The organism is Peptoniphilus indolicus, assembly GCF_900454665.1.
GTDB lineage: Bacteria > Bacillota > Clostridia > Tissierellales > Peptoniphilaceae > Peptoniphilus > Peptoniphilus indolicus.
In genome coordinates, this window is record NZ_UGTH01000001.1 from 1,208,454 (window position 1) to 1,266,124 (window position 57,671).

A 57,671-nucleotide genomic window follows, 5' to 3' on the forward strand; every position below is an offset into this window, starting at 1 on the left:
CATTTATTTTAGACATATAATCACCTCTCAATCATTAAATTGATTACTTTGCATTATAGCATTTTTAGAGCATTTTTTCCACGCTGAAATTAGTGCTGTCTTACTTGCGATATGTCAAAACCGCTTCTTTTATCTCATTTTCAATCGCATCTAAAAATTCTTTCTTAGAAGATTTACCTTGAGCTATATCGGATAATTCCATTTCCCACTTTGCTGTCGTTTCTGCCGACTTAAAGTTATAGGATACAATCGTTACAAGACTAATTCCTTTATGTGTAGCTATAAGATTTTTCTTATCTCTTTCTACAAATCCTTTAAAGATTAGATTTTCGATAATTCCTGCCCTTGTTGCCGGAGTGCCAAGACCTTTTCTTTCCACTTCTACACCTTTTTCTAATACATCATTTCCTGCAATTTCCATAGACTTAAGAAGAGTATCTTCAGTAAAGTGTTTCGGAGGTTGGGTAAATTTTTCTTTAATCTCTTTATCTTCGATACTTATAACATCTCCAATGCTTACATTAGGAAGTTCTGCATCCTCATTCTTCTTGGACTTATACTCTTTAAGATATTTTGTAAAGCCTTCATCCTTAATTACTTTTCCTGAACTGATAAATTCAAAACCGTCAAATGAAACTACAATCTTCGTTGTGCTTTCCACTAATGGATAACCTACGCTTGCATGGAGCTTATTAGAAATAAGCCTATATACCTTTGCTTCACTCTCAGGGATACTCGATAAATCTTCACTTAACGAGCTTACTGTCGGAATAATAGCGTGATGATCTGTAACCTTTTTAGGGTCAAATACTACCTTGATACGCTCTGTATCAAAGTCATTTTCACCCAAAATATTATTGACCGTACTTACAATCATATCCTCTGTTAAACACCTACTATCTGTTCTTGGATAGGTAATCAGTTTCTTTTCATACAGGCTTTGTGCATAGGCAAGCGTCTGCTTGGCACTATATCCAAAATATTTATTGCACTCCCTTTGAAGTGTTGTCAGGTCAAATGGCAAGTCTGGTTTTGTTATTTTCTCTTTCTGAATGACATCGGTAATTTCAATCTTGTCACCTACTAAATTGATTAGCTGTTCAGCAGCAACCTCATCATCAATTCTATCGGTCGATAGTGTAAATCCATTTGTAAATAGTTCTACTGTATAGTATTTCTCTTTCCTGAAATTAGCTATCTCATCATCTCTTTTTACAATCATGGCAAGAGTCGGTGTCTGCACTCTGCCAACCGAATAATTTTGCTTATATAGGCAAGAATAGAGCCTACTGATGTTCATACCGACTAACCAGTCTGCAATGGCTCTTGCCTGTGCCGATTCAAAGAGATTGTCATAGTCTTTTCCGTCTTTTAGATTACCAAAGCCATCTCTAATGGCACTATCTTCCATAGAAGAAATCCAAAGGCGTTTCATCTTCTTTTTGCATTTAGCTTCGTTATATACAAGTCTGAAAATGCTTTCTCCTTCACGACCTGCATCGCAAGCATTGATAATTGTATCAATCTCTTTATCGTTCATCAGCTTTTTAAGGATAGCAAATTGCTTCTTAGTTGACTTTGCTACCTCATACTTATAGTCCTTTGGAATAATCGGTAAATCAGCCATATTCCACTTGGCATACTTCTCATGGTAAGCGTCCGGATTTGCCATTTGAATTAAGTGTCCAACACACCAAGATACTTTGTATCCATTCCCTTCATAATATCCGTCTTTCTTTTTATTTGCTCCAATAACCTTTGCAATGGAGATTGCAACACTTGGCTTTTCTGCAATAACTAACTTCATTTCTGTACTTCCTCCTGTTTTTCAATATAAAAGGGCGAAAGATTTTATTCTCCCGCCCTTGATTTTGCACCAAATACTGTATTTTTTTGGTGCAGCATTACTGCTCATCTTCTGCTTCTACTTCATCTGTATCATTTGTTTCTTCTTCGCTTTCAGCTTCAGAAAAGAAATCATCATCTTCTTCCTCTAAGGCTTCAAGCTCCTTATCTTCTTTCTTTTTTACAACCTTAAAGTAGTATCCTGCTCCCAATGCTCCGCCTACAACAAGTAAAAGAATAATATATGCTCCTAAATTACTCTTTTCTTCTTTTTTCTCAGACTTTACTTCTTCCTTTACAGGTTCTTCTTTTACTACTTCCTGTTTTGAAGTTTCTTTTTTCTCTACCATGTTAAGTAAATCATCTTCGGATACTTCTGTAAGAAGCATCACATTTTCACTATCTTCATCATGATTGATAATTAAATGAAATGTCTTACCGTTTTTCGTTTGAAAGGTAATAAACTGCCTTGCATCGGCTGAATACATATCCGTTTCTTTGTTATCGCTGCTATCTCCATGATGAATTGGATAATCATTATTCGCATTATCCTTATTTTCCGTAACAGTTCCTCTTGCCTTTGACGGAGCGGAAGCTACACCCTTATTGGTATTTACGCTTTTACTTGTACCGTCCATAGATGAATCCTGACTGTTGTTATTAGCAGGTGCTTTTGCTGTCAGCTTATTGGGATAACGAACATCCTTTTCTTTCTCCTTTACTTCTGTTTTGCTTGTATCCTTTGTAGTATTCCCTGAGCTTACTGCATTAGATGAGCCTTTGCCGGTACTACTTACAGAAGTCTGTGGTGTTTGAGGAGAAATGCCTGAGCTTGTCTTAATGCCGGAAATAGGACTAATCGGTGTAATTGACTGCGATGTTACAGGAGCTTTGTTTGTTTCAGTCGCCTTTTTCTCAAGCTCTTTCACCTTTTCCGTCAGCTTATCTATTTCCTTTTTCATGTCTTCTGATAAGTCCTTATTTCCCTTATCTTTCTTCATTTTTTCTTTCAGACTTTCAATCTCATCTTCAAGGTCTTTGATTTTTTCTTTCTGCTTATCACTCAACTTATCCTTGTCTTTAATCTCACCATTTAACTTATCAAATTTTTCCTGAAGCTCTTTAGCCTCTTTTTCCATCTTAGAAATATCGTCTTTAGAAAGCTCTGTCTGTGTGCCTTTATCTTCAGTCTTTGAATTTTCTGTCTGTGTGCTTTCGTCCTGCTTTGGTTTTTCTTCTTCCGTTTGCGTTTGTTTATCCTTAAGCTCAGTCTTTGCTACCTTACGGATAATTTCATCATTTCCATCTCCCTTTACTTCATAAAACAGAAACTCATCAATAAATTTCATATTATCAGGGAGCATTGGAAGATCGCCACTATCAAGAAGCTGTCCTTTCTCTGCCTTAATCTTTTCTTCCTTAAATACCTTTTCATCTTCAAAGATATATTTTACATTTACTTCAACTTCCGTTTGGACAGCCTTATCACTTGTAGGCGTATCCGATACCTTTTGTTCCTGAGCATACACCACTGTCCAAAGTCCTAAAATACAGCTAATACTTACAATCACCGCAAGTGCTGCTGTCCAAAATTTATTATTCTTTTTCAAACTGGTTTTCATTTGTTCTCTCCTTTTTCAGTTCTGCTTTTTCTTTGTTTACCTTTGCCATCAAATCACTGATTGTGATATTGTTCTTTCTACAAATCGTGATAATTTCCTCATTTTCAAGTTCTTCTTCACGAATAAATAAAGGCTCCAATTCTTCATCAATCAGAGCCTTTTTATCCTTTAACTTCTTTATTCTGTTTTTTACTGCTGTCAGTTCTTTTTTCACATTGTTCCCTCCTTATCTGTTTACATTTGGCGGAAAACCGAAGCCTACCGGATGATGTTTACAAAAAGTCGCAATCCAATCATCTAAGGTAGTTACTCTTATATAACCGATGTTATCAATAACCTTTCCGTCCCCGATATAAATGCCGACATGACCATAGGTAAGTCCTGCTGTGCTTCCGCTACTGCTGCTTTCTACCGCTACAAGCATTCCCACCTTTAACTTTGACCTGTCTGATGTAAAGGTGTAGTTTCTATACATATCATTGGCGTTTCCTCCAATATATCCAAGTCCCGCATTTTGATAGACTTGTGATACCCACATGGCACACCAGCCTGCACCCGGAGATGGCGTAATATATGCAGCATTTACAATCTTCTTTTGTACTTCCGTTGATGCCTCATACTCTTTTCCACCACCTACACCACCATTAGAGCTAATAAGGTCAGAATTACCAAATACTTCTCCCATATTTCCTTGTGCAAGGAATAAGGCTTCATAGTGCTTTAGATTATCGGGATAGTTTGCAAATACCTTTCGGATAATGCTGTCCATCTCTTTTTTATGAAGCGTTACGATGAGTTTTTTATACTCATACGGTTCTTCGTGGCTTTCGGTATATTCATTGCCATCTTCATCGGTATAGGTTTCTGTAACTGTCCTGTATCTGATTTCAATTTCTTCCCTATATTCAAGGTCATACATGGACTCAAACAATTCTTTTAATATGGATTCTACTTCCGATACATTCTTTACCTCTCCGCACCTTGATGTAATGTAGGATAAAAGCTCATGGACATTATGACCGATGTACTCTGTATTATTTAAGATGTATTCATCATATCCGGGATAATTTTCTTCTACATGGTCAACTTCTCTTTGAAGCTCACCCTCCATAGCAGAAAACTTCTGATTGATTTCACTTAGTACATTTGGCTTTGATAAATAGCTTGTTGTAAGAACCGAGCTTGTGGAGTTCATAAAGCCTGTCATTCCCGTTCCTGCAAAGTTAATCACAAAAGTTCCCAAGATAATGATACCTATGAAGATAAGCATAAGTCCTTTGGCTTTTCGGATAATCATATCCTTTGAGCTTTTCAGCGTTCCAATAAGTCCCTCTTTAATCCGATCTCTAAGTCTTGACTTATTCTCACGAGAAATTGCTGCCTTTACCTGATTTTTCTTTTGAAATCTTTTATAGGCACTTGCTCTTTTATACTCATCTGTCTTTTTCAGTTCCTCTTTGGCATCACGAAACTCTAACTTTGATTTACGCTTTCTGATTTTATAGTCCTTATTTGTAAGGTCATATCCTTTTTTAGCTCTTTTCTTATCTGAGTATCTCTTAATACCATGAATGAGCTTGGAACTTGCATCCGCCGTCTTTTCTCCTGCTTCTACGCCTTTATTTTCATCGCTTCCATGAGATAAATAATCTCTTACGGTTTCACTTCCTTTAGCAAGTCCTGACAGGGCAGATACCTTTACCATATCTTTCTTCAGCTTTTTCTTTTGATCTTTCGATAGGCTGATATTTTCTTTTTCACTTACAGCATCCTTCCCTGCCTTGTTGCCCTCAGATTTATTTTCCTTTGGCACATCATCTTTTTTCCTTGTATAGAGGCTTTCGGAATAGTTTTTCCTCTTATACATACTCTTTTGAGCCTTATGATTTTTAGAGGAACTTCCAATAAACTCATCTTTTTTATGAAGATTGTCATCTACATAATAGGTCGACTCAAAGTAGTCGCTGTCCCTAAAGTCATTGTCATACCTGTCTATGATTCCATCATTATCAAGGTCTTGTCCTAAAGGATCATAGATTTTGCCATTTTTAACCTCAGTATCATAGTCAGACGCTCCTGTTTCATTTAAAGAATTTACACTGCCTTTATTAGTAGCTCTATACCTTGCATTTCTTTTGGAAGTCCCCTGTACTTGCTCATTATAAGAGCTTACCTTACTTATCTTTTCATGTACCTTATCCTGAAATCTTTCTTTATCATGGACTATTTTCCCTCTGTAATCATCGCTGTGCTTTAGCTTACTTTCTTCAGGTATAGAGCTTGTTTCATCTTTTAACATTTCTCTTTCAAGACTTGCCTTATGCCTTTCCCTAAAATCTTTTTTCAGCTTCCTATCCATAAGCTACCTCACTTCTTCAGGCTTGGTAGTCATCTTCTGATAAAGAATTGTATCTTTCGGAAACTTATCAAGGAAAGGCACAATGGTATTTCCAAAGAAAAGTAGTCCCTCGCCCTCATTAGAGTTCGTAACATATCTAAGCTGCGGAAGTGAGATTTTAAGTTTCCTTGCAAGTATTTCCCTATCTCCCGAAGCCTGATTTAGCATTAAGACAAAGTCCGTATTATCAAAGATGTTTTCTATCTCCTTACTCATAAGTAGGTCTTTGACATTTTGCGTAATACCTGTTGGGATACCTCCCCATTTTCTGAAACGCTTCCATATCTCAACCGAGTATGAAGCTGTCTGCTCATCTTTTAATAGCAAGTGAAACTCATCTATATAGTACCTTGTAGCCTTGTTTCCTCTGTTTTGCGATACCTTATTCCACACCTGATCCTGAATGACAAGCATACCGATTTTTTTAAGCTGGCTTCCAAGCTCTTTAATATCAAAGCACAGCAGCTTCTTATTTAAGTCCACATTTGACCTGTGATTAAAGACATTAAGAGAACCTGATACATATATTTCCATCTCCGTTGCCAGCTTCTTACCAACCTTTTCTTCCTGCCCTTTTAACATATCGTATAGGTCTTGAAGAATCGGCATATTATCAGGAGTCGGATTTTCAAAATACTTTTCATAAATTTTAGGAAGGCATCTATCTATAACCGACTTTTCTTCTGCTGTAAGTCCACTTCCTCCAACTACAAGTTCAAGCATGGACATAATGAAATTTGCCTTGTCTTTAAGAGGTGCATCTCCATCGCCATAGTTCATGTTTATATCAAGGGGATTTAAGTAGTCTTTTGACTTACTGCTGACCTTTATCACTTCTCCCTTAAACTGTCTTACAAGGTTTCCATACTCTCCCTCCGGATCGCAAATAATCACATCATCGTCCGTTACTAAAATCGCATTTGCCATCTCCCTTTTAGCACTAAAGGATTTACCACTTCCGGGAGTCCCTAAAATTAAGCCGTTTGGGTTCTTTAATTTCTTCCTGTCCGCCATAATCAGGTTATGACTTAAAGCATTTAGTCCATAGTACAGACTGTTACTTGAGTTGATAAAAAGTTCCTCTGTGGTAAATGGCATAAAGACTGCTGTTGATGATGAGGTTAGCCCTCTATCTATTTCAATCTTGTTTACCCCAAGAGGCAGCACGCTCACTAAGCCTTGTTCCTGCGTATGGTCAAGTCTTTTCAATTTACAGTTATGCTTGTTTGCAATGGAGCTTATCTGAGCTATGGTGTTATCGAGCTTTTGCACTGTCCTTGCAAAATTCATAAAGACAATACTTACAACAAACATACGCTCATCTCTTGTCTGTAAATCTTTTAAAAGACTTTTTACATCTTCTCCGTAAGTAATTAAATCACTTGGAAGAATGTCCATGTCATAGCCTGACCTTACAGCTTTCTTGTTTTCCTCAATTCGCATCTTATCAATATCGGTGTTTTTTCGTTTTACCATCTTGATGGCTTCTGACTGGTCAATCGCCTTAATATGAAAAGATATATTGATGTTATCATCAATATCCAAAAACTCTGATAGCATACGGTCTGAAAGCTCACTTGCAAGGATTTGAAAATGACTTGTTGCTCCGATAAACTTCCCAAACTTAAAATACCTTGAAGGTATAAAGTTAAATTCATCAGGCACGATATATGTCTTGGTACTCTCCTTTTTCTTCAGGTCTTTGTAGGAAAACTCAAAGGTCTTATTCGGATTTAATATATCGTGAAGAATCTTTAGTCTTTCCTCTCCTGTAAGACTTTCAGCTCTTACCCCCATGCTTTTGAGATTAGATAATATATCTATCTCCAGTCTTTCAAGTTTTGATGTTGCCTGCTCTAAATTATCAGCTTCCACTGTAAAGGTTACATACTTTGATTTTTTCAGTCCGTTATTTCCCTTTACAATCTGACTTTTTAGCATCTCTCTAAACTCAAGTCGTATATCATCAAAACCGTCCCCTTTATCCGGTATCTGAATTGCCGATTTCATTTCTTCGTTTCGTCCAAGCTGATTGATGTAGGAAAACTCAATGCTGACACTTGGATCAAATGAATTTAGAAAGTTTGCAAACTGATTAAAAATCAAATCTCTATCTTCATCTAAGGCGAGCTGATAGTTAATATCCTGAAAGGCTATGCTTTTACTGAAGTGCTTTTCATCAAGCTGGCATATCCCGCTTTTTAAGAGTCTAAGATAGGGAATGGTATCTTCAACAGTGTATCTTTTCGGCTCTTTCTTAAAAATAAGGTCAAGTATACTACTGTCTTTTTTAATCTTTCCCTTATTTTTCTTTAAGTCCCGCTTTTGACTTCTCAATGCCTTTTCGTTTTGCGTGAGTTTTATTTGCTGAATTTTTCTTTTCTTGTTCAAGGTAAACCTCCTTTCTCACTCTCTTTTGTGGTTGATAGAATTTATGCAAATAGATATGCTTAAAATATTTCTCAAAGGTCAGTCCGTCCTTTTCAAAAAGTGTGATAAAAAAGATTGGAAGTGTGGACACGATAAGGAATATGACAGCTATATCGTTTGGTACTACCTTTCTCATAAATAAATAGACAGGTATTCCAACAAGTCCTGCAATGGTAAATCCTATGAGCTGCCTTTTCGTTAAGTTAAATGCTACCTTTGTCTTAACCTTCTTTAAGTCCTTGGGTATTGGTACATACGCCATAGCTTACCTCCCATCTTCTTTGTCCTTTGAAAACTCCTCAAAGTGTTCATATACAGAGCCGATTTCATCCTGAATAATTGCAAGCTGTTCATCTGTATTCTTGTTATATCTTTGCTGCATCAAGCAAAAATCATTGTGGCAGCGACCAATGTCCTCTGTTCTTTCTTCTAATTCTTCTACCTTGTTATGAAGTCTGATTCTATCAATTACCGCCATAACGCCTGCTCCAATTACTACTGCTGTAAATACTGTTTTTCTTTTATTCATACTATCTTTCCTTTCTTTTTTAGTGTGCATTTAATACGCTTTTGGCCAGTGTTCCGCTCTTTAGCATCATTAACCCCAGCAAAACCGCATAACCAAGTATCGTCATGGTACTTGTGTGTATATCTGTTATTTCAATCGTCTTAACTAATACTGCGTAAATTCCAAGACAAACCATTAAAAAGAGTCCTTGTAGTCCAAGTGCAAATAGTCCCTTGATGTAATTCGTGCCGATTTGCCCCCATTCTTTGTTTCCCATTGTGGCAAAAGGAATGGCTGAAACCGATGAATAAACATAAATCTCAAACATTCTTCCGTAAACCACAAGCATAATTACTATGGAAATTGCCTGTATGGCAACTTTTATGATGGAGGTTTCAAAGAGAATCATGACAAGCTCTCCAAGTCCCTTTTCTTTTAGGGTATCCATCATTGCCACTATCTGATCTCCGGAAACGGTAGCAGAGGTGTTTATAACCCCCGCCGCCTTATTTACCATGTGCTGTGCCACATCAAAGACCGCCATTGAAAACTCAAAGGCATGGGATACTAACCATACAGCAATCCACATCTTGATGATGTACTTGAAAAATTCAAAGGTATCCGTATTATCATGTAGGTTATTTTTCTGTATAACCATATTGATAAGCTCGATACAAAGGACTGCTGTGATAATTAGTCCCGCTATGGGAATAATGACCGAATCGTTAATGCTTTTAATAAAGGCAAATACATCTCCATTCCACCCCATAGGAGTTTTTCCTACATCTGTTGCAACTGCACCAACCTTGTCGTTTATGTCAAGAAACATGGACTCTAAGTTTGCTTGGATACCGCCCAGTAGAAGCTCCTTAAAGAATTCTTCTATTTTGTCGAATATCCCAAACATCTAATCTCTCCTTTTCTTCTTACTTGAGTACATTAGCAAGTAGTGGAATGAGCTTAAGTCCGATAAGGACAATACCTCCACCTGCCATCAGCTGCTTTATTCCCTGCGATTTTGCTCCGGGATTGTCGTTACCGTAACCTTCCATAAGATTGATAACGCCCCATGCTCCAAGTCCTGCACCTACTGCCATAACCAAGATTTTTAATACATTTACTGCCTGTGCGAAAAATTCCATAATTTATTCCTCCTCATTTTCTTCTTTCTTTTCAATTTTGTTGTAGGACTTCACTACAAAGTTTTTGTAAGTCTTTCCCTCTTTTTCACGCTTCTTAAAGTAGCCAAAGATGTGGATTAAATCACCTTTTTCAAAGTCCTTTGCTTTCTCTGCTTTTTCTCCGTAGGCTGCACAATTGATATATTCCTTGCCCTTTCCATACTTTTTTACAAGCGTGAAGTTTGCAACTACCACTTCCTCACCATCATTTTCAAAACTTGAGAAAGTAGGTTCTGCCACTAAATTGGCGTTGATGTTAATCATTTCTTGCTTCATTAAAAATTTCTCCTTTTCTTTTCAATAAAAAAAGCGACTGGAGTTTTTCTTTTCCAATCGCTATGCTCTTACTATTTAGTTTTTCTTTAAGTGGGACTTCTGATCCTTATCATCTTACCTCCTAATTTTCTGAATAAAAAAGCAGCAAATCTATTTTTAGACTTACTGCATTCTTGTAATAACTGTTTCCCTATTCAGTTTTGCTTTTCCTTTTCGCCTCATGTAGCTTTCTATATCAAACAAATTCTTCTTATCATAGTCCTCAAGCAGCTTATAGTTCTTATGCTTTGTAATATCATACTTATCTGAAAGAAACGGTCTGACACCTCTAAGCTGAAATATACATTTTCCACCGTCCATAACCGTAATCTCATCTTGGCTCATCAATTCTTTGCCTGTTTTTTGATAATTAAGTCCAAAGCTCTTTTGATTTGACCTTGTTTCCGATGTGTTGTAAAGGTCGATAGTTTCTTTACCAAGCGTTTCGGACAGCTCTTTTAGTGTTGTTTTTTCCTTTCCACCTAAGAATAAGGTACTATCACAGTTACCTACAATGGTATCTGCATTATCCTTATAGATCGCCTTTAGCTGAGATTGTGCTTGAAGTATGATGCTTGCTGATATTTCTCTTGAACGAATCGTTGCAATTAACTTCTCAAATTTTGGAATTAAACCGATGTTTGCAAACTCATCAAGTAGACATCTTACATGAACAGGAAGCCTGCCACCATACACATCATCCGCCTTATCGCAAAGTAGGTTAAATAGCTGAGAGTACATAATGGATACCACAAAATTAAAGGTATCATCGGTATCGGAGATAATAACAAATAGTGCTGTTTTTCTATCTCCCAGTGTATCAAGCTCAAGTTCATCTTCTTTCATCAAGTCCCTAAGTTCATGAATATCAAATGGAGCAAGCCTTGCACCACAAGATATAAGAATAGATTTTGCTGTTTTTCCCGCAGCCAATTTATATTTTTTGTATTGCTTTACTGCAAAGTGTGTAGGTTCTTTCTTTTCAAGTGCTTCAAAGAGCCTATCTATCGGATTCATATAGGTTTCGTCATCTTCTCTGACTTCGGAAGCATCTATCATATCAAGTAGAGTTGCAAAGTTCTTTTCTTCTCTTGGAGCTTCATAGAAGATATATCCGATAAGTGCTGTATAGTAGAGCTTCTCCGCTTTAACCCAAAAATCTTCACCCGCTTTTTCTCCCTCTCCTTTCGTATTTGCAATAATTGTCTGTACCAATTTCAGAATATCTTTCTCAGAACGAATATAGGCAAAAGGATTATATTTCATAGATTTTTTGAAGTTTATGGTGTTTAAGATTTTTATCTCATAGCCATTGTCTTCAAGCATCTTGCCACATTCAATGACTATCGTTCCTTTCGGATCGGTTACGCAATAGCTACTGTGCATCTGCATAAGGTTCGGTTTTACATAAAATCTTGTCTTACCACTTCCTGATCCACCGATTACAAGTACATTCTTGTTACGAGCATACTTTGGATTAGCCGGTCTACCATTCATAGTTAGGCGTTCTGTCTGAGTAAGCAAGATATTGTTTTGAAACTTTTCATCCATGTATGGCTCAATATCTTTCTTATTTCCCCAGAGAGCGTTTTGTCAAGTACCTTTTTATATTTATGGACGCTTGTCCTGTATGGAAATTTAACTTTTAGGGAAAGAAAAACAGTAAACCTTTTTTGATTTACTGTTCCTGTATCGGTTTTATTAAGTTATCAATCATGATACAAACCATTATCTATAATTATCTTCTTTTAGCAAATACTTCTCCATTTGTTATCCAAGTTTTTCCATTATCAAAAGATGTTTTATTTTCCCAATGGAATTTTGAAGGAGAAATATCATCAAAGACCCATAAATTTATGCCTTTATCATTGCTTATATTTATAAGTACAATTTTATCTTCTACTTTTTCAGCTTCTAAATATACCATTTTACCTAAACAAGTATAGCAAATATCCCATTTTTGTTTGTTAGGATTGTACATTCTTATTGTTGTACCATACTCTGCGTCAGGCTGAGGATTGGATACTCGTTCTTCCCTTGATGGACAAATAAAAATATCTTGTATTCCATCACCATTTAGTATCTCTGAAAATATCCATTCTCCAATTACATGTCTTTCCTTTTCAGTACCTTTTCCATCAACCCATTCAATATCCCACTCCCCAATCAAATCGCTGAATATATTTTTCTTTTGCTTTTTTTCTCCAACTAACGCTTTATAAAATTCCAAACTTCCACCTCCTAAAACCGAAATTTATCGAACTATCCCTCCATGATAATAGCACTCATAGACTAATTTCCCTTGAAAAGTTATTGATTCATATCCTTGAAACCATTCAAAATCCCCTATCGTTTCACACATATATTTATAATCACCATTAGAATATTCATCAGGTCCTCTAAACGGATTTTCACTATTAACCAAAAGCAATGCTTCTTTTAAAAATCCGTACTCAAATTCTTTGTCAAGTTTTCGACCTGCATAGTTCATCGACCAAATTATTTCTCCGTTTGACCAAAGAGCCTCCTCTCCAATGAACGGATCTGTTCCAAAATAAGAATCATAGTATTCAAAATTATCTTCAAAATACTTTAAATCATGTGAACACGGTCTTGATGAATTGGTTGTATTTCCATCGCCAGCATAAGTTGCTTTTTTTGCCTTAATTAAAAATTCAATGATACCTTTTATTTTCAAATCATGCACAATGTTCATCTCCTTAAATCAAAATTGTATTTGTTTATTATTATACCATATTTCCAATTAGTTTTATAGGTCTAACTCGTTCCTCTTTACCTGTGTTAGTTCTCTATTTCCTTGTAGTAATTTCTCTATACAGTTTCTAACACTTTCAGCTTGTTCAACCTCTTTTCTCATATCTAAGATTTGAGAATATAGGGTGTCTTTTTCTTTCTTCAATGCTGTTGCTTCTAACTTCCACTTGGATATAGCTAATGTCTTACTTTCTCCTAAATGCTCTTTTAGATATTTTCTTGCACTCTCAAATAAAATAATTTCTGCTGTATGTTCGTTATAAAAATCTTCTTGCTTGCTTTTCTTCAACTTGACATAGGTTTTGTATGTGTCTCTATGTTTCAAATACTTTTCTGATTGGTCTATAAGCTCTACTTTGTCATTGGTTTTCTTTTCGGTATCTTTGATAGCTCTTGTAGTCTTGTAGTTCTTATCTCTTAATGCTGATATACATTCTTTCAATTCGGGTATTGATGTAATATTTTTCTCTTTAAGAAATTGATAGCTTTCAATATATTTTTCTAAGTTTATATTACTATTATCTGCATTTTCTTTTATGAGATTAGAGAGTATATCTGTTAAATCATTTTGTTTTAGTGGGGTGGTGGATTGTAAAGATATATCCTCTTGGTTCTCTATTAGATTATCTTTGTTCTTGTTTGTTGTTAAACTTCTTATCCATCTCATTAAGGCTTTTATTCGTCTTGCAATTTCTCTTAATATCTTGTTTTGATGTCTGATTTCTCTGTTGATATTTCCTCTGTTGGTAACAATACCTTTTTTCTCCATTTGACTTGCCGATATTCCTAAATGAATGGTCGGTATTTGTTCTATGCCTTGTCTTTCATAGGAGCGGTGGTCAACTTTTTCTTGTATGCTGTTTTCTTCAAGATAGTTGTTTGTAATATCTGCCCACGACTTTCGCCACTGCTCTGCTTTATCTTGCTCGTTCCAATCTACTGTATCTATTTTTCTTGTTTTGTAATTACCATTTTTGAGTTTTACTTTCTCGCCATTTTTATCAAGGATATATTCCTTTTTTGATTTTGCTCCCCATGTTTTATCTTCGTTTAACGGTCGCATAGTAAGTAAGATATGAGCGTGTGGGTTTCCATAATTTTTATCGTGTAGGGCAATATCGGCACACATACCAACTTTCACAAAATTTTCTTTTACATATTCCCTTACAAGTTCTATCTGTTTTTCCCTGTCTAATTCTTTAGGTAATGCAATTTCTATTTCTCTTGCAAGCTGTGAATTTTTACTTTTTTCTATTTTCTCCACGCTATTCCATAAGGCAGAACGGTTTGAAAATTCTTCAGGTGCATTTTGCGGTAATAGAATTTCGGTATGGGCTATTCCACCTTTTCTTGTAAAGTCATGGACTACTCCGTCATATTCGTTTTTTATTTTTTCGCCACTACGATAAGCGGAAGCTGCTACTGCACTTTTATTTTTTCCTCTTGAGATAATCTTTATACTGAGATGATATATCGCCATAAGAAAAAACCTCCTTTCCATTTTTGATATTGGTGTGGTGGCGATGATAAAGACTTCCTAAAAAAATCGGATTGCTTTTTATCCGATTTCTTTTGGGAAGTACACAAGGGGTAGGAAATTTATTTCCGTAGGGGAGTGTAGCTCCCCTGTATCAGCGTTAGCTGATATGCCCTCTGCAAGAGCCTTCGGAGAACGCACGCACCCTTTAGGGTGTATAAGTGCGCCCTTGTAAACAAGGGACTATTCCTCTATGTCCATTACTTCCTCTTGATTTTCCATATTTTGATTTTCTCTTTCTTCTCGCCTTTCTATGATTTTTAAGATTTTTTGATTGACTGCTTCTTTTATATTCGGGAATGTAATTAGTTGATAAAATTCATCTTTGGTTAATTCTTTGCTCTCGGTAAAGATACTTTCAAATACACCGCCTTTTTCATAAAGCCGTCTATCTCTCTTTTTTCTCTCTTCCTGTTTCTGTTGGCTGATGAGCTTTTTTCTTTTGTTTTGTAATTGCTTGATTTCTTCTTCTGCCATTAAGATTTTTTCATCTATATTTTTCATTTTCTGTTTCCTCTCTTTCTGTTTTTGGGCAAAGAAAAAACAGTAAACCGATTTGATTTACTGTTTCATAAGTTACTATATTATTATTTTTTTTTATTTAATTATTTCATTTTGACAAACTAAGATTTATATATCTTTATTAAAGGAATTCATAAGTTCCCCAAAATACTCAACTTTTCCAGAAGAAAAATAGTTATACCATGCTTCAACAGTTTGATGAGAATATAGTTTTAAGTTTTCAAAGATATATCTTGCCCAAAGTAAAGAACCTGCTGAGCTTGCGGTAATTAGATTTTTATCCATAACCGCAAGTGTATCTTTATAGTATTTCTCTCCTTGGTATTTATCACTTCCTTGTAAGAAAAACAATGCATTACTTGTATGATAGTACGAATTTAAAATTCCTTTATTTGCTAAACCTAAAGTAGCACCACAAATAGCAGCTACTAATATATTCTTTTCAAGAAACGAATTAGCCACTTCAAGTATCGGTTGATTTGACTTTTCCTGCCAAGTATCTCCTCCAATCAATAATAATGCTCCTGCTTGCATTTCATCAATTTCCTCTAAAGTAATATCCGGAACAACGGTAATTCCACCAGCAGTTTTAATTGCTCTCTTAGATACTGAAACAGTTTGTAATTCATATTTTAACGCTCCTGCCATTTTTTGTAAGGTCAAGCCTTGTAAGAAATATCCATTCTCCCAATCTGCCATTGTATCTAGTACATACATATATATTTTTTTCATAATAACTCCTCTAATTTAAAATTTACAACTTCTAATCTATCTTTCTAAATATTTAGTATATTATACCATTTTCAAGACTATTTTTCTACTGTCAGATTCTCTACTTACTTTCAAGGCTTTCATTGTAACAAATAGAAAAAAAAGCTGAAAGGTTTTATACAAAGTGTTCCATTTTTCTTTATTCTTTCTTTTCAGTTTGTACTACCTTGAACAGCTTATCTTGAAATGTTTCTTTGCTGTTTTTATTAAAATATATCTCCGTTACAAAAGTTTTTCCTCTAATCTTTTTTATCATGATATTGTTAGGTTTTTGGGGTATGGTCTGTTCTTTTACTGTCTGTATTTCATCGTTCTGTGTTTCTTGTTTTTCAGTCATTCAATCCTCCTTTTACTTGCACAAAAAAAGATTTCCTGTGATTTAGGAAACCTCTTTTCGTCTTGGTTGATTTTGGTTTTAGGTTGTCGCTTGTAGCTTCTTTCTTGCCCTGTATTCTCGTGCTTTTATCCGTTCGTACTCTCTAAACTTTTCAAGATTTTTAGCTCGGTATTCTTTGGAATATGCCCTGTGATATGCTCTTGATTTTTCTTTCTTGGCTTCTTCGATTTCTTCTCTCATCTGTATCATTTCCTGTTCTGTCGGCTCTATTTCTTTTGTCAGTTCATTTTCAAATCTGCCGATATAGTTGAAATACACTTCTATTCTCTGAACGGCATATTTTGCTCTTTTGACATCTCGCTCATGCACTACAATTTTACTGATAAATTCATTGATAGCGGTAGGGGTAAGTTCTTCAAAGTCTGAATAGCTTTCTGCCAGTTTTATAAAGTTCTTTGCTCTTTGGTTGGCGTTTTCAAATTCGGATAAGCGTTCTTCTATTTGCTCCTGTTCCGATTTTAAGCTGTAATATTCTTCTGCATATTTTCCCGATAGCTGTTCATATCGTTTCGGCTCAATATTTCCCAGTGCATTATCTTCATAGAGTTTGTTCATCACTCTTTCTATCTGTTCCAGCCTGTCTGTGATTTGTGGGATACGCTTTTTCTGTTTTTTGATTTCTTCTGTCTGTTCTTTGGCAAGACTGCTTTTTACCAATGCTTCAAACTCTGATTTGTCTGTGAATGAAAACTTGCCTATCTTTCGTAAAATCTCTTTGAGCGTTTCCATGACATCATCGACATCAATGCGATGTGGGGAATGGCATTTTGGATGTTTTGCTTTGCCTTTGGCATATTCACTGCAATAGGTTACATGCTGTACTTTTCCGTTCTTGTGTATGGTGCGAATGTGCATTTTCGTTCCACAATCTTTACAGTACATCAGTCCCGATAATGGGTGGATTTCTCCATCTCCGTTTGGTCTTTTTACAGGTGCGTTTTTCAATATCCGCTGTACATTTTCATAGGTGGCTCGGTCGATAATTGGTTCATGCACATTTTCTATAATCTGCCACTTATCTTTATCGACATAGTGGTTTCGCTTATCTTTGTAATGCTTTTCGGTTTTGAAGTTGACTACATCGCCACAATACTCCTGCCTTTGCAGTATGCGTGTTAGGGTTGCTTTGTTCCAGTTATAGCGATTTTCTTCATTCAGCTTTTTGTTTTTTGCCGTTCCTCTGTCTTGCTGTTTCATATAAAAGGTCGGGGTTAGTATTTCTTTCTCTTTTAAGTAAACGGCTATCTGATTTCTGTTTTTCCCCTCCATAAAGAGCGTAAAAATGAGTTTTACAACTTCGGCAGCTTCTTTATCGACTACCCAAAAATCTTTGTTGTTAGGGTCTTTTATATAGCCGTAGGGGGCTTCTGTTGCTACGGGCTTTCCACTTGCTCCTTTGGTCTTAATTCCCGTTTTAACTTTCTTGCTGATGTCCCTTGCATACCACTCCGACATGATATTGATAAATGGGGCAAATTCTAATGTGTTTTGGTCTTGGCTGTCTATACCGTTATTGATAGCGATAAAGCGGACATTGTTTCGTCTGAATATCTCCATAGCGTTTCCTACTTGAAGATAATCTCGTCCCCACCTTGTCATATCTTTCATAATGACAATGCCGATTTTTCCGCTTTCTACATCGCTTATCATCTGTGTATAGGCGGAGCGGTCAAAGAACCTACCGCTTTCATCATCGTCGATATAGTGGCGAATGTTCATCAGCCTGTGCTGTCTTGCATATCTCTCTAAAAATGCCTTTTGATTTACAATACTGTTGCTTTCGCCACCGTCCCTATCCTCATCACCAACTGAAAGGCGGGAGTATAGCGCTGTGATTTTATTTGTGTATTCTATCATGGCGTTATCCTCCTTTTTGTGTGTCTATATATCACTCCTGTTCAGTTAATATTATGCAACCCATCTTGCTGAGCCATACTCTTTCCCCTGTCTAAACTTTTTAGCATTTTTACCTTTGGTATAGACAATAAATTTAATCAGTACAGCCACTCCGACTCCTATGATTACATCCACCGGATGAATGCTTGGAAGAAAACTCATGGTATTAAGTTCTAATATTCCCTGAAAGATTTTATCTATGACATCACCACCGGTATAGCTTCTCACATGATGGGCAAAGATGTTTCCTAAATAGAAAAATGCAAGATAGGGAATGTTTTGCTTTAGAAACTTTGCCTTATCCTGCACCTTAAATAAGCCTTTGATGTCCTTTAATATTTTATCTATCATAGGCTCTGCTCCTTTTGTTTATTCTTGACTTTATCTTTGGAAACAGAGTTCTTAGCCATTTCCTTAAACTTCTCAATATTCTTGTGAATGGATTCCTTCCTTTCCGTTTTCTTTTCAGACTGTGCTAATGCGTGCTTAAAGGCTTTATCCATAACCTTCATATCTTTGGCTTGAAAAAATACTGAATATTTTCCTGTTTCCTTATCCTTCATCACTGAAAACTTTACGCCATACCGATTAAGTTCTTTTTTCAGTTCCTTAAGCTCCGCTTCTTCAACAGGAATTTCTTCAAGCTGACCTTTCTTTACCATATCTTTGAGCTTTACTTCATTTCCGTTGCTATTTACAAGTTTTTCAAGTCCCCCAAGTTTTTCTGCTTCTTTCATCAATTTCTTTAACAAGTTCAGAATTAGCTTTCCTGTTACTTTAGCAGCTTTAACTTCCATATTCAGCGTTTTTCTTGCTATTTCTTCATTGATCAAGTTCTCTCACCTCCATTCAGTAACTTATCTTTATTTCGATTCAACTTATCCCTTTGAATAATCTTTCTAAAATCCTCTCCTACAACCATAACAGGAATACACATCTCTATAATCCTTGAATAGATTCTCTGATATTCCACGCTGTCTTTACAGTTTTGGATTGTGTCGTAGGAAAGGTTAGTGGTAAAGATAGTCGGTTTCTGTTTTAAGTACCTGTTGTTGACAATGTTATATACCTGCTCTTTAGCATAGCTTGTATCTCTTTCTATTCCCAAGTCATCCAAGATAAGAACGGAAGTATTTACAAGGGATTCAATATATGCGTTCTTGTCAAAATCAAATCCTCCCTTTTGCAGCTCATTGATAATCTGTGCAAAATTTCTTATTTTAACACCTATTTGATACTGTTCAATAAGGCTATTTGCAATGGAGCAGGCAAGATAGGTTTTTCCACTTCCTACTGAGCCGTAAAATAGAAGCCCGATATTTTCCTTTTTCATCTCCTCATAGTCTTTGACAAAGTTTTTAGCAATGATAAGGCTTTGATTTTCTTCTCCCTGATAATTTTCAAAGGTGTATGACCACTGAATAATCGAGTTAAAGCAACTACTCTTTAATCGTTCAATTTCCATCTGCTTTTGTCTTTCTTTTTCTCTTGCCTCTCTATCTCTATCGCATTTGCAAGAAATCTTAAATATCATCTTGTTATCAAAGAACTCCATCACTTTTCCGTCTTTTCTTTCATGGCAGACTTTACAAAAGGCGTGTCCGTCTTTGATATATTCTTTTTCAGGATCGTAAGAATACTCTACATCCTCTATCATTACTTTTTCTAATTCTTTCATCATAGGTGTTCTCCTTTATCATATTCTTCCCATGTAGGGATATTTGATATTTTCACTTCTTTGCTTCTTCCCTGATCTTTATAAAACCAAGAAAGGATTGTTGCCTTATGGTCTTTATAGGTCTTTCCGGTACTTTTGATATATGCCGACAAGCGTTCAATGTAATTCTCAAGCTGTGAGTTCATTATGATTTGTAAGTCTGATATATCTTCAGCAGCTAAAAACACATTTTGAAATGTTCCAAGCCCGTTTTCACTAAAACTATATTCTCTCTTACTATACTTACTCTTATTATTCTCTATATAGTTAGAGTCAAGGTTCTTAACCTCTTGAAGTTCATTTTCTTTACTTCTGAGGTCAACATCTTTTACTTCTGAAGTAAAGTTTTTTAACTTCTGAAAGTCATTTTCTTTAACCTGAAATACACTCATAAAATCTTTGACATAAATGATATTTGGTTTTCCAAGTCCAAGCCTTACTCTTTCAATAAGTCCAATTCCTTTTTTTACATCAAGTTCATCTAAAGTCTTTATGGCAGTTGGCTTTGAGATATTTCTTCTTTTCATAATTTCTTCAACTGTGAAATAGATAAATACCCTGCCTTCCTTGTCTATCCAGTTATTCTTAAAAGACATTCCTGTCCGTTTAAGAAGCATAGAGTATAGGATAATCGCTTCGGCAGATAATCCACGAAATTCTTCTCCATCAACCAATATCTCCGGTACTTTTAAGAAATTAAATCTTTCCACTTCTCTGTTATAGAAATAGTCAAAGTCCATCGCTTCACCTCCCTTCCTTAAAAATTGGCGAAGAAAAAGACGATAGTTTTTATCTATCGCCTTTGGTAACCATTTTTATGAATTTTTTTAGATTGATTTTATTGCTTCATTGATTCCTTGAAGAAATGCTATAACGGCTGCTCCAACCATCGGTATTCCGTATGGACTAACTAAAAATCCAATAATCAATGCTTCGATTCCAATGGTAACTTCTTTTTGCAAAAAAGATGCTATTGCTCCAAATATACAAAACATCATCAGCAAGTATAACAATGCTGTTCCTATGCTGAGCAGGAATGTTAGAAATGCAGTGAGAATACTAAGCAGCAAGCTGATTGGAAACAATATTATTTTTATTATCCACCTAATCATTTCTTATTCCTCACTTTCCAATCCATTCCTTGTATCTCCACACACCATATCAATACAAACATTCACATCAATATAATTTTTTAGGACTTTTTTTCGTCCTCCATCGCCATCTTCATTAAAGACATAATGCTTGTAAAACTGCTTAAAATGCAGGATTTTCACGATTTCACTCTTTGTATCAACGCTATAGTCTCAACTTGCTTATCATTGTCCAAACTTATATTTAGATCCTCATCAATGATAGGTAGCTTAAAAGTAATGGATTTTAGCCATTGTCCATTTGGCTGCTTCTCTTCATAAATTTGAATTTCAGAAATGAGTGCTTCTATTAACTGTCTGCGTTCAACATCGTTCATGACTTTATAAAGTTTGTCAAAATAAATCAAAACCTTATATATATTATCGCCAGTAAGTTTTTCAGCTTCTATTGTTTCTTTCTTTGCCTTAGCTTCTATTAACTGACCTTCTAATTCTTCAATTTTATCGTACATACGATAAAGTCTATCATCTAAGTCCTGTTTTCTTCGTTTGTAGTGCTTATCATCAACATCTAAATTATCTATTTCCTCAATGAGCTTAAACTTTGTAGAATGACTTTTCCTTAGCTCTTTTTGATAATTATCTATCTCATTTTCAATCGCTGATGTATCAACTTTCATGTTGATTTTTTCCTGCATCATAGATGCAAATTTAGGATTGCTAACTAACTTGATTATTACCTCAGCAACAGCATCATCTAACAATTCTTCTCTAATTTGCTTACTGAATGTACACTTATGACCTCTTATCATCTGCCTATGTTTACAACCATAATAATAAAAATCTTTATACTTTGTGCCATCTTTCTTTTTCTTGCTACACTTGTTTCCAAACATTCCCACTCCACATATCGGGCATTTTACAATTCCAGAAAGCAAGTGTGTGCGTGTATCTTTTCCTTTATTCACATGCTCATATTTCTTTGCTTGAGATTTTAGCTTAACCTGAGCAGCTTGCCAAACTTCATCGGAAACTATAGCTTCATGTATCCCTTCAGATATTAGATACTCATCTTGTTCAACCTGCTTATATTCATTTCTTGTACCATGAACTTTTTCTAAAGTTCTTCTTCCAAATGCTATTTTTCCATTATATACAGGATTCTTTAATATCTTTCTTATAAGACCTGCGTCAAACAATGGATTTTTCCCATTTTGCCTTGGTATTTTCCTTATACCATGATTTTCTAAATATTTTGAAATACCATTAGCTCCAATACTTGTATTTACATACTGATCAAAAATAGTTCTTATTGCAATTGCTTCTTCTTCATTTATTAACAACTTTCCATCAATCAGTTGATAGCCATACGGAGCAAAACCACCATTCCATTTACCCTCTCTTGCCTTTTGAATACGACCTTCCATTGTTTGGACACGAATGTTTTCTCTTTCGATTTCAGCCACTGCTGATAAAACAGAAATCATCAATTTACCTGCATCTTTAGATGAATCAATTCCATCTTCAACACAAATAAGATTCACACCAAAATCTTGCATTATTTGCAAAGTCGAAAGTACATCAGCAGCATTTCTTGCAAATCTCGATAATTTAAATACAAGAACAAAAGACACTCCATCCTTTCCGGATTTTATATCTTCCATCATACGAGTAAACTGGACTCTGCCTTCTATAGATTTTCCAGACTTACCTGCATCTTCATATTCACCAACAATCTCATAATCGTTATAGAGAGCAAAAGCCTTCATTCTTGATTTTTGTGCCTCTAAAGAATAACCGTCTATCTGTATTGAAGTAGATACTCTTGTATAGAGGTATACTTTTATTTTTTCTTTTGACATAGCATTAACCTCAATATCCTTTTCTATATCTTTATATTTTTACCAATTATGGTTTGGACTTATATATCAAGTATATTATAGCACTTTTATTACTTTTTCTCAATCTGTGTTTTTGCTATGTCAAATTTATTTTTATCTTCTATATTTTTTACCGGAGTTGGATTTGGAAGATTATCTAAATCTAAAACTCCAGCGTACTTTGTAATCAAATTTGCAATTAAATCAGCCAATCCATTCCAGTCGTTATCCACTAACACACCTCCTCCGCTTTAAATTTTCCTTAATTAACTATTATTTATCTTACTAAGTTTTATGACATTGGTAGGTGCTTGGCAGCAACATAGGAATCTCACCTCCGCCCCTTATTAAGACGAGCCGGCTTAAACTATTGAAGTATCATTATCACTACTTGTATCACCGAACAGATTGCCACCTCTGTTTTTTATGTATTCTTATTTATCGCTCACTTTCTTGTATCCTTGGCTAACCCAGTATTCATAGAACCGAAATTGCTTTCAGCAGAAAGGTCATGGCGTAAGTCATAATCCTCCACAAGTAGATAAAGTCCTACCTTGGTCTATTCAGTTGTCAAAGATCAATATTTGAAAGGGATTATTTTCTTTACATTTTCCTATTTGCCATAAGCAGGCTTCTCTCTTATTGAATAAAGTAAAGGAGGTCAAACTCCCCTTCACTTTAAATAAGGAAAATTTGACCCCTTTGGTTACCGAAGTTCTAAAGTTCTTCGATGAATTTTTTTAGCTTTTCAAGTATTTTGTTTCTTCTTTTGATTAAAGCCGGATGAGTAATACTTTTGAGCTTTGCCACTGAACGAACCGTTTCATCATTGAAATATAAGCGTTCAACAATATCTCTTTCTTCTGCATTGAGCCTTGATATAGCATTTCTGACTGCTTCAATCATCATCTGTGTTTCCACAATCTTTTCTACATCAACACTTTTGTCAATAATGCTATCAACAAAATGTCCGTCATGATCCAATGATGAAAAAAAGAGCAAGTGGTTTTTCTTGTCCACCTGCTCTAAATACTTTTCGTGTTCTTTTTCTCGCCAGTAGACTTTGTATATCTGCTCGCTGACTTTGACCTTTTGTCCATTGACATAAAGGTAATATTCTTTTGGCATTTTATTTCCTCCATTTCTTTTTTTGTCTGCGTTTTTAGGCAAAAAAGGAGGACTTCTGCACATAGGCATAAAAAGTCCTCTGAAATGAAAGAATCCAGCTCTTTCTCTATACTTTAAATTTGATTTTTTATGGTAATTACTAATATCAAAAAGGTCTGTGATTTTTTTCTATATAAGCATTAGACCTAAAATAATACATAGTAATTTCCTCCAACTATTCAACCTGTCGCTAATTCATATAATGTATATTCCCCTCGTTTTTTAGTTCATTTTTTATTTTATAAACAACAATAACAGCTAAAACAAATGACAAAATATCCGCTATTGGTTGGAGCAAATATATCCCAAACTTCTCATATAAATTAGTAAGTAAATATAAAAGAGGGATGTAGAAAATACCTTGCCTTGAAATCGAAATTATCAACGACCAAAAATATTTACCTATGTTTTGCATCAACATACTACTTATCGCATAATAGGCTAAGAACGGAATTGTCATACATTGCATTCTAAGTATTTGCACTCCTATAGAAATAACTTCACTATCTTTAGACATTGCAATAACAAAATGTTCCGAAAAAATATATAGCACCACTGCTGATATAATCAAAAATATAGTTCCAACAACAACTGTCAAATTAAATGCTGATCTAACTCTGCCATATTTTTTTGCACCATAATTCATTGCACAAATAGGTTGAAACCCTTGCCCCCATCCAATCATAATCATATAAGCTATGGCAACTATTCTTGAACTAACGGTTAAAGCTGCAATAATACTGTCCCCAAAGTTTGCTGCAACTCTATTCAATAAAATGAGAGAAACACTTGTAATTGCTTGCCTTGAAAAGTTAGGCATTCCTCCTACAAGAATATGGTATATGCGTTCTTTACTACATTTGACATTTTTCAAAGAAACAGGAATATTACCATTTCCTTTTGCCAACATAGTAAGTGCAATACACGCAATTATTTGACCTGTCAAAGTTGCATATCCAGCTCCAACAAACCCAAACTTGAATATAAACATAAATACAGGATCAAGAATCATATTGCTAAACATTCCTAAAAGTAAACCTATCATTCCATCTTTTACATTTCCACAAAGTCGTAATTGATTATAAATAGTAATTGAATACAGACTAAATGGAACGCTTATTATAATCACCTTTAAATACTGAGTAGTAAATTTAAATAAGTTAACAGAAGCATTCCCACCAATGAACTTTGTCAAGTCAGATATAAAAATCCATGACATTATAGCTATTAAAAATCCACTTATAATAGAAAATACTATTCCGATTGAAGAAATAATTATTGCCTCTTCCTCATCTTGTTCTCCAAGTTTTTTAGACATAATATTCCCACTGCCATATCCAAACCAAAAACCAATAGCCTGAATAATACTCACGAAGCTAAAAACAACACCAATAGCAGCTGTCATCGATTTATCATTTAAAAGTCCGACAAAAAATGTGTCTGTCAAATTATAAATAACCATAATTAGCATACCAACAATTGTTGGAACAGACATTTTTACTATCAAAGGTAAAAGTGGTTCACTTAAAATCTTTTGCCTTCTCAATTCTTTTTGATCTATTTGATTTTTTGATTTCATATCAGCAACCTTTGACCTCGCCGGTATTACCATCTACTTGTATGGTATCTCCATCTTTGAATTTGGTAGTTGCAAAACCAACTCCAAGAACTGCCGGTATATTATATTCTCTTGCAACAATTGCAGCATGGCTTAAAGCAGAACCTGTATCTGCCACAACAGCACTTGCCAGCTTAAATAATGGAGTCCACTCAGGATCTGTAAGATGACAAACTAATATATCTCCTTTTTTCATTTTATAAAATTCTTTGGGACTATTTATCAGGCACACCTTTCCAACTGCAATACCAGTGCTTCCGCTTACTCCTTTTAAGGCATCACCATCCGTTTTAAAAATCAATAACTTTGAAGCTTCCCATACTTTCACTGCTAAAGGAAATTTTTCGTTTCTCCTATTTATTTTTTCCTTATCTGATTCATTTAAATTACCTCTGTTAATTGCTTTAAGTAATTCTTTATGAAAAAGATTAGCCACTCCTATTTCTATGTTTTCATCACCCAAGAGTATAAAGTTAATTCTTTTAACACACTTTCTGACATAATAAAATAATGTTTCCCACAAATATTGACTTTCTTCACGAACCACATGAAAATATCTAAAATATTTTATCTGTTTTTCTATATCCTGATACTTTTTACCATAGATTCCCTCTATACTCTCCATAAGCTTAGAAAAATCTTTTATATCTTTACTTTCATTACTATTTTCGTTTAATATAGGTCGTAATATATTTGTCAGCCTATCAGGATCTTCGAGAAATGTTTTTGCAGATAAACAATAACAGTTATAATCAGATTTAAAGCCATTATCTTTCATAAACTCATCTGTTATGTTCTTAAAATCATTATAATTTTTATATAATTCCTTAAAATTATCTCCGGAAATTATCGCTCTTTTTAAAGCTTCATTTTTTCTTATCTCACAAGCCATTGTATAGACATCATTTGTAATCACCGATGTTTTATTATCTAAGTCCCAATAAAAATCAAACGATGAATAATTGCTATTTACTTTTTTTATTATTTTGGTAAATTTCTTACTATTTAATACTGATGGAAATAAGGCATACTTAAATCTATCATAAGCAAGCTTTTGCAAAAGAGCATAACTTTCTTCTAAAAAATTTCCACACTCCGTTAATGTCATATTTTCAAAATTTAAGTGCTTGATTTCTTCTATTTCAGTTTCATATATATTCATAAAATCTTTGCACTTCTTATAACAGAACTCAAAATCTTTCATGTTCTTTAAGATATTAAAAAATTTGAAAATATTCTTTCCAATTCGCTTTCCTTCATCAGAAAAAGTTTGTATACCATCATCATCTATAATTGGATTTCTTGGTAAAATAATCCCACCTTCTGATAAAATGTTTACTTTCTGATCATTGATTGCCATCAAATAATCGAAATCAAGGACTCTATGTGCAGAAGGCATTTTTTCTAAAAAGAATGACATTACTTCTCGTGTATCCTTTTTGATTTTTTTACCCTTTGTATACTTCTCTATTAAATCATTGCAAGTTATATCATTTTCAGAATTTTTTAATGTGGTAATCGCTCTCGCCTGTAAAATATATACAATATCATTTTTGATTGCCCATTCAATATCCATAGGCATGCGATAGTGTTTTTCAATCTCTAAACCACACTTCATAAGTTCAAGTATTTCTCTATCATTTAATGCACGAGTTTTTCTTTTATCAGAGCTTACTGCTACTTCAACAGTTTCCTTATCCCCATATATAATCTGTGTTTCCTTGCTTCCAATATTTACTTGGGCTATTTTCCCTGATTTGTCAATAATGTAGCTATCAGCTGTAACTCTTCCGCTTACAACGCTTTCTCCTAATCCAAAGCTTGCATTTATTTGCATTTCATTTTCTTTTTTGTTTACTGGATTTACGGTAAATAAAACTCCTGATTTTTCACTCTCTATCATTTCTTGAATAACAACTGCAATAGAAACTGAAGTTTGATCATAACCTTGATGAAACCTATAACTTACAGCTCTATTCCCCCAAAGCGAAGCATAACAATTACGCACTGCATTCAATACACTTTCAATACCTTGAACATTTAAATAAGTTTCTTGTTGCCCTGCAAAACTGGCATCTGGCAAATCTTCCGCCGTTGCTGAAGAACGCACTGCAACTCTTGTATTATTTCCAAGATTAAAATATTTTTCTCTTATTGCATTCTCTAACATTTCAGGAAATTTTCCAGACTTTATCTTTCCTCTAAAATGCTCAGCTTCATTTAGAAGTTTTCTTTCATCATCTACTGATTTTTTAATTCCATTTTCAATGAGAATATCAATCCCATTTACTTTTAAAAAATCTCTATATGTGTCTGCTGTTATAACAAATCCACTTGGAACATTTATTTTAGCAGAAGTCATTTCTCCAAGATTAGCACCCTTACCTCCAGCAACTAATACATCTTCCTTTTTTATCTCATTAAAATCCAGAATCATTGCTATCACCTTCCCTTATACAATTAAATTTCTATGTATTTAAAAACAATGCTTTGTATATAAATATTAAGCACTTCTTCAAAGGTATCTTTATTAAAATGGAAATAATTTGAACATAGAACGAAGCTGCCAACAAAGGCATTTGATAAGCCTTGCTTATCTACGCTTTTTACTACATTATTTTCGTACCAATAATCTATTAACCTATCCAAAAAATCACCATATAGATTTTCTACTCTATTCACTTTCTTTGAATCTTGACTTGCAAATATTCTAAATGCCTCTTGATAAATTGGCTGAGTTTTAATTTTCTCAGTCATATCTATCGAATACTTATAAATTACATCTGAAAGGAATTTTTTAGGATTCGTGAGTGAATTTGAAAATTCTCTTTCAATGTTTTCCAATTTTTGTATTGACCTATATGCCATTAAATCGATGATAAGAGATTCTTTGTCTTTCCAAAAATTATAGAAACTTCCTTGTGCTATCCCTACTCTTTTTGTCAATTCCGAAATACTAAGTGATTTCGTACCTTTATCATGAAATAAATCAAGAGCAGTTTCCATAATATCTTCTTTGATTTTTATCTTTTCTTCTTCTGTAAATGCCTTTGCCATTTTTAACCTCCAAACTTCTCAAACCAACCTATGAATTTTTCGTTTTTTATTCATAGATATTATAACACCCACAAATTTAAAAGTCAATGAATATTTTATTTTATATTCACAGGTAGTCTCGAATTGAATAAATCATTATAATTTGGTATAATATAATCATAAATTTAAAACTTGCTTAACGCTTGCTACTCTAATTATTCTTTTGTAGCAAGCACAGTAAGTGTACGGACACTTACGAAAAAATTGATGAAGCAGCCCTTTGGGATCTGCTTCTTTTTTTATCAATTTTTAACTTGTTAGGGTGTACCCTAAGACCCGAAATACATTCAAAGGAGGATTTATCTATGACAAATAGAATGCGAAATGAAAGACTTGAAATTAAATTAACTGAAGAAGAAAAGGCTCTTTTTGAGGAGAAAAGAAAACTTGCAAAGTGTAGAAACATGAGCCATTTTATCCGTAAATGCGTTTTAGAAAAGGAAATTTATCAAGTGGATTTAGAGCCTTTCCGAGATTTACAAGGCTTGCTTTCAAATGCAACAAACAACATAAATCAGATTGCAAAGCGTGTAAATTCTACCGGCATAATTTACAAAGATGATATAAACGATATGAAAAAGCAGATTGAACATTTCTCAAAAGAGTTGTGGCAGATACATTCACTGCTTCTTAACAGAACTTCCGGAGGTGATTAAATCTTATGGCTATTACAAAAATACATCCTATAAAATCAACCCTTAATCTTGCCATTTCATATATTGTTAATGGAGAAAAAACAGATGAGCAAATCTTAGTAAGCACTCATAAATGTCATCAGGAAACTGCTCATACTCAATTTTTAAGAACACGAAATGATGTAGGAACAAAAGGAACCGTTCTTGCAAGACATCTCATTCAATCCTTTTTACCGGGAGAAACAAGTCCTGAAATGGCTCACCATATTGGTATGGAGCTATGTAAAAAGATACTCAAAGACGAGTACGAATTTGTCTTATCTACTCACATAGATAAGGGGCATATTCACAATCACATCATTTGTGCGTCCATAAGGTACGAAGTAAATCCATTTTAGCAAAATGGTAGAATAGTAGTTTTAATATCTAAGGTCAATAACTCACTTAGAGGAGAAATCCAAAGAGGACAATAGCACGTTATTAAAGTCATAAGTTGGATAGATATCATTCCACGACTGAATGGCGAGACCTAAAGCTGATATGAGGATAAAATCTAAACTGATTGAATGCCAGTCCGAGGAACATTTGTGGTGGTCATAACGAAAGATATCTATATACGTTATGTTGAGTGTACCTATGTAGTGAAAATGAATGCATTAGGCAAAACTTTAAACTCAATCCGCTTGTATAAGCATGAAAGGACGAAAAGCATATCCGACAATCAACATTGCTTTTTACTTCGATACTAAATGGAGATTACCTAAGTCAGAAAGCAACAAAATGCTATGGTTTTTAAGAACCTGAATATCTGATATGGTAACGGAGCCTTCGTAGTAATCCGAGAGAGATAACGACTCTTACATGGTAAAGGAAGGCAGTTTATTCATTCAATTCAGAGGAAAGGAAGGTGCGAGAGGCACTATGAGAAATCCCAACAATGTATTGATTAGTTTGAGAAAACATTCAAAAGAAGAAAACTACACTTACAAAAGATTGTATCATAACCTTTACAATACAGACCTGTTCTTGCAAGCATACCAAAATATTTATGCTAACACAGGAAATATGACTAAAGGTGTAGATAATCAAACAATAAGTGCAATGAACTTAGAAAGAATTAACAAAATCATTGATTCACTAAAAGATGAAAGTTACTCACCCACACCAACAAAAAGAGTATATATTCCAAAGAAAAACGGAAAATTAAGACCATTAGGCATACCAAGCATTGACGATAAATTAGTACAGGAAGTATGTAGAATGTTATTAAATTCTATCTATGATGAAAGCTTTGAGGACACATCTCATGGCTTTAGAGATAATAGAAGTTGTCATACCGCTTTAAGACAAATTCAAAATAGATTTGTAAGATGTAAATGGTTCGTTGAAGGAGACATTAAAGGTTTCTTTGACAATATAGACCATAACATTATGATAGACATTCTATCCAAGCGTATTGAAGATGAAAGATTCCTAAGATTAATAAGAAAGTTTCTTAAAGCCGGATACATGGAACAAAACCAATATCACAACACTTACAGTGGAATGCCACAAGGGTCAATAATAAGTCCCATACTTTCAAATATTTACTTGGATAAATTTGACAAGTATATGAAAAGTTACAAGGAAAGCTTTGATAAAGGCAATAAAAGAAAGCAAAACAGGGAATATAAAGCTCTCTATGATAGAAGAAAAAGACTTGAAAATAAGTTAAGCAAGACAACTAATAAAATTGAAATAAATGATATTAAATCAGAAACTGAAGAGATAAACAAAAGATATTTCAATATACCTTGCTTAAATCCTATGGATGAAAACTTCAAGAGAATACAATATGTTAGATATGCTGATGATTTCATTATTGGCATTATCGGTTCTAAGGCAGATGCTGAAAAGGTAAAACAAGAAATTGGTCAATTTATCAAATCAGAATTAAACCTCGAACTATCTGATGAAAAAACGCTAGTAACAAAATCAACAGATAGAGCCAAGTTCCTAGGTTTTGATATCAGAGTAACTCCTGGAAGTAATCATACAAAAAGGACAAAAACAGGTATAAAAGCAAGAAATTTTGGTGGTCATGTAAGACTTGAATTATCAACTTCAACAATACAAAATAAACTAACAGAGCTTGGAGCATTAAGAATTAAAAATCTAAATGGAAAAGAAGTATGGTTTCCTAAAGAAAGAACAGAGCTAACATCAAGAACAGACTTAAGTATTTTGGAACAATATAACGGAGAAATTAGAGGATTCTGTAACTACTACAGACTCGCAAATAATTCTTCAAAGCTCCATAAATTTAGATATATTATGGAATACAGTCTGTATAAAACATTGGCTTGCAAATATAGGACAAAGGTAACGGATATTATAACTAGATACCGCAATGATAAAGATTTTGGTATAAGTTATACAGATAAAAATGGTAACAACAAAACTCGTTTACTTTGGAAAGACAGCTTGGCTAGAAAAGAATTTCCCCAAGATGATAATGCTGATGTGATTCATAAGCAAAAGTTCTATCTTAAGAAACCAACGCTAGGTTTAAGATTAAAAAATAATAAGTGTGAATGGTGTGGGAAAGAAACTAATAATCTAAAAGTGTATCAAGTAAAAAAGCTTAAAGACTTAACTGATGAATATGCTTGGCATGTTTTTATGAAAAGCATTAATAGAAAAACGCTAGTAGTTTGTAATGAATGTTTTGAAAAAATTAACAACTCAAATGAAGAATAAATGGAAAGCCGTATACATCGAGAGGTGTACGTACGGTTTGGGGGCGAGTATCTAAAAACCTACATTAGAAATAATGCAAGGCGTTGGATACTTAGCCTACTCAATAATGTAAATATGGTAACTGGCAAGTGCTATCAATCCAACAAGAAAAGCTACCACCAAATCAGGTATCAAAGCGATAAGCTATGCAAAGAAAACAACCTATCTGTGATTGATGAGTTCTACGAGAGCTATAAGAGAAAGTACAAAACAAATGGAAAGTCATGGTATGAAAATGAGCAATCTAAGAAAGGTACTTCTTGGAAAAGCAAACTTCAATTTGACATTGACAGAATAATACAACAGTCTAAAGATTGGGAAGAATTTCTAAAGAAAATGGCGGAACTTGGTTATGAAATAAAGCATGGAAAACATATAGCTTTTAAGCCAAAAGATAAGCAGAGATTTACAAGGGCTAAGACGATTGGTGAGGATTATACCGAAGAAAGATTAAAAGAGCGTATTACAGAAAATCAATCTATTAAAGCCCCGCCTGTCAAAAAACGAATCGGAAATGTTATCAATATGAATACCAATGCCAAAGTAAAAGAGAGCAAAGGCTATGAATATTGGGCAACCAAGCATAACTTAAATACAATGGCTGAGTCAGTTATTTTTATCAGAGAACATGGCATTAACTCCGTCAAGCAGCTTGATGAATACATCAGGAAGTGTGCTGAAGAAAGACAAGCCTTACAAGATAAAATCAAAGAAATTGACAAGGATATGCAGCTACTTTCTGATACGATGGAACAAGTTCATACTGTTAAAAAGTATCGAGCCTACTACAAAGAATATAAAGCGAATCCTTCTGATAAGGCATTTTATGAGGAGCATAAGTCTGAAATCACACGCTACGAAACAGCTCTTGCAAAACTAAAAAAATCCTATTCAAAGCTGCCTGATTCCAAGGATATTTTAGATAAACTTGATAAATTGCAAGAAAAAAAGAATACCCTAATGCAAGAGTATTCTTCTACAAAATCTACTATGGACGAGCTTTATCAAATACGAAAGAACTATGGGATTTACATGGGTAAGGAGATGGAGAGATAGCTTTTCTCTCCATCATTTATTACCAAGTTGATGGTTTGTGTTCAATACCATATTCTATCAAATCTTCTATGTTATCCTTGATGTCATTATAAACATTATCACTTGCTGACCAATTGGACTCAAAACATTTAACATATTTAGACATTGATACTCCGCTTATATTATAGTAATCAAAAGGATTAGAACCTTTACTATCTTGTTCACCCTTTGCGTTTTTCAGTTTGTGAATATAGATTCCTACAATTCCTTTATTTAACTCATATGCTTTTTTTATTTCATAATTTATCCATTTTCTGTTTGCTGTTTTTTCTCCAATCAAAACAACTAAACATGAACGCTTATTTAACTGTTCATCAATCCATTCTTTAATTTTACTTTCAGTTTTTTCTTTTACTTCCTCCCAGTCATTATCAGAAAAGGTAGAACTACTGTCTACTTTCCCCATGTTGCGAACCTGTCCTGCCCTCCAATTATCATTATCGTAATGAAAGCTAAAAAATACCTGTCTTTTTGCCATTTAAAGCTCCTCCTTGTTTAATATTTTAACTGCTTGAACTATGTTTTTAACAGACATATCAATATCGCCATCGCATTGTTTATTTGCCTGTTCAATTGCACTTATTGTATTTTTATCTGTAATTTCTCGAGTTATTTTATTGAATATTTCTTTAGCTGACCCACCAGTATGTTCAATTGGTAAACATACTAACCCATGCTTTTTACATAACTCAAATTCATCTATAACTCCACTTGCAATATTTTCTGTTTCTTTGTTTCCAAAAATGAATATAGCGATTCCGCAATTATCAATCATTTGCTCTCTATTTTCTTTATATAACTTATCTAAATCTATTCCCAATGAGCTATTTTGCGGGAAAGGCATAAGCGTCAAAAAATCACTTATTTTGGAATTATGATTCAAGCAATAATCTGCGACACCATTTAATATAAATTCACCTACACCTTTGCCATATCCATTCACAATACGATAACCATTCTTTGATAGTTCAAAAGATAGCTTGTGAATAAAATTTTTACCAGTTTCATGAGAATAACCCGGATAACAATATGCACTACCCGATACAAATATTGTTTTTCTTCGATATCTATCTACAAGTATACTTAATATGTCAGTAATTTCATTATAGTCATCTACCAAATAGGTAAAAATACCATACCTATTTATATCTTCTATTTGCAGCTCTTGTCTTACTTTTTTGTACTCATAATCCTCATCAGTATCTTGAACTCTTTTCATAATACAATAATGTTTTCTTGTATTCTTTTCGTCGAGTAATACCCTTAATCTTCCTATTACATAGTTAAAGTTTGGATCTTCAAAGCTAAATCCTAAAAATAGAAATGTCTTGGTAAGCAAATCGCCCTCTAAAACCTCTCTGAATAATTTTCTTTTGTTATATCCAAATTCTTCATAATCACTTCTTGTAAGTACTGCATCTTCAGGAGATTCTACATCGCCATGCAATTTGTATACTATTGCATCAAAATTATAATTTGTACCTCTTAGTTGTTCATCCTTTGTTTTTACATAAGGCTTTTTCATATTGGTTTCTAAAGCCTTTTCTATTAACTTATCATAATTTGTTGTCCAAAAAGTTGAAATGGGTAACTGTGATAATAATTTATGATTTTCAGTGGGTTTTACTAATTGAGAAAATTGACCTTTGATAAGATCATCTATTGATGTTCTCTTTTTCGAATTAGAATAATACTGAGCCAAATTAACCAAATCATTTTCTTTTTCAACATCTAATCCAATCTCTTCTGCTGGTTCTCTGAGAAGTTCTTTCCAACTACAAAACCCAGCAGGAATTGATAATCCTGCTCCAATAAATGCTCCTAATTCATCACTTTTAATAGCTTTTTCAATTTCTCTAATCAAATCTTTTTTGGATACTTCACCTTTAATAAAAAACACCTCCCTCATTATTTTCTCGGTCCTAAGAATTTATCCCCATTTAGATGAATCATATGGTCCGGCATATCCGCAATCCATACTTCCGTTTCCCACGCTAAAGACTCTGAAAATTTCTTAAATGTTTTAAAGTCTAAAAATGCTGTTACATATATTTTCCCAGCTGAAACATTTTCCGTCATTTCTTCAATTTCTTTTATTCTTTTTGGCTCCATTGCACCTACAGAAGTTACAGACTCAACAAAGTAAATCCAGTTCTTATCTTCTGAATATAAAACAACATCCGGCATTTTGTCATGGAGTGTTATCTCAAAGCCTAATTCTTTTAGTTTCTCCTCATTCTTCACCAAATCCTTTTGAATTGTATCACCAACATACAAACATTCAGAGTTCTCAGCAAATCGTGGAGCAAATTCTTCAATAATAAATTTCTGTAATTGATTGTGTTTACCGGGAGAAAATGTGAACTCGTCCCCGTTTATTTTAACAGGCATTTTTCTTACTGCTTTTTTAGAACTATATAGATCAATTAAGTTCTGATGAGATTTTAAGAAAATATTCTTCTGTTCTTCCCACAGACTTGATTGAAATGTTTTTACTAATAACAACATTTCATCAGTTAATCGATACCTGTAATTAGGGCTATTTGTTGCTTTCCCATTATCTTCAATAAATGCTGCATTCCTAAAATGATGCATCGCCTGTTTACGGAATGTTTCTCTACTATTCTCTGCATATGAAACCTCATAAAACTCTCTAATAAAGGCAATAACATCATGTATTCTTATCCATTTATTAGTTGCATTAGCCCATTCATCATTCTTTTTAATATCTGCCATTGCCAAAATAACATATCCACATAGATCTGACTGCTGTTTTGGTGGAACCTTAAGCTCACTTAAAATATTCTTTGCTTCTTCTAATTTAGACATATATAAATCTCCCTAATATTTCATCACAATTTTCTTCAGACATATCCTTTAATTTAATCAGTTCCTTTCCCATATTCTCAATACAGGTTAGTGGCGGAATTGGCATCGAGTTAATTTCAGTAGCATTCACTTGAGTTGATCCATTTAAAATTCTGTAATAATTATCATAAAGCGTAGAGTTCATTACAACATACAAACCATAAACCAAACAATCTGATAATCCTTGTAAGCCTGTAATAAAATTTATCTTATTCTGTGTGCTAATTGCCTTATATGTTGAAAAATTTTTAGCTAAATAAATTCCACATTGTAATCTACGCTTTTCTTCCTTTGCCGTAAATCTTTTCACAAATAAATAATTAGTGTTCTCCTGCAATAATCCTTTTTGCTCCGTTAATAGATACTCATTTTCTTTTCCAACAGGAAAAATCACTTTACCATCTTTTATATGTTGCGAATAAAATAAAGGAACTGCTTTTTCCTCTGCATCATTTCTTAGAGACTCTCGATTTCTAAAATCAACTGTCAAACCAGTTTTCATTTTCAAGCCAAGAGTTGGCAAGGTATCATTCCATTCATTTACCTTTTTAATCGTATCAGCTTCTTCTTTATCAGTTATCAAAAAAACATATTTGTGTTCTCCAGAAACAACCATATCGTAAGGAGCTTCAAAAACAGTCTTGCTGTCGAAATCAAAATTAGCGTTCGTTGTAGTTATAGTAATATTTTTAGGCTTGTTAGATTCTTTCTTAACCTTAATAATTATTGTTTCTTGCAAAACAGCTTCCTTATCGAAAACTTTATCTCTGCTCACAAATAAATGAATATGCCTCAAAACTACTTCTCTTAAAAATTTCTCGCGAAACTTTCTGAAATAAGCTCCAGAAGTCCATGATCTCGGAACGATAAATACTAATTCGCCATTATCGACTAAATTAAAACTTGCCATCTCCATAAAAAGAAAATACAAGTTTGGTGCTCCATAACAGATGTCAGGCATAGATAAAGCTTCATTAGCCGTTTTCCCAATCTTTAAATAAGGCGGATTTCCTATAATCACATCGTATTTTTCAGGTTCAGTACACGCACCCAGCATGTTGTTGTATTCAAGCGTTTGACTCGTTATATAATTATCTTTGACTATTTTGTATTCAATTTTTAATGGTGAATTGTCTCTTATCCACAACAAATTTTTATTTAAAAGTTCTAAAATATTACCATCAGTTTCATAACAAGTTATTTTTATCGTTTTAATCTTATCTGTATCAATTATTCTTTGGACAAGTGCCGCAGTAAGTATCCCTGAACCCGCTCCCGGATCAAGTATAGAAATTTCTTTTGAAAATGATGATAAATCAAATAATGATGCCATAAAAAGAGCTGTTTCTTTGCTTGTAAAAAATTGCCCATTTTTCTTGCGAATTTCTTTTGGCATCTGTTCAATATATTTATTTGTAGATTCAATTACATAATCAATTATTTTCATCATTCACCAACTCCATAATTTCATTTATACCACAGTTCAAACTATCACATATTCTGACAATCACATCAGTAGTGATATTCTCACTATTCTTCATTTTATAAAAAGTACTTCGACTAACTTCCGCTTTTTCCATTAGCTCAGAGTTTTTCATGTCTAAATCTATCATTTTTTTAAATAGCTTTTTATAACTTATTTTTGACACAATTGTCCTCCCCATGCATCTGATTTCTTTTTTATCATTATATCATATTTATTCACTTTTTTCACTACAAACTTCCTTTTACGCAAACATACGCCATTTGTATAAAAAAAAGAGTCGGTGCAGTCCTAAGACCACACCGACCATAAATTTATCTCTCAGCTTCTTTGCTTGCTTCTTTCTTTTCTTTTGGCTTTTCCTTATCTTCCGCCTGATATTTCTTGATAGCTCCAATTACAGATTCTTTCTTTTCTTCTTGTCCTTTCATTTGTTCCTTTGCCTTTAGTAGCTTTGAAGAAAGTATCCTGATGTTGCTATGCTCCTTGCCGTTATCATCAATGGATGTTCTTATTTGTCCAAAGAGCTTAACAAAGTCTCCCTGCTTAAAGTCCTTTGGAATATCGCTTTTTTCTCCATAAGCGGAGCAGTTGCGATATACCTTGTTTCCTTCATCGTCTTTAGATACTACGGAGAAATTAGCTACCTTAAAGGCTTCTCCGTTTTTATTTTCCCTTTCAACTAAATCGACTTCCCCTACAATATTGCCAACGATATTGATAAGATTATCGTTTTCTTCCTGAACATAAGGCAGATCTTTTATCTGTCCCTGTTCCCTTAAATCATCAATCATGTAGTCAAATTCCTCATGTAGCAAATTAAGGCTGTCATTGTCCATATAAGCGTCATAGAGCTTGTCTAAAGCACTTTCATCATTGATACCTTTTTCTACGCTTATAATCGCTTTTACAAAGTCCTTATGATTATCATTTACCATATCTTCTATTTGATTTCTCATTGTTTTGTAATCCATGTTTTTGTCTCCTTTCATGGCAAAAGGGAGGTTACCCTCCCCTTATCTTAAAATTTCCGGTTCTTTTGTTTTTTGCTTTTCTTCTGTTTTACTTTCATTTTGATAGGCTCTTATCTGTCCTAAAATAGATGGCTTATCATCTGATTTTTGTGCGGTTTCTTCTTTGCTATGAAGATTGTCCTCCACATCATAAGTTGACTCAAAATAATCACTGTCCTTAAAGTCATTGTCATATCTGTCAGGAATGCCATCATTATCGAGGTCCTTAGAGAGCGGATCATAGAAGTTACCCTCATCGTCAATATCAAGTCCTGTTGCTGCTCTTAAATCTTCGGAATCAACATAAACCAAATCGCTAAAAGAGGACATTTCTATTTCATTTTTCATGTTTCTTAGAGCTTCATTTTCTCCTTTATTCTCATAGTCAAAACTCTCTGATTTGATAGGCGTATCATCAATATACTGCGTCCAAGTTTTCTCCTCTAAATCAAGCTCATACTGAATACCATATCTTTCATCCGGTATATTGGTATAGGCTATACCGATATGCTTTAAGTCAGGATACAAGGTATTAAATTCATCATAGCTGTGATTTTCTTCGTACTCTCTGTTACAGAAGTCAATGATTGCCCTTTTTACATCTTCTACAAGTGGATTATTATTTCTCTTTTCTTCCACTTCTCCCATATCAAGGAGCTTATTCAGTTCTGCAAGTCTTAATACCTTAGTTTTCAGCTCATCTGCTTTTTCAAAAGGCTTTTTTAATTCTTCTTTGGCATTTTCAAGTTGTTCCTTTGTGCTGATGAGTTTTTCTTCAAGCCTGTTTAATTTCTCAGACATTTTCTCAAGAGCGTTATCCAGTCTTGTGATGTTACCGTCCGCACTAGTTCCAAGCTCTCCTGAATGCTTTGCAGCACCGTTTAGGCTAAAGTTATGTGAATTAGTAAAGAAGTTATAGCTTACCTCTAAATCCATATTTCTATACTTGCCTATAACCTTGCTTTCATTGATTTTAATCTTTGAAATTGCTTCAAGTAGTCTTTCTCCGGCTAATTTCTTGTCGGTAATCTTTTCTCCTGCAATGGTAATGGAAGTAAACTTTTCCTCACCTTCCGCTTTTGGCTCAACCGCTGATATGTCTTTCTTGACAGCTTCAATGAGTTTTTCCGTTCTTGCGATTTCTTCAGGATAATTTTTCGCCACCTTATCCTCTAATCTGTAACGGTTAGACTTATAGTTTGCTTCAAGCATTTTTAGTTTTGTAACCTCATTATCCAAGTCCATCTTTTCTTTAATCTTCGGATCACCTGTGGCAAGAGCTTTAATTTCTGCATAGTTTAATGAACTTTCGTCCACATCTTCTGCAACTCTGACAGGAGTCTTTGAAGTCATAATCTGAGAAATGAACTTCTGCTTATTTTCTATCGTCTGCCATAAATAGGCGTCAAAGGTATTCTCTGTAACATAACGATAAATATTCACTTTCTCATTTTCGTTTCCCTGTCTTACGATTCTTCCTGCCCTTTGCTCTAAGTCAGCGGGACGCCAAGGCACATCGAGGTCATGCAAAGCAATCAGTTTGTTTTGCACATTCGTTCCAGCTCCCATCTTCTGCGTTGAACCCATTAAGATACGAACTTCGCCTTTTCTTACTTTCGCAAAGAGTTCATCCTTTTGCTTATCAGAATTTGCTTCATGGATAAAGGCGATTTCTTCTTTCGGTATTCCCATAGCTACGAGCTTTTCTCTAATATCATCATAGATGTTAAATTCTCCATCTCCTTTTGGAGTAGACATATCGGAGAAAAGTAGCTGTGTAGATTTGTTTTCTTTTGTCTTATCCCAAATGGAAAAGACATTTTTTACACAGACATTGACCTTACTATCAGGATTATCAGGAAGTAGTGGATTGATTAAACGCTGATCTAAGGCAAGTTTCTTTCCATCGTTAGTAATTTTAAGCATATTATCTTCATCAGGCTCTACAACCCTATTTCTGACATCATCCGCTCTTTTAGAAAGGCTCTTTAGGATTTCCTTTTGTTCTTCAGAAGGCTCTGTTTTAATAACTTCATAATTAGCTTCAGGTGTAGGAAGATTTAGCATATCCGCAGTCTGAATATCTGCAACTTCCTTAAACATCGACATCAACTCAGGCAAGTTATAGAACTTTGAAAATCTCGTTTTCACCCTATATCCTGTACCTTCAGGAGATAATTCAAAAGAGCTTTGTGTTTCTCCAAAAGTGGAAGCCCAAGAGTCAAAATGCTCCATTCCATTCTTTTTAAGGCTCTCATACTGAAGATACCTTTGCATGGTATAAAGTTCTGTCATAGAGTTACTTACAGGCGTTCCTGTTGCAAAGACCACGCCTTTTCCGCCTGTCATTTCATCCATATAGCGACACTTCATGAACATATCTGAAGACTTAAAGGCTTCTGACTGCCCGATACCTGCAACATTACGCATTTTTGTATAGAGATAAAGGTTCTTAAAACCATGTGCCTCGTCAACAAAGAGCTTATCAACTCCTAATTCCTCAAAGGTAATCACATCGTCTTTCTTAAAATCATCATTTAATTTCTCAAGCCTTGTTTCCAGTTTTTTCTTTGTCTTTTCAAGCTGTTTTACTGTAAAGTTTTGATTTCTGTCATGCTTGTATTCTTCTACATAGTTTACAATTTCATCAATCTGATCTTGGATGTGCTTCTCCTGATATTCCTTTGACATGGGGATTTTTTCAAACTGCGTATGCCCGATAACAACCGCATCATATTCCCCTGTGGCAATCTTTCCGATAAATCTCTTTCTGTTTTTTGGCTCAAAGTCTTTCTTATCAGCTACCATAATGTTAGCTGACGGATATAGCTGCATAAACTCTCTACCGATTTGCCCTGTTAGGTGATTTGGGACAACAAACAAGGACTTACTGCACATCCCAAGCCTCTTACTTTCCATTGCAGAAGCCACCATTTCAAAGGTCTTTCCACTTCCTACTACATGGGCAAGCAAAGTGTTTCCTCCATAAAGGCTTCTTGCTATGGCATTTCTTTGATGAGGTCTTAAATCAATCTCTGTATTCATTCCCTCAAAAGAGAGATTGCTTCCGTCATATTCTCTGTTACGGATGGAGTTAAAACGCTCGTTATACAGTTTTACAAGACGGTTTCTTCTTTCCTGATCGTTAAATATCCAGTTCTTAAATTCTTCTTTTAATAGCTCCTGCTTTTGTCCTGCAAGCATGGTTTCTTTTTTATTTAAGACAGATGTTTTAGATCCGTCCGGATTTACAATCTGGTCAAATACCTTTGTTTCTTTCAGGTTTAAGGCATCTTCAATCAGCTTATAGGCATTTACCCTTGATGTACCAAAGGTCATTTCAGCAAGGTCATTTCCTCTGTCCCTGCTTTTTCCTTCTACATTCCATTCGCTTGTAAGATTGGAAAATTTAACCTTAATATCCCATTTGGCATACCCCGGAGTTTTTAGCGTTTCAAAGATGAATTTCTCAATATCTTTAATAGGTATCCAAGTTGCACCAAGACGCACATTGATTTCACTTGCTTCAAGTTCCTTTGGAAGAACTTTGGTAAGCTCTGCTTTTTGGTATTCCAAACGGTTCATTTCATAGCTTATCAGCTCTTTTTCTTTCCCATTCTCAGTAAACCCAAGATGAGGAAGCTCTCGTTCCGTTTGTCTTAGCTTTGATAAGTAGCTATCTACTATGGCAATCTTATCCCTGATATTCCCACTTAAATATTCATCCTTTGTTACATAGCCATATTTATAGGAGTTGCTGCCATTTGCACAGGCAAAAGGTAAATCGCCATCCTCTAAGTTAAAGGAAAGCGGTCTGTAAAAGTTTTGTTCCTCTCTAATATTTAGGTAGATTTCCCCTCGAAGCTCCTCAATCAAAGTCGGTCTGTCTTTTCCTGTAAGACTTCCCATATAGTCAAAATCCACATAGCCTTTTTCAGACACCGATAAGACAAGGGCTTCTAAAGAAGTATCCACATGGTCTATAACTTTAGCCTTTGTAATAGTTCTTTTGGAGAAAATATCTCCCTTTGCCTTGAAATTTTCTTCTTCATCAAGGATTTCTATGGAGGAAACAAGAGGGAAGTTACTATCTTCTTTCAAGGCTCTGGTATTGCTTAATTTATTGACAAAGCCATGCTTCTTTGAAAAGTTATCATAGACTTCATTTAGTTTTTCCTGTGAAGCCTTGATTTCTTCTTCGCTAAAATCTTCTTTCTGCTTGTAAATCACATCTTTTAAGGCAGCATTCAGCTCAAGGTAATCCTTGATTTTTTCTTTATTCTTGTCTGATACTTCCTTTCTAATAAAGAGTGAATTTTCTCTGTAATAGACTTCATCATCAATCAAGGTGTATGAGAAGTTCTTTACATCATCGGTTGCAGGGATAGAAGTTATTTCATCATCAAGTAGCTCTATTTCTTCATACTTGGCATCTTTTGAAATTCTTTCTCCTGCAATCTCGATACGATCCTTTAACGAAGCCATATTGTTCTCTTGCCCTAAAAAGGCTATCGGTTCACAAGTTAGAGTTTTCCCAAATCTTCCGCTTACTTCACGCATAGAACCAAGCATCTGCTCAGGATGATCGACAAAGTATTTGTTATATGAAAGTCCATTTTCATCTTCCGCAAGGTGTATCCAATCTTCATCTCGCTCCAATACGCTATCTCTTTTCTTTAGGAAGATAATATCGCTTGTTACCTCAGTTCCTGCAACGCCCTTAAAGGTATCATTTGGAAGCCTGATTGCACCTAAAAATTCGGCTCTTGCTGCAAGATAGCGTCTTACACTTTCATCTTTTTTATCCATTGTTCCTGAAGATGTAATAAAGGCGATAACGCCGCCATTTCTTACCTTGTCAATGGACTTGGCAAAGAAATAATCGTGAATAAGGAAGTTATTGCGATTGTATTCTCTATCATTTACCTTGTACTCTCCAAATGGAACATTTCCGATTGCAACATCAAAGAAGTTGTTGGAAAATCCCGTTTCTTCAAGTCCCTTTACCTGTACTTCACTTTCAGGGTATAAGAGTTTTCCAATACGGCCGCTTACTGAGTCAATCTCTACGCCATAAAATTTTGACTTATCCATTTCATCAGGTAGATTACCGATAAAGTTCCCGATACCCATTGACGGCTCAAGGATATTTCCCTGTTTAAATCCCATACCGGAAAGCGTATTATATATTCCGTCAATGACAGTTTTTGGTGTGTAAAAGCTCGTTAAAGTAGATTCTCTTGCAGCTTCATATTCTGATGACGATAGATTTTTCTTTAAGAAAGCTCTTGCCTCTTTCCACTGCCCATCCTTACTTTCATCAAAAACATCGGAAAGTCCACCCCAGCCGACATATTTTGCTAAAACTTCTTGAGCTGTAATATCAAGCTCTCGTTCTCCGCTTTCCACCCTGTTAAGCATAGAAATTGCTTCAAGGTTATTGTTTAACCTCTCACTTGGAGATAACTTTTGAGGAAGCGTATCTTCTGTAATCTTGAAATTGTGAGCCTCATTTTTCTTTATTTCTATTTCCTCAAAAGTCTTTTCGGGTTTTGCATTGGTAAGATTTTCAAAGATTTTATCAAGCTCACTTTCTTTGTAATAAGGAATTACATCGGAGCCTGTAATCATACCTCCAAGATACTCTGTATTATCCTTGACCGTTACTGTCTTTAGGTTATTTCCCATATCATCAAATCTTGTGATGGTATAGTCTTTTCCTTTGTACTTCACTTCATCGCCGATGATAAATTCAGGTTTTTCGAGACTTACTTGTCTTAATAACTCCTCATCATCTGTAAAGGATATAATCGGTATTTGATGATTACCTTGCCTTACAGGATCAAGCCACAAATCATTTCTTCCTGTGATTTGATTTTTAGAGATCTCCCTTACTTTGTACTCCTCATGATTAAAATAGACGGTATCGCCTTCTTTAACTGCAAACTCATCTGAAAAACTATCCTCTTTTTCATTCAGCTCTACTTCTTCTTTTTCCTTTAGATAATCAAATAAGGAAGCCTGAAAAGGTTCTGCTTGTATGCTTTCTTCCACTTCTTCAGGTGCTTCAAGCTCTGCAATATTGTCCTCAAAGCTAAGCTCTCCATTAAAGACATGATGAAGCTCCTGCTCATCCATCTGCTTTTTAAGCTCACTGTCTTTAAGCTCTCTAAAGGTCTTTGGAAAATCTTCTAAAACAAGCCTTTGGGCATTTAGTTCCTTTAGCTCATCAAGATTAAAATATCCCCATTCCGGTTCGATACCTAAAACAAGTCCAAAAGCGTCTTTGCTTTCTCTATCGTACTCCGTCATATACCAAGTCCAGTTGCTTCTAAATGGAATGATATATGCTGCATGAACCTGTTTATCCGCTAAAGCTACATCCTCTTGTGCATAAAGTTCAGGAACTCGCTCAAGCATTTCATCAGTCATTAGATTATTTGGATCGTCTTTAGAGTAATAGCTTGACTCTTTTTGTTCTTCTATCGCTGTCTTGCTTTCAATTTTATTCTCTTCAAGATAAAGATTTTTAGAAAGCAGCTCGTCTATATGCTTTGCTACATTTGACCATGTAAGAAAAACATCGTTACAATGATTCTTCTGTAATTTAAGTCCCTTTGCATCGTGCCATTCATCACTTCCCATTTCACCTGATACTGCATGACTTCTCCCGCCGATCCCATATTCGTCTTTTAAGAAATTCGCTTTTTCCTGAAGCGTATGACTTTCTTTAAAATATTTTGTAATCCTCTCTTTTCCCTGATCAAAACCGCTTCCTCTTGAAATCGTAGCAAGGACTTCATCTTCTGTAATAAAGCCTTGTACCTTTGGAGGTTCGGTAAGGTTAGAAGTATATTCCTTTCTTGGAAGTTCAAGCTCCTGCAATTTCTGATAAAGGCTATCTACCTTGTGGTAGTGAAACCTTAGTACATCTTTGTTTTTTTTATATTCTTTCAAAAAGCGACTATACTCGGAAATAACATTTTTTAGATAGTCAGGATTTTTAAGAGCTTCCGATAACTGTCTTGTTTCTTCCGGAAACCCACCTCCTCTTTCTATAAAGTCAAAATAACCCTGTGCTTTCCTTTCTTCACTTAAATCGTGATATAGATACCATAGCGATTCTGAAACTCTATCTCTTTCATAGTCCTGTGCTTCTAAAAGCTCTATATTTGTAGCAAACTCTCCTGTTTCTAAAAGCTCACTGATTCTTCTTGCAGCATCACTCCAGCTTAAAATTTGCGTCATATCTTCTCTTGCAGAAGTTCCATAAGCTAAATGAATGCCTTTATCCGAATACCAGGAAGATACTTCTCTTTCATCAATGTAAAATCCGTTTCCACCTCTAAAGGTATCTTTAAGGTATTCTCCTAATTCTTCTACTGCTTTTCCTTTGGAAAATTCATCAATGATAGGAAGTCTTTCGCCCTCATGGTTTCCACCGTTTACAAGAATACTGTCAATATCATTTTGTGTAAGAGGTATTGTAAGTTTAATCTGTCCTGATCTGTTTTCGGGTAAAGAAAAAGAAGCCTTGTCAGCTTCTCTTATCTCTTTATCCGTATTTTCTTTTAGATTTCCACTATCTCCTTGATTGTCATCTCTTTGAGGGCTGAAATCATCGCTTTGTACTGTGGATGGCTCTCGTCCTCTATCTTCCAAGCTGCCATCAGTTTCGGCTTCTCTGCTCTCATAAACTCTATTGCCTGTTTCTGAGTATCCATCAGGTTCTTGGTCAATTTCTTCTCCTTGTATAAATCCACTAACATCTCGAAGTGGCTCTGCTCCTCGCTGTTTGAAAGATAATCCAGCCTCATCACTGCGTATGTCGGATTCGGATATTCCCTCATAAAGTCCGTCTCTTCCTCTAACTGATTCAGTGTATTCTCTTTGATTTTCTCTATTATCTCGTCCGTACTCTCCATTTCGGAAAATTCGCTCGTTTTCACTAATTCTTTCCTGATCATCTCGTCGAAGTACATTTTCTTCTACCTCCTCTAATTCTTCTTTTATTTTATTATATCCTGCTTCTTTACCTCTTAAAACTTCTTTTTGCAGCTCTAACTCTTTACTCTTTTGAATGGTCGCATCAATTATATTTCCACTAATGTCTGATACGATTTCTCCCAAGCTCATAAGGGAAATGCTGTCAAGCATTGCAAAGTTTTCCTTTAAAAGTTCATTATCCATAGGATAGTCTAACTTAAATCTTGAAGCTACTGCATAGCTTACTGAATCCCTAACAAATTTAGTAAAAGATATTCTGTCCTCATCGGATATTCTAAGCTCATTTATCAAGCTATCTATTTTTTCATCTCCGTAGAACCTGCTTAAAGAAAAGATATTTTCTAAGGTGCTTTCGCTTTCTTCATAGCCCTCAGCTTTTATCATTTCTTTTAATACATCTCTATGAGCTTCTTTATCAAATCTCCAAAGATTTACCTCATTGACATCTCGGTTTCTTGAAACAGTCTGACTTATATCAAAGATATAGTCCACTTTTTTGTATGTGCCATAATCCTCTAAAATGGGGATACCTTTTTGTCCACGCATAACCGTTCTGTTAAAGCGTTCTCTCCAGTAATCAAACTTGGCACAAGCTGTCGCTTCAGGATTTTTATCATAAATACTTAACTGACTTCTAAAATCGTACTTCTGATTGTTCCCGACAACTTTTAAGAGCTTCAGATACTCTGCTTCACTCTGCAGAACATCTTGTTTTATAAGCTCCAAAATGTTATGAAAATCATTTATTCGCATATTTACCTCCTTCTTTTTTACAAACAAAAAAGGCGGTTAGATTTTACTCTAATCACCTTTAAATTCTGTGTGCTGCAACTTAATGTTTTATAAATTCCTCAATGCTATTTTTCTACTCATTTTCTTCTTCTGCAATTTCTGTATACTCTTTCAGCTTTCTTTGCAACAGGTTCTTATCTATTAGTTTTAAGGTGTATTCCGATACCATAGTAGGAGAAAGGCTTCTACTAAGTGCAAATTCTACAACCTCATCATCTTTTGAAGCACAAAGAATAACACCGACACTTGGATTTTCAGTTTTCTTTTTTACTTCTCTATCTAATGCTTCTAAATACAAGTTCATTTTGCCTATATATTCCGGTTTAAACTCCCCTATCTTTAGTTCAAATGCAACTAAGCAAGATAACCCTCTATGATAGAATAATAAATCTATATAGTAATCATGATTGCCAACCTGTACCCTGTATTCATTTCCTATGAATGAGAAATCTTTACCAATTTCCAATATGAAATTCTTCAGATTTTCAAGAATTGATTTTTGAAAATCTCTTTCACTTCCAATCTTTGGTGCATCAAGAAATTCCAAGACATAGCTGTCCATAAACAAATTATGTGTTTCTTTCTTTGCCTTTTGTGTGGCAGGCAAGCTCTCACCGCTTGAAAGCATATACCTCTCATAATAACCACTATCCATTTGTCTTTCCAACTCACGCTTTGAATACTTTTCTCTGACTGCCAGTTCAATATAAAATTGTCTTTCTTCCTTGCTTTTTGAACCAGACATTATTTTCAAGTGATTTGTCCAACTCAATTGTGTCACCAGTGGTGACACTTTTTCATCGTCCTTATATAACTCGTAGAATTGCTTCATTCTATAAAGTCCTCTGCGAGTAAACCCTTTTAGATCAGGATAATTTTCAGAGAAAAAATCAGCAACATTTTCCACAAAATTTGATCCATAACTTGCTTCTTTGCTTTTCTCACTTATATACTTTCCCACTTCCTGATACATCAAAATCAGTTCTTCGTTGACTTTTCTATAAGCACGATCCTTTGCACCTTCGATAATCTTAACAATATCATCAAACTGATGATTATCTTTTCCCACATTTGTATTCTGCAATACCATCTTATCTTTATCCATTATTTACCTCTATAAATATACTGTTATTTATCAATATTTTCTTCAATAAAAGTCTTGGAGTTTTGAATTTGCACCTTATCTTTATGAACTACAAAAGTAACATAATCTCCATTTTGTAAGTTCAAGAGTTCTCTTATCCTTTTCGGAATGGTAACTTGCCCCTTTGACATAACTTTTGCAGTATCCATAAATGTATCTTTCATACTCGTTTCCTTTCTCCCTACTTTTCCTACAAAAGATTATAGCATTTTTAGGGCATTTTTTCCACCTTGAAATTAGTGGCATCTTACTTGGTATAAGTGGAAACCACTTCTTTTATCTCATTTTCAATCGCTTCTAAAAAATTTTCCTTTGAAGATTGCCCCTGTGCAATATCCGATAACTCCATTTCCCACTTTGCTGTTGTTTCTGCCGATTTAAAAGTATCAGCTACAATCGTTACAAGGCTGATTCCCTTATGTGTAGCAATAAGGTTCTTTTTATCTCTTTCTACAAATCCCTTGAAAATCAGATTTTCAATAATCCCCGCTCTTGTTGCGGGTGTTCCAAGTCCTTTTCGCTCAACTTCTACACCTTTTTCCAATGCGTCATTTCCTGCAAGCTCCATAGCCTTTAGGAGAAGATCTTCCGTAAAATGTTTAGGCGATGATGTGTATTTTTCTTTTATCTCTTTATCTTTAATATCAAGACTATCACCAATCTTTACATCCGGAAGCACTGTATCTTCATTTTTCTTTTTTACATATTCGTTTAGGTATTTGGTAAAGCCTTCATCTACAATCACCTTGCCACTGCTTGTAAATTCAAATCCATCAAATTCAGCCACAATCTTCGTTGTATTCTCAATTAAAGGATAGCCTACACTTGCATGTAGCTTATTTAAAATAAGTTCATATACCTTCAATTCACTTTCCGGAAGAGAAGTTAAGTCCTCATTCATACTGCTTACTGTCGGTATAATCGCATGATGGTCTGTAACCTTTTTAGAGTTAAATACCGTCTTGATACGCTCTGTATCAAAATTATTCTTCCCTAAAATGTTATTAACCGTACTTACAATCATATCTTCAGTAAGGCATCTGCTGTCTGTTCTTGGATAGGTAATCAGTTTCTTTTCGTAAAGACTTTGAGCATAATCAAGTGTCTGCTTAGCTGAGTATCCAAAATATTTATTGCACTCTCTTTGAAGCGTTGTCAGGTCAAATGGCAGCTCAGGTTTTGTTATCTTTTCCTTTTGAATAACATCGGTAATTTCTATCTTATCGCCTACTAAATTGATTAGCTGTTCAGCAGCAACCTCATCATCAATTCTATCTGTTGATAGTGTAAAGCCATTAAGGCTTAATTCCACTGTATTATATTTTTCTTTCTTAAAATTTGCTATCTCATCATCTCTATTTACAATCATGGCAAGGGTAGGTGTTTGAACTCTGCCAACACTGTAATTTTGCTTGTATAGACACGAATACAGTCTGCTTAAATTCATTCCCACAATCCAATCTGCAATCGCCCTTGCTTGTGCTGATGCAAAGAGATTATCATAAACCTTTCCGTCTTTCAGGTTATCAAAACCATCCTTTATGGCACTATCTTCCATTGATGAAATCCAAAGGCGTTTCATCTTCTTTTTACAATTTGCCTGATTATATACAAGCCTAAAAATGGCTTCTCCTTCACGCCCTGCATCGCAGGCATTTATCACGATGTCTATATCCTTATCATTCATCAGCTTTTTAAGAATCGTAAATTGTTTCTTTGTGGACTTTGCAATCTCATACTTATATTCTTTTGGGATAATCGGTAAATCCGCCATATTCCACTTAGCATACTTTTCATCATAGCTTTCCGGATTTGCCATTTGAATTAGATGTCCTACGCACCAAGAAACCCTATATCCGTTTCCTTCATAATATCCATCCTTCTTCTTTGTTGCTCCGATCACTTTTGCAATAGAAATTGCAACACTTGGCTTTTCAGCAATTACTAAATTCATCTATTTTTTCCTCCTGTTTTTCAAAAAAAGAGGGCGAAAGAAGTTACTCTCCCGCCCTGTCTTTTGCACCAAATATTGTATAGTTTTAGGTGCAAATCTACTCTACCTCATCATCTTCTTTATCTTCTATTTCTGCTTCACCTACTTCATTTTCACTTTCTTCCGCTTCTGAAAAGAAATCATCATCTTCCTCCTCAAAGCCTTCAAGCTCCTTATCTTCCTTTTTCTTAATGACCTTGAAATAATATCCTGCACCTAATGCTCCTGCTACTACAAGAATGAGAATTAAGTAGGTTCCCATATTGCTGCTTTCTTCTTTTTTTACTGGCTTAGGTTCTTCTTTTTCAGGTTCTTCCTTTGTAATTTCCTGTTTTGGAGCTTCTTTCTTTTCAACCATATTAAGAAGATCATCTTCGGATACTTCTGTTAGGAGCATAACATTCTCGCTATCCTCATCGTGATTGATGATTAAATGAAAGGTCTTGCCATTCTTAGTAGTAAAGGTAACAAACTGTCTTGCATCAGCAGAATATTTATCCGTTTCTTTATTATCTTTACTGTCATTATGGTGAATTGGATAATCATTGTTGGCATTATCCTTATTTTCCGTAACAGTTCCTCGTGCCTTTGATGGAGCAGAAGCAACTCCTTTATTGGTATTTACTGTCTTACTTGAACCATCTAATGAAGAATCCTGACTACCATTATTAGCGGGCTGTTTCGGTGTCAGCTTATTGGGATAACGAACTTCCTTTTCTTTCTCATCGGTCTTGCCAACATTTGTGTCCTTTGTAATCTTTCCTGTATTATCCTGTGATGATGAGCCTTTACCCGTATCACTTACAGATGTTTTAGGGAAGTTTCCTGTTCCTGTTTTCATTCCGGAGATAGGGCTGATTGTGGTTACAGTAGGATTATGCGTAACAGGAGCTTTGCCAACCTCATTCGTCTTTTTCTCAAGCTCCTTAATTTTCTCAGTTAGCTTCTCAATCTCCTTTTTCATATCCGCCGATAAATCCTTATCGTCTTTGCCCTTTTCAAGTTTTTCCTTCAGCTTATCTATTTTTTCCTCAAGGTCTTTGATTTTCTCCTTTTGCTTATCGCTTAATTTATCCTTGTCCTTAATCTCCTGATTTAGCTTGTCAAGTTTTTCCTGAAGTTCCTTAGATTCCTTTTCCATTTTTGAAATATCATCTTTGCTAAGCTCTGTTTGAGTTCCCTTATCTTCTGTTTTTGGCTTTTCTGTCTGCGTCTGAGCATTACTTTCTAACTTTTTTACAATTCGGATAATACTATCGCTTCCATCACCTTTTACTGTGTAGTTTACAAAATCGTCATTAAAGCTCATGTTATCAGGAAGCATTTCAAGATCAGAAGCGTCAATCACCTGATTTTTGTCAAAGGAAGCTGAATACTCCTTATATACCTTTCCATCCTGATATTGATATTTGACCTTTACTTCACTTTTTGTCTGACTTTCCTGATCCTTTGTATCCTTATTGTCTGTTTGAGTTGACGCATTCGCTACTCTCTTATATAAATCCTCTAAAGGTAATTCAAGGTATGGGACACCGGTATGAAATCTGTTCCATGTTTCAATAATCAGCTTGTCTTTAACAATCTTGATTTCTTTTACATTGTTGATATTGGGATTTGCTTCCTTTACTCTGCCAATAATAGCGTTCTTTGTTTCCTCTTTAAGCTCTCCCTCATAATCAACCGTTACTTTCTCAATATTTCTATTTAACTGTAGAACAGGGCAGGTATAGACAATGACATTTGCTTTCTTTCCTTTTACAGTTCGTTCTTCTGCATTTTCTGTAATATCTCCAATATAGTAATTATCTTTATCTCTTGGAGAAACGATACTTGTAAAAGCACCTGTCCCTACATTGTGAATTCGATAATATGGATAAGTTTTCTTTGTCATGTATCTTAGATCATCTAACTGATTTTCTTTGTCCATATTCTCATTGGTAAAGGTTTCATTATACTTATCGACAACTACACCTCCCTTTTCTTCAAAGGATTTTGATAAGGAAAATTTAAAGTTCAATGGCTGACCTTCTTTATTTTCTTTTCCGACATAATAAAATCCTCTAAAGGTGTCATCTGAAGTATGATCCTCGAATTTCAGTTCATAATATGTTTCATATTTTTCAGGCGGTTCATTTGACGCAAATACTGTCTTTGCACCAACTTTTAACACCCCTAAAACTCCACCCATTAAGAGGGTAAAAGCTACAACAATAGCTGTAATTCTTTTATTTTTCAAACTGGTTTTCATTTGTCTTCTCCTTTTTCACTTCTGCTTTTTCTCTGTTTACTTTTGCCATTAAATCACTGATTGTAATGTTGTTCTTTCTGCAAATGGCAATAATTTCTTCGTTTTCAAGTTCTTCCTCACGAATGAACAAAGGCTCCAATTCTTCATCAATTAGAGCCTTTTTATCTTTTAATTTCTTTATTCTGTTTTTTACTGCTGTAAGTTCTTTTTTCAAATTGTGTCCTCCTTATCTGTTTACATTTGGCGGAAAGCCGAAACCTACGGGATGGTGCTTGCAGAAAGTTGCTATCCAATCATCTAAGGTAGTTACTCTGATTCGCCCGATATTATCTATTACCTTGCCATCGCCTATATAAATTCCCACATGACCATAGGTAAGTCCTGCTGTACTTCCGCTACTACTACTTTCAACTGCAACAAGCATTCCTACCTTGAGTTTTGATTTATCTGATGTAAAGGTGTAGTTTCGGTACATATCACAAGCATTTCCTCCGATATATCCAAGTCCTGCATTTTGATAGACCTGCGACACCCACATAGCACACCAGCCTGCACCCGGAGATGGCGTAATGTATGCAGCATTTACAATCTTCTTTTGAACTTCCGTAGAAGCCTCATACTCTTTTCCACCTCCGATACCTCCATTGGAAGCAATCAGATCGCTATTGCCAAAGGCTTCTCCCATATTGCCTTGAGCAAGGAATAAGGCTTCATAGTGTTTTAGATTGTCAGGATAGTTCGCAAAGACTTCTCTGATGATACTGTCCATTTCCCTTTTATGAAGGGTTACAATGAGTTTCTTGTACTCGTAAGGTTCTTCATGGCTTTCGGTATATTCATTTCCATCTTCATCGGTATAGGTTTCTGTAACTGTCCTGTATCTGATTTCTACTTCTTCCTTATACTCAAGGTCATACATGGACTTAAAAAGCTCATTTAATACGGAGCTTACTTCCGATACATTCTTTACTTCTCCGCACCTTGATGTAATGTAGGATAAAAGCTCATGGACATTATGACCGATGTACTCTGTGTTATTTAGGATGTACTCGTCATATCCGGGATAATTCTCTTTGACATGATCAACCTCGTTTTGAAGCTCACTTTCCATAGCGGAAAAGTTCTGATTGATTTCATTTAGGACATTTGGCTTTGACAAATAGCTTGTTGTAAGAACAGAACTTGTGGAGTTCATAAAGCCTGTCATTCCCGTTCCTGCAAAGTTGATAAAGAAAGTTCCCAAAATAATAAGACCTATGAAAATAATCATAAGTCCCTTCGCTTTTCTTAATATAACTTCCTTTGAACTTTTAAGACTTCCTATAAGCCCCTCCTTAATGCGATCTCTAAGCCTTGACTTATTCTGCCTTTTAATGGAATCTTTCATCTGCTTTCGCTTTTGAAATCGCTTAAAGTTATTTGCTTTTTGATACTCCTGTGTCTTTTTTAGCTCCTCTTTGGCATCTCGAAATTCAAGTTTGGATTTTCGCTTTCTGATTTTATAGTCCTTATTCGTAAGGTCATATCCTTTTTTTGCTCTTTTCTTATCTGAATAGTTCTTAATGCCATGAATGAGTTTTGAGCTTGTGTCGGCTGTTTTTTCTCCTGCCTCTACCCCTTGATTTTCATCACTTCCATGAGATAAATAATCTCTTACGGTTTCACTTCCTTTAGCAAGTCCTGATAAAGCGGACACTTTAGAAGCCTTATCCCTAAAAGTTCTTTCCTGTTCTTTAGAAAGCCTGTTTTTCTTTTCTCTATCAAGAATGGCTTCTTTTCCGCTTTTTTTATTGTCAGCCTTTTCCTCTTTGGATTCTTTGTCCTTTTTTCTGGTATAGAGCTTATCGGAATAGTTTTTTCTCTTATATTTTTTCTTTTGAGCCTTTTGGCTTTTTGAAAAGCCTTTTGTATCTTCTGCTTTACGATGAAGGTTGTCCTCTACATCATAGGTTGACTCAAAATAGTCGCTGTCCCTAAAGTCATTGTCATATCTATCTATGATTCCGTCATTATCAAGGTCTTTTCCTAAAGGATCATAGATTTTTCCATCCTTAACCTCAGTAATATAATCTGCTTTTCCAATTTCTTTTTGACTTACACCTTCTGTTTCAGCTACAGAAGCTACGCTATCCTTATCGGAAGCTCTATACCTTGCATTTCTTTTAGAAGTTTTTCCGTTTAATTCAGTTTCTGCACTTCTCTTACTGACCTTTTCATGAACCTTATCTTGAAATCTGTCTTTGTCATGGACAATTTTCCCTCTGTAATCATCATTATGCTTTAGTTTATTTTCTTCAGGCTCTATGCTGCTATTACTTTTAAGTGTTTCCTTTTCTATCCTTGCTCTTTGCCTTTCCTTAAAGTCCCTTTTCAGTTTCTGTCCCATAAGCCTACCTCACTTCTTCAGGCTTAGTTGTCATCTTCTGATAAAGGATTGTGTCTTTCGGGAACTTATCAAGGAAAGGAACAATAGTATTTCCAAAAAACAAAAGTCCTTCTCCTGCATTGGAATTGGTTACATATTTTAGCTGTGGCTGTGAGATTTTAAGTTTCCTTGCTAAAATTTCTCTATCGCCTGAAGCCTGATTAAGCATTAGCACAAAGTCCGTATTATCAAAGATATTTTCAATTTCCTTACTCATCAGTAGGTCTTTGACATTTTGCGTAATACCTGTTGGGATACCTCCCCATTTTCTGAAACGCTTCCATATCTCAACCGAGTATGAAGCTGTCTGCTCATCTTTTAACAGCAAGTGAAACTCATCTATATAGTACCTTGTAGCCTTGTTTCCTCTGTTTTGTGATACCTTATTCCACACCTGATCCTGAATGACAAGCATACCGATTTTTTTAAGCTGGCTTCCAAGCTCTTTAATATCAAAGCACAGCAGCTTCTTATTTAAGTCCACATTTGACCTGTGATTAAAGACATTAAGAGAACCTGATACATATATTTCCATCTCCGTTGCCAGCTTCTTACCAACCTTTTCTTCCTGCCCTTTTAACATATCGTATAGGTCTTGAAGAATCGGCATATTGTCAGGAGTCGGATTTTCAAAATACTTTTCATAGATTTTAGGAAGGCACCTATCTATAACCGACTTTTCTTCTGCTGTAAGTCCGCTTCCTCCAACTACAAGTTCAAGCATGGACATAATGAAATTTGCCTTGTCTTTAAGAGGTGCATCTCCATCTCCGTAATTCATATTTATATCAAGGGGATTTAAGTAGTCTTTTGACTTACTGCTGACCTTTATCACTTCTCCCTTAAACTGTCTTACAAGGTTTCCATACTCCCCTTCTGGATCGCAGATAATCACATCATCGTCCGTTACTAAAATTGCATTTGCCATTTCTCTTTTAGCACTAAAGGATTTACCACTTCCAGGAGTTCCGAGGATTAGACCGTTTGGATTTTTGAGTTTTTTCCTATCTGCCATAATCAGGTTATGGCTTAAGGCATTTAGTCCGTAATAAAGACTGTTACTTGAATTGATAAAAAGCTCCTCTGTGGTAAAGGGCATAAAAACTGCCGTAGATGATGAGGTTAGTCCTCTATCTATCTCAATCTTGTTTACGCCAAGAGGTAGCACGCTGATAAGTCCTTGTTCTTGCGCATGGTCAAGTCTTTTCAGCTTACAGTTATGCTTATTTGAAATGGAACTTATCTGAGAGATTGTGTTATCAAGCTTTTGCACCGTTTTTGCAAAGTTCATAAAGACGATACTTACCACAAACATTCGCTCATCTCTTGTCTGTAAGTCCTTTAGGAGGCTTTTTACATCTTCTCCATAGGTGATTAAGTCCGATGGAAGAATGTCCATATCATAACCGCTTCTTACCGCTTTCTTATTTTCCTCAATTTTCATCTTGTCAATATCGGTATTTTTTCTCTTTACCATTTTAATAGCTTCCGATTGGTCGATTGCCTTAATATGAAATGAAATATTGATGTTATCATCAATATCCAAAAACTCGGCAAGCATACGGTCTGAAAGCTCGCTGGCAAGAATTTGAAAATGGCTGACTGCACCGATAAACTTCCCAAACTTAAAATACCTTGACGGAGTAAAGTTAAATTCATCAGGAGCAATATATGTCTTTGTGCTTTCTTTTTTCTTTAAGTCCTTGTATGAAAATTCAAAGGTCTTATTGGGATTTAATATATCGTGAAGTATCTTTAATCTTTCTTCTCCTGTAAGACTTTCAGCTCTCACTCCCATGCTTTTTAGATTAGATAATATATCTATCTCCAGTCTTTCAAGTTTTGATGTAGCCTGTTCTAAATTATCAGCTTCCACTGTAAAGGTTATATACTTTGATTTTTTCAGTCCGTTATTTCCCTTTACAATCTGACTTTTTAGCATCTCTCTAAACTCAAGTCGTATACCGTCAAATCCATCCCCTTTATCCGGTATCTGAATTGCCGATTTCATTTCTTCGTTTCGTCCAAGCTGATTGATGTAGGAAAATTCTATGCTGACACTTGGATCAAAGGAATTTAAGAAATTTGCAAACTGATTAAAAATCAAATCCCTATCCTCATCTAAGGCAAGCTGATAGTTGATGTCCTGAAAGGCTATGCTTTTACTGAAGTGCTTTTCATCAAGCTGACATATCCCGCTTTTTAAGAGTCTAAGATAGGGAATGGTATCTTCGACAGTATATCTTTTTGGTTCTTTTCTAAAAATAAGGTCAAGTAGCCCGCCTTTATCTTTTTTAGATTTTCCCTTGTTTTGCTTTAAGTCCTGTCTTTGACTTCTTAACATCTTTTTGTTTTGTTCTAACTTTACCTGCTGAATCTTTCTTTTGTCTTTCAAGGTAAACCTCCTTTCTCACTCTTTTTTGT

45 protein-coding genes and 4 pseudogenes (2 of these 49 cut by a window edge) are annotated in these 57,671 nt (G+C 34.8%); 4 read left to right on the forward strand and 45 right to left on the reverse strand.

Annotation, left to right across the window (positions count from 1 at the left end; all coding sequences use genetic code 11):
* The 30 genes and pseudogenes from DYE58_RS05755 to DYE58_RS05905 form a co-directional block, all read right to left on the reverse strand.
* Positions 1-16 carry the 5' portion of a KilA-N domain-containing protein gene (locus DYE58_RS05755; protein ID WP_004804477.1) on the reverse strand. Its footprint begins 788 nt before the window's first position, so only the first 16 of its 804 coding nucleotides appear in the window; it begins with the start codon at positions 14-16; the stop codon falls past the left edge of the window.
* Between the two features lie 84 nt (positions 17-100).
* Positions 101-1,807, reverse strand: a complete 1,707-nt coding sequence (locus DYE58_RS05760) for a DNA topoisomerase 3 (protein WP_004820017.1) — start codon at positions 1,805-1,807, stop codon at positions 101-103.
* 97 nt (positions 1,808-1,904) lie between these two features.
* Complete coding sequence (locus tag DYE58_RS05765) at positions 1,905-3,467, reverse strand: CD1107 family mobile element protein (protein WP_004820015.1); 1,563 nt, start codon at positions 3,465-3,467, stop codon at positions 1,905-1,907.
* Positions 3,442-3,681: a hypothetical protein gene (locus DYE58_RS05770; protein WP_004820013.1), complete on the reverse strand. Its 240-nt coding sequence runs from the start codon at positions 3,679-3,681 to the stop codon at positions 3,442-3,444. Before DYE58_RS05770 ends, DYE58_RS05765 begins: the two co-directional genes overlap by 26 nt.
* A 12-nt stretch (positions 3,682-3,693) precedes the next feature.
* A complete protein-coding gene (locus DYE58_RS05775; RefSeq protein WP_004820011.1) occupies positions 3,694-5,826 on the reverse strand; it encodes a CHAP domain-containing protein in 2,133 nt (710 codons plus the stop codon).
* Between the two features lie 3 nt (positions 5,827-5,829).
* Positions 5,830-8,256, reverse strand: a complete 2,427-nt coding sequence (locus DYE58_RS05780) for a VirB4-like conjugal transfer ATPase, CD1110 family (RefSeq protein WP_115312098.1) — start codon at positions 8,254-8,256, stop codon at positions 5,830-5,832.
* Entirely contained in the window at positions 8,168-8,557 is a 390-nt protein-coding gene (locus DYE58_RS05785) for a PrgI family protein (RefSeq protein WP_004820005.1), read from the reverse strand. The genes DYE58_RS05780 and DYE58_RS05785 overlap by 89 nt, the downstream gene beginning before the upstream one ends.
* 3 nt (positions 8,558-8,560) lie before the next feature.
* The gene (locus DYE58_RS05790) at positions 8,561-8,824 is read right to left on the reverse strand and encodes a hypothetical protein (protein WP_040552196.1); all 264 of its coding nucleotides are present in this window, start codon (positions 8,822-8,824) and stop codon (positions 8,561-8,563) included.
* A 19-nt stretch (positions 8,825-8,843) separates the two neighbouring features.
* Complete coding sequence (locus DYE58_RS05795) at positions 8,844-9,710, reverse strand: VirB6/TrbL-like conjugal transfer protein, CD1112 family (protein WP_004820003.1); 867 nt, start codon at positions 9,708-9,710, stop codon at positions 8,844-8,846.
* Between the two features lie 19 nt (positions 9,711-9,729).
* Positions 9,730-9,945, reverse strand: coding sequence for a Maff2 family mobile element protein (locus DYE58_RS05800; protein WP_000394022.1), 216 nt, complete (start codon positions 9,943-9,945; stop codon positions 9,730-9,732).
* Between the two features lie 3 nt (positions 9,946-9,948).
* Positions 9,949-10,260, reverse strand: coding sequence for a single stranded DNA-binding domain-containing protein (locus DYE58_RS05805; RefSeq protein ID WP_004820001.1), 312 nt, complete (start codon positions 10,258-10,260; stop codon positions 9,949-9,951).
* 162 nt (positions 10,261-10,422) lie between these two features.
* Positions 10,423-11,889: pseudogene (locus DYE58_RS05810) on the reverse strand (VirD4-like conjugal transfer protein, CD1115 family); the annotation flags it as partial.
* A gap of 148 nt (positions 11,890-12,037) precedes the next feature.
* The gene (locus tag DYE58_RS05815; protein ID WP_004819997.1) at positions 12,038-12,529 is read right to left on the reverse strand and encodes a hypothetical protein; all 492 of its coding nucleotides are present in this window, start codon (positions 12,527-12,529) and stop codon (positions 12,038-12,040) included.
* Between the two features lie 24 nt (positions 12,530-12,553).
* On the reverse strand, positions 12,554-13,006 hold the full coding sequence (locus tag DYE58_RS05820; protein ID WP_425452008.1) for a DUF5680 domain-containing protein: 453 nt from the start codon (positions 13,004-13,006) through the stop codon (positions 12,554-12,556).
* Between the two features lie 63 nt (positions 13,007-13,069).
* Positions 13,070-14,554 carry a MobQ family relaxase gene (mobQ, locus tag DYE58_RS05825; RefSeq protein ID WP_040552192.1) on the reverse strand — a complete coding sequence of 495 codons (1,485 nt, stop codon included), beginning with the start codon at positions 14,552-14,554 and terminating at the stop codon, positions 13,070-13,072.
* 240 nt (positions 14,555-14,794) lie between these two features.
* Positions 14,795-15,115: a DUF3847 domain-containing protein gene (locus DYE58_RS05830; RefSeq protein ID WP_004819991.1), complete on the reverse strand. Its 321-nt coding sequence runs from the start codon at positions 15,113-15,115 to the stop codon at positions 14,795-14,797.
* Between the two features lie 126 nt (positions 15,116-15,241).
* Positions 15,242-15,865: a DJ-1/PfpI family protein gene (locus DYE58_RS05835; protein WP_004819990.1), complete on the reverse strand. Its 624-nt coding sequence runs from the start codon at positions 15,863-15,865 to the stop codon at positions 15,242-15,244.
* 178 nt (positions 15,866-16,043) lie between these two features.
* Positions 16,044-16,241, reverse strand: a complete 198-nt coding sequence (locus DYE58_RS05840; protein ID WP_004819987.1) for a transposase — start codon at positions 16,239-16,241, stop codon at positions 16,044-16,046.
* A 78-nt stretch (positions 16,242-16,319) separates the two neighbouring features.
* Positions 16,320-18,158, reverse strand: a complete 1,839-nt coding sequence (locus tag DYE58_RS05845; RefSeq protein WP_004819986.1) for a recombinase family protein — start codon at positions 18,156-18,158, stop codon at positions 16,320-16,322.
* A 60-nt stretch (positions 18,159-18,218) separates the two neighbouring features.
* A pseudogene (locus tag DYE58_RS05850) lies at positions 18,219-18,548 on the reverse strand (VirD4-like conjugal transfer protein, CD1115 family); the annotation flags it as partial.
* Positions 18,545-19,030, reverse strand: a complete 486-nt coding sequence (locus DYE58_RS05855) for a PcfB family protein (RefSeq protein WP_004819983.1) — start codon at positions 19,028-19,030, stop codon at positions 18,545-18,547. The pseudogene DYE58_RS05850 and the gene DYE58_RS05855, both read right to left, overlap by 4 nt.
* The gene (locus tag DYE58_RS05860) at positions 19,027-19,878 is read right to left on the reverse strand and encodes an ATP-binding protein (protein WP_004819981.1); all 852 of its coding nucleotides are present in this window, start codon (positions 19,876-19,878) and stop codon (positions 19,027-19,029) included. Before DYE58_RS05860 ends, DYE58_RS05855 begins: the two co-directional genes overlap by 4 nt.
* Positions 19,875-20,654 (reverse strand): replication initiator protein A, encoded by a 780-nt coding sequence (locus tag DYE58_RS05865; protein WP_004819979.1) that lies wholly within the window; start codon positions 20,652-20,654, stop codon positions 19,875-19,877. The genes DYE58_RS05860 and DYE58_RS05865 overlap by 4 nt, the downstream gene beginning before the upstream one ends.
* Before the next feature lie 87 nt (positions 20,655-20,741).
* On the reverse strand, positions 20,742-21,026 hold the full coding sequence (locus DYE58_RS05870; RefSeq protein ID WP_037404025.1) for a CD1845 family protein: 285 nt from the start codon (positions 21,024-21,026) through the stop codon (positions 20,742-20,744).
* A 158-nt stretch (positions 21,027-21,184) separates the two neighbouring features.
* Positions 21,185-22,867 carry a recombinase family protein gene (locus tag DYE58_RS05880; RefSeq protein ID WP_004819974.1) on the reverse strand — a complete coding sequence of 561 codons (1,683 nt, stop codon included), beginning with the start codon at positions 22,865-22,867 and terminating at the stop codon, positions 21,185-21,187.
* A gap of 89 nt (positions 22,868-22,956) precedes the next feature.
* Positions 22,957-23,118, reverse strand: a complete 162-nt coding sequence (locus DYE58_RS05885; RefSeq protein WP_000368177.1) for a hypothetical protein — start codon at positions 23,116-23,118, stop codon at positions 22,957-22,959.
* 484 nt (positions 23,119-23,602) lie between these two features.
* Complete coding sequence (locus DYE58_RS05890; RefSeq protein ID WP_040552460.1) at positions 23,603-24,013, reverse strand: sigma-70 RNA polymerase sigma factor region 4 domain-containing protein; 411 nt, start codon at positions 24,011-24,013, stop codon at positions 23,603-23,605.
* Positions 24,014-24,242: 229 nt separating this feature from the next.
* The gene (locus tag DYE58_RS05895) at positions 24,243-25,631 is read right to left on the reverse strand and encodes an MATE family efflux transporter (protein WP_004819969.1); all 1,389 of its coding nucleotides are present in this window, start codon (positions 25,629-25,631) and stop codon (positions 24,243-24,245) included.
* 1 nt (position 25,632) lies between these two features.
* Positions 25,633-28,107: a PEP/pyruvate-binding domain-containing protein gene (locus tag DYE58_RS05900; RefSeq protein ID WP_040552179.1), complete on the reverse strand. Its 2,475-nt coding sequence runs from the start codon at positions 28,105-28,107 to the stop codon at positions 25,633-25,635.
* Positions 28,108-28,130: 23 nt separating this feature from the next.
* Complete coding sequence (locus DYE58_RS05905) at positions 28,131-28,727, reverse strand: TetR/AcrR family transcriptional regulator (protein ID WP_004819966.1); 597 nt, start codon at positions 28,725-28,727, stop codon at positions 28,131-28,133.
* 344 nt (positions 28,728-29,071) lie between these two features.
* Here DYE58_RS05905 and DYE58_RS05910 point away from each other — a divergent pair, with 344 nt between their 5' ends.
* From DYE58_RS05910 to DYE58_RS05925, 4 genes and pseudogenes are all read left to right on the forward strand, one after another.
* Positions 29,072-29,422 (forward strand): plasmid mobilization protein, encoded by a 351-nt coding sequence (locus tag DYE58_RS05910; protein ID WP_115312099.1) that lies wholly within the window; start codon positions 29,072-29,074, stop codon positions 29,420-29,422.
* A 5-nt stretch (positions 29,423-29,427) separates the two neighbouring features.
* Positions 29,428-29,784 (forward strand): annotated as a pseudogene (locus DYE58_RS05915) (relaxase/mobilization nuclease domain-containing protein); the annotation flags it as partial.
* A gap of 478 nt (positions 29,785-30,262) precedes the next feature.
* Positions 30,263-32,140: a group II intron reverse transcriptase/maturase gene (gene ltrA, locus DYE58_RS05920; RefSeq protein WP_115312097.1), complete on the forward strand. Its 1,878-nt coding sequence runs from the start codon at positions 30,263-30,265 to the stop codon at positions 32,138-32,140.
* A gap of 96 nt (positions 32,141-32,236) precedes the next feature.
* Positions 32,237-33,235: pseudogene (locus DYE58_RS05925) on the forward strand (relaxase family protein); the annotation flags it as partial.
* 19 nt (positions 33,236-33,254) lie between these two features.
* Here the strand turns inward: DYE58_RS05925 and DYE58_RS05930 are convergent.
* From DYE58_RS05930 to DYE58_RS06000, 15 genes are all read right to left on the reverse strand, one after another.
* Positions 33,255-33,752, reverse strand: a complete 498-nt coding sequence (locus tag DYE58_RS05930; RefSeq protein WP_115312101.1) for a TIR domain-containing protein — start codon at positions 33,750-33,752, stop codon at positions 33,255-33,257.
* A complete protein-coding gene (locus DYE58_RS05935; RefSeq protein WP_115312102.1) occupies positions 33,753-35,174 on the reverse strand; it encodes an SIR2 family protein in 1,422 nt (473 codons plus the stop codon).
* 8 nt (positions 35,175-35,182) lie between these two features.
* Entirely contained in the window at positions 35,183-36,103 is a 921-nt protein-coding gene (locus DYE58_RS05940) for a BsuBI/PstI family type II restriction endonuclease (protein ID WP_004819958.1), read from the reverse strand.
* A complete protein-coding gene (locus DYE58_RS05945) occupies positions 36,096-37,592 on the reverse strand; it encodes an Eco57I restriction-modification methylase domain-containing protein (protein ID WP_004819956.1) in 1,497 nt (498 codons plus the stop codon). The genes DYE58_RS05940 and DYE58_RS05945 overlap by 8 nt, the downstream gene beginning before the upstream one ends.
* Entirely contained in the window at positions 37,576-37,791 is a 216-nt protein-coding gene (locus tag DYE58_RS05950; protein WP_000036627.1) for a helix-turn-helix domain-containing protein, read from the reverse strand. Before DYE58_RS05950 ends, DYE58_RS05945 begins: the two co-directional genes overlap by 17 nt.
* 148 nt (positions 37,792-37,939) lie before the next feature.
* Entirely contained in the window at positions 37,940-38,617 is a 678-nt protein-coding gene (locus DYE58_RS05955) for a hypothetical protein (protein WP_004819952.1), read from the reverse strand.
* A gap of 24 nt (positions 38,618-38,641) precedes the next feature.
* Positions 38,642-47,398 carry a helicase-related protein gene (locus tag DYE58_RS05960; RefSeq protein WP_004819949.1) on the reverse strand — a complete coding sequence of 2,919 codons (8,757 nt, stop codon included), beginning with the start codon at positions 47,396-47,398 and terminating at the stop codon, positions 38,642-38,644.
* 112 nt (positions 47,399-47,510) lie between these two features.
* A complete protein-coding gene (locus tag DYE58_RS05965) occupies positions 47,511-48,542 on the reverse strand; it encodes a PDDEXK nuclease domain-containing protein (protein ID WP_004819947.1) in 1,032 nt (343 codons plus the stop codon).
* A gap of 23 nt (positions 48,543-48,565) precedes the next feature.
* Complete coding sequence (locus DYE58_RS05970) at positions 48,566-48,745, reverse strand: AbrB/MazE/SpoVT family DNA-binding domain-containing protein (RefSeq protein ID WP_004819946.1); 180 nt, start codon at positions 48,743-48,745, stop codon at positions 48,566-48,568.
* Positions 48,746-48,828: 83 nt separating this feature from the next.
* Positions 48,829-50,535 (reverse strand): DNA topoisomerase 3, encoded by a 1,707-nt coding sequence (locus DYE58_RS05975; RefSeq protein ID WP_004819943.1) that lies wholly within the window; start codon positions 50,533-50,535, stop codon positions 48,829-48,831.
* 97 nt (positions 50,536-50,632) lie between these two features.
* Positions 50,633-52,822, reverse strand: coding sequence for a CD1107 family mobile element protein (locus DYE58_RS05980; RefSeq protein ID WP_004819942.1), 2,190 nt, complete (start codon positions 52,820-52,822; stop codon positions 50,633-50,635).
* Positions 52,800-53,036 (reverse strand): hypothetical protein, encoded by a 237-nt coding sequence (locus DYE58_RS05985; RefSeq protein ID WP_000711923.1) that lies wholly within the window; start codon positions 53,034-53,036, stop codon positions 52,800-52,802. Before DYE58_RS05985 ends, DYE58_RS05980 begins: the two co-directional genes overlap by 23 nt.
* 12 nt (positions 53,037-53,048) lie before the next feature.
* The gene (locus tag DYE58_RS05990; RefSeq protein WP_000529887.1) at positions 53,049-55,208 is read right to left on the reverse strand and encodes a CHAP domain-containing protein; all 2,160 of its coding nucleotides are present in this window, start codon (positions 55,206-55,208) and stop codon (positions 53,049-53,051) included.
* 4 nt (positions 55,209-55,212) lie between these two features.
* The gene (locus DYE58_RS05995; RefSeq protein ID WP_115312103.1) at positions 55,213-57,642 is read right to left on the reverse strand and encodes a VirB4-like conjugal transfer ATPase, CD1110 family; all 2,430 of its coding nucleotides are present in this window, start codon (positions 57,640-57,642) and stop codon (positions 55,213-55,215) included.
* A protein-coding gene (locus tag DYE58_RS06000) for a PrgI family protein (protein WP_004819933.1) crosses the window boundary here: on the reverse strand, positions 57,542-57,671 show its final stretch. Its footprint extends 272 nt past the window's final position; the window shows 130 of its 402 coding nt (coding positions 273-402); its start codon lies beyond the right edge, outside the window — the gene reads right to left on this strand; its stop codon occupies positions 57,542-57,544. The genes DYE58_RS05995 and DYE58_RS06000 overlap by 101 nt, the downstream gene beginning before the upstream one ends.

Bases quoted from the DNA above. Each gene is read 5' to 3' on its own strand.
- DYE58_RS05990 (WP_000529887.1), bottom strand. From the start codon at position 55,208: ATGGGACAGAAACTGAAAAGGGACTTTAAGGAAAGGCAAAGAGCAAGG.
- DYE58_RS05795 (WP_004820003.1), bottom strand. From the start codon at position 9,710: ATGTTTGGGATATTCGACAAAATAGAAGAATTCTTTAAGGAGCTTCTA.
- DYE58_RS05880 (WP_004819974.1), bottom strand. From the start codon at position 22,867: ATGTCAAAAGAAAAAATAAAAGTATACCTCTATACAAGAGTATCTACT.
- DYE58_RS05970 (WP_004819946.1), bottom strand. From the start codon at position 48,745: ATGAAAGATACATTTATGGATACTGCAAAAGTTATGTCAAAGGGGCAA.
- DYE58_RS05800 (WP_000394022.1), bottom strand. From the start codon at position 9,945: ATGGAATTTTTCGCACAGGCAGTAAATGTATTAAAAATCTTGGTTATG.
- ltrA (WP_115312097.1), top strand. From the start codon at position 30,263: ATGGTAAAGGAAGGCAGTTTATTCATTCAATTCAGAGGAAAGGAAGGT.
- mobQ (WP_040552192.1), bottom strand. From the start codon at position 14,554: ATGGCGATATATCATCTCAGTATAAAGATTATCTCAAGAGGAAAAAAT.
- DYE58_RS05910 (WP_115312099.1), top strand. From the start codon at position 29,072: ATGACAAATAGAATGCGAAATGAAAGACTTGAAATTAAATTAACTGAA.
- DYE58_RS05905 (WP_004819966.1), bottom strand. From the start codon at position 28,727: ATGGCAAAGGCATTTACAGAAGAAGAAAAGATAAAAATCAAAGAAGAT.
- DYE58_RS05845 (WP_004819986.1), bottom strand. From the start codon at position 18,158: ATGATAGAATACACAAATAAAATCACAGCGCTATACTCCCGCCTTTCA.
- DYE58_RS05965 (WP_004819947.1), bottom strand. From the start codon at position 48,542: ATGGATAAAGATAAGATGGTATTGCAGAATACAAATGTGGGAAAAGAT.
- DYE58_RS05940 (WP_004819958.1), bottom strand. From the start codon at position 36,103: ATGTCTAAATTAGAAGAAGCAAAGAATATTTTAAGTGAGCTTAAGGTT.
- DYE58_RS05775 (WP_004820011.1), bottom strand. From the start codon at position 5,826: ATGGATAGGAAGCTGAAAAAAGATTTTAGGGAAAGGCATAAGGCAAGT.
- DYE58_RS05955 (WP_004819952.1), bottom strand. From the start codon at position 38,617: ATGAAAGGAGACAAAAACATGGATTACAAAACAATGAGAAATCAAATA.
- DYE58_RS05960 (WP_004819949.1), bottom strand. From the start codon at position 47,398: ATGCGAATAAATGATTTTCATAACATTTTGGAGCTTATAAAACAAGAT.
- DYE58_RS05945 (WP_004819956.1), bottom strand. From the start codon at position 37,592: ATGATGAAAATAATTGATTATGTAATTGAATCTACAAATAAATATATT.
- DYE58_RS05805 (WP_004820001.1), bottom strand. From the start codon at position 10,260: ATGAAGCAAGAAATGATTAACATCAACGCCAATTTAGTGGCAGAACCT.
- DYE58_RS05860 (WP_004819981.1), bottom strand. From the start codon at position 19,878: ATGATGAAAGAATTAGAAAAAGTAATGATAGAGGATGTAGAGTATTCT.
- DYE58_RS05840 (WP_004819987.1), bottom strand. From the start codon at position 16,241: ATGACTGAAAAACAAGAAACACAGAACGATGAAATACAGACAGTAAAA.
- DYE58_RS05835 (WP_004819990.1), bottom strand. From the start codon at position 15,865: ATGAAAAAAATATATATGTATGTACTAGATACAATGGCAGATTGGGAG.
- DYE58_RS05930 (WP_115312101.1), bottom strand. From the start codon at position 33,752: ATGGCAAAAAGACAGGTATTTTTTAGCTTTCATTACGATAATGATAAT.
- DYE58_RS05865 (WP_004819979.1), bottom strand. From the start codon at position 20,654: ATGGACTTTGACTATTTCTATAACAGAGAAGTGGAAAGATTTAATTTC.
- DYE58_RS05900 (WP_040552179.1), bottom strand. From the start codon at position 28,107: ATGATTCTGGATTTTAATGAGATAAAAAAGGAAGATGTATTAGTTGCT.
- DYE58_RS05830 (WP_004819991.1), bottom strand. From the start codon at position 15,115: ATGAAAAATATAGATGAAAAAATCTTAATGGCAGAAGAAGAAATCAAG.
- DYE58_RS05975 (WP_004819943.1), bottom strand. From the start codon at position 50,535: ATGAATTTAGTAATTGCTGAAAAGCCAAGTGTTGCAATTTCTATTGCA.
- DYE58_RS05870 (WP_037404025.1), bottom strand. From the start codon at position 21,026: ATGATTAGGTGGATAATAAAAATAATATTGTTTCCAATCAGCTTGCTG.
- DYE58_RS05760 (WP_004820017.1), bottom strand. From the start codon at position 1,807: ATGAAGTTAGTTATTGCAGAAAAGCCAAGTGTTGCAATCTCCATTGCA.
- DYE58_RS05895 (WP_004819969.1), bottom strand. From the start codon at position 25,631: ATGAAATCAAAAAATCAAATAGATCAAAAAGAATTGAGAAGGCAAAAG.
- DYE58_RS05790 (WP_040552196.1), bottom strand. From the start codon at position 8,824: ATGAATAAAAGAAAAACAGTATTTACAGCAGTAGTAATTGGAGCAGGC.
- DYE58_RS05765 (WP_004820015.1), bottom strand. From the start codon at position 3,467: ATGAAAACCAGTTTGAAAAAGAATAATAAATTTTGGACAGCAGCACTT.
- DYE58_RS05890 (WP_040552460.1), bottom strand. From the start codon at position 24,013: ATGCCAAAAGAATATTACCTTTATGTCAATGGACAAAAGGTCAAAGTC.
- DYE58_RS05785 (WP_004820005.1), bottom strand. From the start codon at position 8,557: ATGGCGTATGTACCAATACCCAAGGACTTAAAGAAGGTTAAGACAAAG.
- DYE58_RS05980 (WP_004819942.1), bottom strand. From the start codon at position 52,822: ATGAAAACCAGTTTGAAAAATAAAAGAATTACAGCTATTGTTGTAGCT.